This is a genomic window from Kitasatospora sp. NPDC001683, from assembly GCF_053596495.1.
The window spans coordinates 1-41,855 of the sequence record NZ_JBSFGK010000070.1 but is presented as its reverse complement, the minus strand read 5'-3'; the positions used below and the strand labels follow the sequence as shown (position 1 = coordinate 41,855).

36 protein-coding genes and 1 pseudogene are annotated in these 41,855 nt (G+C 72.9%); 9 read left to right on the top strand and 28 right to left on the bottom strand.

From position 1 onward, the window contains the following. Positions 1-125: 125 nt before the first annotated feature. From ACWCYO_RS29865 to ACWCYO_RS29845, 5 genes are all read right to left on the bottom strand, one after another. Entirely contained in the window at positions 126-1,388 is a 1,263-nt protein-coding gene (locus ACWCYO_RS29865) for a CoA transferase (RefSeq protein WP_270142650.1), read from the bottom strand. 106 nt (positions 1,389-1,494) lie between these two features. Beyond that, complete coding sequence (locus ACWCYO_RS29860; protein ID WP_449785927.1) at positions 1,495-2,727, bottom strand: MFS transporter; 1,233 nt, start codon at positions 2,725-2,727, stop codon at positions 1,495-1,497. Next, positions 2,708-3,976 (bottom strand): ATP-grasp domain-containing protein, encoded by a 1,269-nt coding sequence (locus ACWCYO_RS29855; protein WP_449785926.1) that lies wholly within the window; start codon positions 3,974-3,976, stop codon positions 2,708-2,710. Before ACWCYO_RS29855 ends, ACWCYO_RS29860 begins: the two co-directional genes overlap by 20 nt. A gap of 77 nt (positions 3,977-4,053) precedes the next feature. Further along, positions 4,054-5,268 carry an aminotransferase class I/II-fold pyridoxal phosphate-dependent enzyme gene (locus tag ACWCYO_RS29850; protein ID WP_270142654.1) on the bottom strand — a complete coding sequence of 405 codons (1,215 nt, stop codon included), beginning with the start codon at positions 5,266-5,268 and terminating at the stop codon, positions 4,054-4,056. A gap of 1,534 nt (positions 5,269-6,802) precedes the next feature. After that, complete coding sequence (locus ACWCYO_RS29845) at positions 6,803-7,006, bottom strand: cold-shock protein (RefSeq protein WP_045694210.1); 204 nt, start codon at positions 7,004-7,006, stop codon at positions 6,803-6,805. 500 nt (positions 7,007-7,506) lie between these two features. On the opposite strand from ACWCYO_RS29845, the gene ACWCYO_RS29840 reads away from it, so the two are divergent. After that, positions 7,507-7,734 (top strand): hypothetical protein, encoded by a 228-nt coding sequence (locus tag ACWCYO_RS29840; protein ID WP_270142659.1) that lies wholly within the window; start codon positions 7,507-7,509, stop codon positions 7,732-7,734. A 262-nt stretch (positions 7,735-7,996) separates the two neighbouring features. Here the strand turns inward: ACWCYO_RS29840 and ACWCYO_RS29835 are convergent, their stop codons facing one another. From ACWCYO_RS29835 to ACWCYO_RS29735, 21 genes are all read right to left on the bottom strand, one after another. Then, positions 7,997-8,587 carry a hypothetical protein gene (locus tag ACWCYO_RS29835; RefSeq protein ID WP_449785925.1) on the bottom strand — a complete coding sequence of 197 codons (591 nt, stop codon included), beginning with the start codon at positions 8,585-8,587 and terminating at the stop codon, positions 7,997-7,999. Next, entirely contained in the window at positions 8,580-9,302 is a 723-nt protein-coding gene (locus ACWCYO_RS29830) for a 4'-phosphopantetheinyl transferase family protein (protein WP_270142662.1), read from the bottom strand. The genes ACWCYO_RS29835 and ACWCYO_RS29830 overlap by 8 nt, the downstream gene beginning before the upstream one ends. Further along, a complete protein-coding gene (locus ACWCYO_RS29825) occupies positions 9,299-10,348 on the bottom strand; it encodes a C45 family autoproteolytic acyltransferase/hydolase (protein ID WP_449785924.1) in 1,050 nt (349 codons plus the stop codon). The genes ACWCYO_RS29830 and ACWCYO_RS29825 overlap by 4 nt, the downstream gene beginning before the upstream one ends. Then, positions 10,345-10,959, bottom strand: coding sequence for a GNAT family N-acetyltransferase (locus ACWCYO_RS29820; RefSeq protein WP_449785923.1), 615 nt, complete (start codon positions 10,957-10,959; stop codon positions 10,345-10,347). Before ACWCYO_RS29820 ends, ACWCYO_RS29825 begins: the two co-directional genes overlap by 4 nt. A 2-nt stretch (positions 10,960-10,961) precedes the next feature. Next, the gene (locus ACWCYO_RS29815) at positions 10,962-11,225 is read right to left on the bottom strand and encodes an acyl carrier protein (RefSeq protein WP_270142667.1); all 264 of its coding nucleotides are present in this window, start codon (positions 11,223-11,225) and stop codon (positions 10,962-10,964) included. Then, the gene (locus ACWCYO_RS29810) at positions 11,215-12,714 is read right to left on the bottom strand and encodes an AMP-binding protein (protein ID WP_270142669.1); all 1,500 of its coding nucleotides are present in this window, start codon (positions 12,712-12,714) and stop codon (positions 11,215-11,217) included. The genes ACWCYO_RS29815 and ACWCYO_RS29810 overlap by 11 nt, the downstream gene beginning before the upstream one ends. After that, entirely contained in the window at positions 12,711-16,046 is a 3,336-nt protein-coding gene (locus ACWCYO_RS29805; protein WP_449785922.1) for an amino acid adenylation domain-containing protein, read from the bottom strand. The genes ACWCYO_RS29810 and ACWCYO_RS29805 overlap by 4 nt, the downstream gene beginning before the upstream one ends. Further along, positions 16,043-18,328, bottom strand: coding sequence for a class I tRNA ligase family protein (locus ACWCYO_RS29800; RefSeq protein ID WP_449785921.1), 2,286 nt, complete (start codon positions 18,326-18,328; stop codon positions 16,043-16,045). Before ACWCYO_RS29800 ends, ACWCYO_RS29805 begins: the two co-directional genes overlap by 4 nt. Further along, positions 18,325-19,353 (bottom strand): NAD(P)/FAD-dependent oxidoreductase, encoded by a 1,029-nt coding sequence (locus ACWCYO_RS29795; protein WP_449785920.1) that lies wholly within the window; start codon positions 19,351-19,353, stop codon positions 18,325-18,327. The genes ACWCYO_RS29800 and ACWCYO_RS29795 overlap by 4 nt, the downstream gene beginning before the upstream one ends. Positions 19,354-19,359: 6 nt before the next feature. Next, positions 19,360-20,676: a lysine N(6)-hydroxylase/L-ornithine N(5)-oxygenase family protein gene (locus tag ACWCYO_RS29790; RefSeq protein WP_270142675.1), complete on the bottom strand. Its 1,317-nt coding sequence runs from the start codon at positions 20,674-20,676 to the stop codon at positions 19,360-19,362. A 101-nt stretch (positions 20,677-20,777) separates the two neighbouring features. After that, the gene (locus ACWCYO_RS29785) at positions 20,778-22,037 is read right to left on the bottom strand and encodes an MFS transporter (protein ID WP_449785919.1); all 1,260 of its coding nucleotides are present in this window, start codon (positions 22,035-22,037) and stop codon (positions 20,778-20,780) included. Next, positions 22,027-23,343 carry an ATP-grasp domain-containing protein gene (locus tag ACWCYO_RS29780; RefSeq protein WP_270142679.1) on the bottom strand — a complete coding sequence of 439 codons (1,317 nt, stop codon included), beginning with the start codon at positions 23,341-23,343 and terminating at the stop codon, positions 22,027-22,029. Before ACWCYO_RS29780 ends, ACWCYO_RS29785 begins: the two co-directional genes overlap by 11 nt. Further along, positions 23,340-24,524: a saccharopine dehydrogenase C-terminal domain-containing protein gene (locus ACWCYO_RS29775; protein ID WP_449785918.1), complete on the bottom strand. Its 1,185-nt coding sequence runs from the start codon at positions 24,522-24,524 to the stop codon at positions 23,340-23,342. The genes ACWCYO_RS29780 and ACWCYO_RS29775 overlap by 4 nt, the downstream gene beginning before the upstream one ends. Then, entirely contained in the window at positions 24,517-25,575 is a 1,059-nt protein-coding gene (locus ACWCYO_RS29770) for a saccharopine dehydrogenase (protein ID WP_270142683.1), read from the bottom strand. Before ACWCYO_RS29770 ends, ACWCYO_RS29775 begins: the two co-directional genes overlap by 8 nt. Positions 25,576-25,659: 84 nt before the next feature. Beyond that, entirely contained in the window at positions 25,660-26,784 is a 1,125-nt protein-coding gene (locus ACWCYO_RS29765; RefSeq protein ID WP_449785917.1) for a cytochrome P450, read from the bottom strand. A gap of 25 nt (positions 26,785-26,809) precedes the next feature. Continuing rightward, entirely contained in the window at positions 26,810-27,988 is a 1,179-nt protein-coding gene (locus tag ACWCYO_RS29760; RefSeq protein WP_270142687.1) for an acyl-CoA dehydrogenase family protein, read from the bottom strand. Positions 27,989-27,998: 10 nt separating this feature from the next. Then, on the bottom strand, positions 27,999-30,182 hold the full coding sequence (locus ACWCYO_RS29755; RefSeq protein ID WP_270142688.1) for an iron-containing redox enzyme family protein: 2,184 nt from the start codon (positions 30,180-30,182) through the stop codon (positions 27,999-28,001). Positions 30,183-30,330: 148 nt separating this feature from the next. Then, positions 30,331-31,263, bottom strand: coding sequence for a 3-oxoacyl-ACP synthase (locus tag ACWCYO_RS29750; protein ID WP_449785916.1), 933 nt, complete (start codon positions 31,261-31,263; stop codon positions 30,331-30,333). Beyond that, the gene (locus ACWCYO_RS29745; RefSeq protein WP_449785915.1) at positions 31,260-32,138 is read right to left on the bottom strand and encodes an isocitrate lyase/PEP mutase family protein; all 879 of its coding nucleotides are present in this window, start codon (positions 32,136-32,138) and stop codon (positions 31,260-31,262) included. Before ACWCYO_RS29745 ends, ACWCYO_RS29750 begins: the two co-directional genes overlap by 4 nt. A 90-nt stretch (positions 32,139-32,228) precedes the next feature. Beyond that, positions 32,229-33,014, bottom strand: a complete 786-nt coding sequence (locus ACWCYO_RS29740; protein WP_449785914.1) for a thioesterase II family protein — start codon at positions 33,012-33,014, stop codon at positions 32,229-32,231. A 47-nt stretch (positions 33,015-33,061) separates the two neighbouring features. Further along, entirely contained in the window at positions 33,062-33,253 is a 192-nt protein-coding gene (locus ACWCYO_RS29735) for a hypothetical protein (RefSeq protein WP_270142696.1), read from the bottom strand. Positions 33,254-33,589: 336 nt separating this feature from the next. On the opposite strand from ACWCYO_RS29735, the gene ACWCYO_RS29730 reads away from it, so the two are divergent. After that, entirely contained in the window at positions 33,590-34,381 is a 792-nt protein-coding gene (locus ACWCYO_RS29730) for a helix-turn-helix transcriptional regulator (protein WP_270142697.1), read from the top strand. An 83-nt stretch (positions 34,382-34,464) separates the two neighbouring features. Here ACWCYO_RS29730 and ACWCYO_RS29725 read toward each other — a convergent pair whose 3' ends face one another. Continuing rightward, positions 34,465-35,352: a DMT family transporter gene (locus ACWCYO_RS29725; protein WP_270142699.1), complete on the bottom strand. Its 888-nt coding sequence runs from the start codon at positions 35,350-35,352 to the stop codon at positions 34,465-34,467. Between the two features lie 124 nt (positions 35,353-35,476). Next, positions 35,477-35,603, bottom strand: a pseudogene (locus ACWCYO_RS29720) (DNA-binding response regulator); the annotation flags it as partial. A gap of 111 nt (positions 35,604-35,714) precedes the next feature. Here ACWCYO_RS29720 and ACWCYO_RS29715 point away from each other — a divergent pair. The 7 genes from ACWCYO_RS29715 to kdpA all read left to right on the top strand — a co-directional run. After that, positions 35,715-36,209 (top strand): hypothetical protein, encoded by a 495-nt coding sequence (locus tag ACWCYO_RS29715; protein ID WP_449785913.1) that lies wholly within the window; start codon positions 35,715-35,717, stop codon positions 36,207-36,209. 213 nt (positions 36,210-36,422) lie between these two features. Beyond that, complete coding sequence (locus ACWCYO_RS29710) at positions 36,423-37,034, top strand: class I SAM-dependent methyltransferase (protein WP_449785912.1); 612 nt, start codon at positions 36,423-36,425, stop codon at positions 37,032-37,034. Positions 37,035-37,310: 276 nt separating this feature from the next. Continuing rightward, complete coding sequence (locus ACWCYO_RS29705) at positions 37,311-38,555, top strand: sensor histidine kinase (RefSeq protein WP_449785911.1); 1,245 nt, start codon at positions 37,311-37,313, stop codon at positions 38,553-38,555. Continuing rightward, positions 38,543-39,190 (top strand): LuxR C-terminal-related transcriptional regulator, encoded by a 648-nt coding sequence (locus ACWCYO_RS29700; protein ID WP_449785910.1) that lies wholly within the window; start codon positions 38,543-38,545, stop codon positions 39,188-39,190. Before ACWCYO_RS29705 ends, ACWCYO_RS29700 begins: the two co-directional genes overlap by 13 nt. Before the next feature lie 403 nt (positions 39,191-39,593). Then, positions 39,594-39,827, top strand: a complete 234-nt coding sequence (locus ACWCYO_RS29695) for a hypothetical protein (protein ID WP_449785909.1) — start codon at positions 39,594-39,596, stop codon at positions 39,825-39,827. 404 nt (positions 39,828-40,231) lie between these two features. Continuing rightward, on the top strand, positions 40,232-40,321 hold the full coding sequence (gene kdpF / locus ACWCYO_RS29690) for a K(+)-transporting ATPase subunit F (protein ID WP_037830997.1): 90 nt from the start codon (positions 40,232-40,234) through the stop codon (positions 40,319-40,321). Between the two features lie 2 nt (positions 40,322-40,323). Beyond that, on the top strand, positions 40,324-41,855 hold a 1,532-nt coding region (kdpA, locus tag ACWCYO_RS29685; protein WP_449785908.1), incomplete at its 3' end, for a potassium-transporting ATPase subunit KdpA.

Sequence of the window (41,855 nt, the reverse complement as noted above, 5' to 3'; positions counted from 1 at the left end):
TCCGCGAGTTCCTCGTGCCGACGGCCCGTACCCCGCCCCGCCCCGGGTGCAGGCCGCCCCGCTCTGCCCGAACGGACCCGCCGACTTCCTACTCCGCTTCCCAGCTCGGCGAGGCGATGCCCCCGTCAGCGACCGGCGGGGAGCGCCACCACGCCGTCATCGAGCAGTCGGCCGAACTCGGCCTGGGTGATGCCGAGCAGGTCGCCGAGCACCTCCTCGGTGTGCTCGCCCAGCAGCGGGGCGGTGGCCGTCCGGCCGTAGGCGCCGCCGAGCCGCAGCGGGGAGCGGGCGGAGACCACCCGGCCGACGCCTGGTTGCTCGACCCAGTCCACCACGGTCGGGTCCTCCGCCGTCCGGTGGGCGGCGACGACCTCCGGCATTCCGCGGTACGGGCCCCACAGGACCCTGGCCCCGTCCAGTTCCTTGGTCACCACGTCCAGCGGCCGGGACTCGAACCACGGCCGGAGGATCGCGGCGATCGTCTCCCGCAGGCGGTAGCGCTCCTTCTCCAGGGAGAGGTCGGCGTTCAGGGCCAGTTCCATCGACCGGAAGGTCTCCGTCGTCGCGGTGACTCCCTGCAGCGCCTGCCACTGGGCCTCGGTCAGCGCCACCACCATGACCCGACCGCCGTCACTGGTGGCGAAGTCGATGCCGAACGAGCCGTACATGTGGTTGCCGTGCCGGGGGCGCTCGGCCTCGCGCTGCTCGGCTTCCGCGAGCCAGCCCAGGTTGGCGACGCCCGCGGTGGCCACATCGGCCAGCGCCAGTTCGATGTACTCGCCCTCGCCGGTGCGGTCCCGGCGGTGCAGGGCCGCCAGGAGGCCGGTCGCGGCTGTCATGCCGGCCAGCAGGTCCCAGGCGGGCAGTACGTGGTTGACCGGGACGGCGCTCGACTCCGGCCCGGTGATGGTCGCCACGCCCACCTCGGCGTTGACCGTGTAGTCGACGGCCGGCCGGCCGTCGGGGTGGCCCTGGATGTGGAGGTGGATCACGTCCGCGCGGCGGGCCGCCAGCGTCTCGTAGGACAGCCGGGCACGGCCCACGCCGTTGTCGACGAAGACGCCGTTGCCCGGGCCCGGGCGGGTGGCCAGGGCCACCACCAGCTCGCGGCCCTGCGGGGAGCGCAGGTCGACGGCGACGGAGCGCTTGTACTTGTTGAGCGCCGTCCAGTACAGGCTGGCGCCGTCGGGTGTCACCGGCCAGCGGTTGTGGTCGGAGCCGCCGCCGATCGGGTCCACCCGGATCACCCGGGCGCCGAGTTGGGCGAGCGCCATGCAGCCCGACGGGCCGGCCACGAAGCTCGCGCACTCCACCACGTCCAGGCCGTCCAGGGGCAGGTCCGGGGCTTCCGGGGCGGTGGCCGCCGGCCCGGTGGGAAGCGGGTTCATCGGTCTGTTCCTTTCGTGACGGAAAGTCCACGCCGGTGGTGCGGGAGGAGCCGTACAGGTGGTGGGTGACGGGCAGTGGGTCTCGGCCGGGTCGGGTCGTGCCGGATCAGACCGCGGCGGGTTCGTCCGTGGCGGCGGCGGCCTCGGTCTTCGCGAGCTCGCGCTGGGCCCACCGCACCGCCGGGGGCACGGTCAGGCCGGTCAGCGCGAGGACGGCGCCGAGGACCCACCAGCCGGGCGTCCCCCAGGTCACACACAGGGCGATCACCAGCGCGGGGCCGATCGTCACGCCCAGGCCGAGGCCCATCCCGAACAGGCCCTGGTACTGGCCCACGGCCTCGGCGGGCGCGAGCGAGAAGGACAGCTCGAACCCGCCCGCCGCGTGCCAGATCTCGCCGACGGTGTGCACGACCACCGCGCCCAGCAGCAAAGCGAGCCCGACCCAGGCGGGCAGCGAGGGCATCAGCGAGATCGCCCCGCAGGAGATCAGGAACGCGAAGCCGGCCCGCCGGAAGGCGACGGCGCCGGCGCGCGGGGTGTCGATGCCCTTGCTCGCGCGCACCTGGAGGCACACCACGATCGCCGTGTTCACCAGCATCACCGCCGAGACCGACCAGCGCGGCGCGGAGGACCGGTCGAGGATCCACAGCGGCACCGCCGCCGTGAGCACCCGGTACTGAACCGCCATCACCCCGTCGAGGACGGTGACCAGCACGTACGGGCGGTCGCGCAGGGCGACCCACCGCGGCCCGGAGCCCGCACGGGTGGGGGCCACCACGGGCAGCCGCATGACCACGGCCGCGCAGGCCAGCGAGCAGACCGCACTGCCACCGATCAGCAGCAGGTACGCCCGCGCCGTACCGACCTGCGCCCCCCAGCCCGCCAGCAGCGCGCCGACCGCGATGCCGACGTTGGTGACCGAGCGCAGGTAGGCGCGGAACTCGGCGGGCCGGTCACCGCCGTACTCCTTGATCAGCGGGCCGCGGGCCGCCGGTCCCGTCGACTGGGCGACGGCGGCCAGCGCGGCGAAGAGGAGGAACAGCCCGAAGCCGTGGGCCAGGCAGAGCCCGCCCATGGCGGCCGTCCACAGCAGCAGGGTCCCCGCGTACACCCCGCGGGCTCCGTGCCGGTCCGCCAGGTGGCCGACCGGCACGCCGGCGGCCAGGGACACCCCGCCGGCCACGCTCAGGCCGATGCCGACCTGGGAGGCGGGCAGGTCCACGACGCGGGTGAAGTACAGCACGCCGGCGGTGAGGTAGACGCCGTAGCCGACCGTGTAGACCAGGGTCGCGAGCGCCAGCAGGCGGCGCGGACCACGGTCAGGCAGCAGGGCCGTCATGCTCCTCCTCCGGTACGACGGTGAACCGGACCGAGTCGCACAGCTCCCGGGCCAGTCGCCGCGCCTGCTCGGCGGTGTCCGCGCCGACCACGACGAGCCCGATCCGGTCGCTGGAGCGGTGCAGCGGGCGGATGGAGTCCCCGGGCTCGGCGTGGAGTTCGGCGTGCAGCACGGCCGGGTGCGCGGCGACCTCGGCCCAGCCCTCGACGGCCACCAGGCGACCCGGGGGCGGGGACAGGTAGCGGACGGCCGCGCCCCTCGTCGCCTCCAGCGGCCCGTGGTTCTGCGGGCGGTCCAGCAGGTCGTCGAAGATGAGCCCGTAGAGCTCCAGGCCGGGTACGGCGTGCCCGAGCATCCGGTGGATCCAGTCGCCGCCGACCCGCCCGTGCACCTCGCCGAGCACCACCCCGCGTTCGCTGAGCCACAGTTCGACGTGGAACGCGCCGGTGCGCAGGCCGAGCGTGGTCAGTGCGGAGGTGACCTGGTGGACGATCTCGCGCTGGTCGTGCTCCGGCAGCGGGGCGGGCAGGACGTGCCCCACCTCGACGAAGTACGGCGGTGGCACCGTCTCCTTCTCGGTGATGCCGAGCACCGTCGGCTTTCCGCCCAGGAACACGCCCTCGACGCTGAACTCGGGGCCGTCGACGAACTCCTCGACCAGGAAGGGCTCGGTGGTGGGCAGGAGCCTCATCGCGGCGGGCAGCTCGGCGATGCCGGAGACCTGGCTCACCCCGATGCTGCCCATCGCGTCACGTGGCTTCACGATCCACGGCCCGGTGCTCTCCCGGAGGAAGGCCTGTGCGTCGGCGAGGTCCGCGCACAGGCGGACGGCCGGCTGGACGAAGCCGGCCGCGCCCAGGGCGGCCCGGCAGGCGTCCTTGGTGCGCGCCTGCCGGATCGCGGCGGGCGGGTTGCCCGGCAGGCCGAGCGCGGCGGCGGTCTCGGCGGAGGTGACCTGGGCCATCTCCTGGAGCGCGTACACGGCGTCGAAGCGCTCGCCCTCGGCGGCCTTGCCCAGCGCCCAGTCGACCGTCGCCTCCGGGCTCGTGAAGTCGACGACCGAGGTCTCGTCGGTGCGGGCGTTCACCTCGGGCGTCGCTGCGATGACGTCGGCGTGGTTCACGGTGTGGATGCGGATACCGCGGGAGGCGGCCTGGTCCAGCGCGTGGAGCGCCATGTCGACGCTGACCGTCATCGCTCTGGCCCCGCCGACCAGCAGCAGTTTCGGCGGGTGTGCTTCGCCTGCCATGTGAGGAGTCCTCCGTTGTTGGGCGTTGGGTGTCGCCGGGTATCGGGCGTCGGGCGTGGGGGTATCGCGGCGCGGGGTCAGGCGTGCTTGTCCTGCAGCGTCTTGAGGAGCGAGCAGAACTCCTCGATCTCGGCCGTGGTCATGTTGGCGCGCAGCATCAGGCGCAGGCCGGCGTTGCCGCGGCCGATGATCGGGAAGAAGATCGGCGAGGCGTAGAAGCCGTTGGCGAAGAGGTCCTGGGCCATGCGGACGGTCTGGTCCTCGGAGCCGATCTTGATGAAGCGGATCGGCAGCCCGTCGTGGCGCTGCGCGGTGTCGACGAGGCTGTCGAAGAGGTCCTCGTTCTCCCGCAACCGGCGCTGCAGCGTGGTGAGTTCGTCGGTCCGGTGCAGCTCGGCGGAGGCCAGGATGGCGCCCAGGCCCGCGGTGTTGATCCGCTGCGACCACATCAGCGGGCCACCGTTGCGCAGCGCGAAGTCACGGCGCTCCTTCGACCGGCCCTTGCGGCCCAGGAAGACCGCGCCGCCCGACGCGCCGAAGCCCTTGTTGAGGGAGGTGATGATGAGCGTGCGGTCGTTGATCTCGCCCATCTCCTCCAGCACCAGGCCCCGCCCGTTGGCCCCGAGGGTGGAGGTGCCGTGCGCCTCGTCGAAGAAGAGGAACAGCCCGTACTGGTCCTGGAGGCGCAGGAGTTCGGTGACGGGTGCCTGACCGCCGGTGCTGTAGACGCCGTCGGCGACGTAGGCGACGAGCGGGTGCTGCTTGCAGAGGCTCTCCAGCGCGTCGATGTCGTTGTGCGCGATGGTCACGACCTCGGTCTCGTCCCCGACGGCGGCCTTCATCGCGTTGAGGCAGAAGTGGGCGTTCTTGTCGAAGACCATCAGCGGCGGCTGGTTGTCGGTGAACAGGCCGGAGGCCAGCAGCGGCAGCGCGCACCACGCGGCCGCGGCGGCGGAGGCGACGGTGACGGCCTCCACGTTGAACAGGTCGGACAGCGCGGCCTCGGCGTCCTCCAGTACGGAGAAGCGCACGCGGCTGCGGGCGGTGGAGGTGTTCAGGGCGCCCACCGACAGGACGGTCTCGGCGGCCGCCCGCACCAGCGCCGGGTGGGCGTCCAGGCCGAGGTAGGAGTACGAGGACATGTTCACGAACTCGTGGCCGCCGGCCCGTGTCCGGTGCTGTCCGGGGCCGAGGCCGTCCACGACGATGTCGAGCAGCCCGGCCTGGCTCATGACGTCCCAGAATGCGGTGCTGATCTGCGCGGACTTCTTGATGTTCTGGTAGACGTGCATGCCGGTGAAACCTCTATTCGACAGGTCTGATTGGCTGGTTGTGAATGCTGTGAGAAGGCAGCCTGAAGTTCGCCTGGCGAATTCGGGAAAGGCTGCGTAAACTCGTCGTCCGGATCGGGTCAAGCAAGGTCGGCGGAGCTTCCGGAGAAATATCCGTAACCGCACCCGGTGACTGCCGGAAAATGGCAGGCAAGGGCGGGGAGGGCGCTTGGTGGCCCGCCCGGAAATGCTTCCGGGATCACGCCCGGCGGGGGCGACCTGGCTGGCGGATCAGCCGGCGCTCGCGCCGCAGGAGGTCGCTGACCTGCAGGAACGGCGGTGACAGCACGTCTCGCGGCAGGCGTCAGGTGATCGCGGCAGCCGGTCGGACGGAATCGGGGACATTCTCATGCTTGCTGACACGGTCATTCACTTCCGGGTTCGCGGAAATCTTGGAGCACATCGGCCTGAGCTTGTGGCATCGGCCTTTGGACGGTGCGGTTGCGTGGCGTAATCCGGTTCGCTGGTATTGGTGAGGGCAGCATGACAGCCGTCCGGGAGGATTTCTGGTTCCCGGCCGTGCTGACCCTGTATCTCGGGTGTCTCTCGGATTGGATTGGAAGGCATCGACCCGCCGGGCCACCTGCCTAAATGAACCTAGCCAGCACGCATGACCACGTCAAGATTCTTTTCCCGGAGTTCACTCAACACTCACCTTGAGTGGTCACCGTGCAATTCCGGCCGGATGCGAAGCAGGCCGGTGTCAAAGCAGGCTGATCCCGAAGCAGGCTGGTCCGGAAGCCGCCGCAGCGGGGCCGGCGGCCTTCTTGTCGCTCAGGGGCGACATCGGCGACCGAGCCGGTCTGACCGCCCTGGCGTTGCCGCTCGCTGTCCCATTCCCTGCCCCCGTTCCGGTAGCGGCGCCGATTCCCCTGTGCGCGGCCGCTCTTGTTGCGGACGATAGCCTGACTCCTGACCGGCCGACCTGTCAATGACCTGTCACGCTGTGTCGAGGCTCACGTCGTCCCGGATCTCGCCGATGGGGCGGGTGATCCTCATCGACGGTGGAGTTCGACCGGCACTTCGATCAACTCGCGGCTCGGTTCGGCGGTTTCGGCGACCAGCTCCACCTTCGGGCCTCACCGCGAGCCGCGTCCACTCAGAAGCCCTGCCCAACAGGGCATCTGACGTCGCGGATGCATCCACCGAGGCGACGTGAACGAGCGTTCACGACCACATTGCGAGCGATGGCAGCGGTACCCGGCCCCATCGAGAACCGCTCGGTCGCCGCCTCTCACTGTGTATCGGCCGCACGGGCGATGACTGCGCGTCACCGTCACCGCCTCGGACGGGTGCCCGTCAGGACGGGGCGGCCGATCGCGGGGTTCTCCTGCCGAAGCGCCGCCGACTCAGGCGGCCGAGCTCCTACCGATGCCGAGCCGCAGCCGCCGGCGGCGGGCGGAGCATGGACGGCGGAAAGCGCCGAAGGGCCCGCACCGGACATCATGTCGCGGTGCGGGCCCCTCACTGCCGGGCGGGTGCCGGAGCAGAAGAACTACAGCGGGCGGATGTTCTCGGCCTGCGGGCCCTTCTGGCCCTGCGTCACGTCGAACTCGACCTTCTGGCCCTCGAGCAGCTCACGGAAGCCATTGGCGTTGATGTTCGAGTAGTGGGCGAAGACGTCCGGGCCGCCACCCTCCTGCTCGATGAAGCCGAAGCCCTTCTCCGAGTTGAACCACTTCACGGTGCCGTTAGCCATCAAAATCTCCTTCATGGGCTGTCCGAAACCCGCACGGCGCGGGTTTCGAGTCGCCGCGATGAGCACCCACCCCGGGGAAAGAGCCGGGAAACAAAAATGCGCCTGCGAAACATCAGCAGGCGCACACAAAGTTCATGGGAACCACTACTGCAACTAATAACGACTGTAGCAGGCCCGGGCCCACAACGGGTGGATGTTTCACCCCGGGTTTCGAAGGAGCCGCGGCCGACTGACGCCGCCCCCCGCTCTCGCGACTGCCAACTCGACTACATGTCAACCGACTTGAGGCGCAGATCGCCCGCCACCAGCCACTGCGCCCTCCGGCGGGTCGGCACAAACCTGCCGGGAATTTCACTCGCCCGGCCCTGACACGAGCGGCGCCGCGCCGCGCCGCGCGGGGCGGCCGGAACGTGCCGTACGACACACGGATTTCGACGCCGCCGCTTTCCACCGCACCGGACGGTTCCGCTGCCGCGTTCTCCGGCGCATACTGACCGGAGATGACGAAATATGGAGCAGTCCGCCGCCCCCTGCCCACCAGCCCCTTCCCGACACGGCCTGAAGCGCCGCGCAAGCACTTCGCCCTCGGTGACCGCGTCACCCACGACAGGTACGGCCTCGGTCGGGTCGTCGGCGTCGAGGAGACCGGCGACGCCGCCGTACTCGTCGACTTCGGATCGCACCAGGAACGCGTCACCCAGCCGTACACCGCCATGTACAGACTGTGACCCCGGAACCGCGTCACGTCATCGGCCCCGACGGCCCTCCGCTGGAGGGCGTCGTCGCCGCTGGTGACGTCGTCACCTGGCCCAGCCTCCGCTTCGACGCGGTTCCGCGCCGGGTCGAGCACTGGATCAACGCCATCGAGATGGGCCGTGCCCGCCCTCGGCACCGACACCGCCGTGCCGGCCGGCAGCCGGGCCTGCCGGGCGGGCCGGGGAGGGGGCGCAGGCCGTCGGGACGACCTCGCCCCCGCCACCGAGGGCCGGGCTAACCGGGCGCACCGGCCCGGGCCACCAGCAGGGTCCACTCCGCGAGCAACACGGTCAGCTCCTCGCGCCCGAGCCGGCCCGGCGAGCTGACCGCCAGCCGCGGCCCGGACCGGACCGTGAACTGCACCGGACCGAGCGCGGGGTTGACCCAGGACTGGAGCAGCCACCCGTCGGGGAGCACCGGCTCCGCGTGCAGGGCGAAGGAGTAGCGGCTCCGGTCCCGCTCCGGACGGCGCCGCAGCAGTTCCTGCCAGCCGGCCAGGGCGAGCCCGGCCGCGTCCTCGACCGCGAGCCCCGCCGCGGCCGGGAACGGCCCGGTCACCGTGACCGCCCGCGCCCCGGCCGTGGGCACCTCGCCCGCCACAGGCACCGCCCCGGCAGCACCGCCACCGGGAAGGCGCAGCACCCGCTCCACCTCCCCCGCGGCTCCCGGGCCGGCCGGACAGCCGACCCACGCCTGGGGCCCGTCCCAGCCGTCCCGCACGGCGACCGTGAACCGCGGGTCGCCGGCCACCGGGGCCAGGCGCTCGCGCAACCGCTGCACCGTCAGCAGTGGGGCCACCGCGTGCAGCACCGCCGACTCAGCCATCTCCGGCGCTCCCCTCCGGCGGCCACCGCCGCAGCCAGATCCGCCCCAGCTGACCCCGCGTCACGAATGAGGCCATCAGCGGGGCGTCCGTCCTCGCCGGCGCCTCCAGCAGCGCCGTGCTCGCCGCCCACGGCTCGCCCCCGGTCCGGGCGATCCCCAACAGGGTGGCGCCGCCGCGCGCGGGGAAGGAGAGCGTCACGTCCCCCACCCCCTCGGCCAGCCCCCGACCGGTGGCCTTCACGGCGGCCTCCAGCAGGGTCCAGGCGGAGAAGAAGAACTCCGGTCCGGCCCCGTCGGCCTGCGGGGGCAGGGCCGGGTAGAGCGAGGCGAGCACCTGGGTGGCGGACGGGATGAGCCGGATCCGCTCCAGGTCCACCCCCAGCGCCCCTTGGTCCGAGATGCCGAGCAGCAGCAGGTCCTCCGAGCGCGACCAGCTCACCTTCAGCTCCGGATGGTCCGGCAGGTAGGGCTTGCCGCCCCTGGTCCGCGCCAGCCGCACCGCTCCCGGGGCCTCCCCCAGCCGCGTGGCCAGCAGCCGCCTGACGGCCAGTCGGGACCGCAGGAAGAGCCGGGCGTCCTCGCCGTTCAGGTAGCCGGCCGCCCGGCGGCGCTCCTCCTCGGTCAGGTCCACCGCGTAGTGCGCCGGCGACAGGGGCTCCGCGTCGGCCGCCAGGTCGGCCAGCCAGGCCTCCACCCCGGCGCCCGGGGCCGTCACGTCGGACGCAGGCCGAAGACCTGCGTGGCCGATCGGGAGGGGTCGCCGGGCCGCAGGTGCAGTTCCCCGCGCTCGGGCAGCAGCACCACGGCGGCGACCGTGCGCTCGCGCCGGATGTCGCCCTCGTCGGGCACGCAGATCGGCGGCCTGGACAGCAGTGCGAAGTGCTCCTCCGGCCCGGCCGCCGGGTCGAGCTCGGAGAGCCCGGCCCGGGCCTCCTTGAGGCGGCGCACCGAGGAGTTGCGGGCGAACACGTTCAGCTCGTCGCCGCGCGCCAGGTCCGGGTCCAGGAAGTGGTTGGTGTGCGCGGTCTCGTGCCCCTCCCGCACCCGCAGCTCGTCACCCAGGACCTCGACGCAGACGGCCCGCTCCCGGTCGCACAGGGTCAGCGAGCGGGAGCTGGCCAGCCGCATCCCGCGCAGCAGCTCCAGCGCCTGCGTCACGCTGCCCGCCGCGTCCAGCAGGTGACGGATCGCCAGGTACGGGGGCAGCCCGGGCCGCCAGTCCCCGCCGAGCACCAGGTTGAGCCCGATCGCCAGCCCGTCGCTGTTCAGCCCGAGGTACCCGAGCAGTCCGGCGAAGGAGAGCACCAGCGAGCGCCGGGCGGACCCGGCCGGCGCCACGTCCAGCACGCTGATCGCGTCGTCCAGGTTGCCGTTCAGGTCCACGGTCTGGGCCAGCACCGGGTGCCCGGTGTACCGACCGCCGGCCCGTGCGTAGGTGGTGCAGTCGCCGGCCGTCGGCACCTTCTGGTAGCCCATGATCTCCCGCCGCAGCTGGAGCAGCCAGGCCTCGGCGGGGCTCAGCCCGGCCCCGGCGGCCAGGCCCTCGACCTCGGCGGCCAGGTCCGGGGCGGCGGCCGCGACCGCCGCCCGGTAGGCGTCGATCCGCGGCCGCAGCCCGTCCAGGGTCAGCGGGGTGGCCGTCAGGTGGTTGAGCCGGGCCAGCCCGTCGTCCAGGAAGGCGCGCAACTCACCGGCCAGCGCCTGCCCGTGCTGCGCCCCCCGCTCGAACGCGGTGCCCGTCAACAGCAGCCGCCCGGTCATGCCCCCTCCTGTCGGACCACCCGCGGGCCGCGGGCCAACTGCTCGCGCACCTCGGGCCATTCCCCGCGCAGCACGCTGTAGAAGACGGCGTTGCGCCGCCGGCCGTCCGGCATCGGGTTGAAGCTGCGCAGCGTGCCCTCCTCGCGGGCGCCGATGTTCAGCAGTCCGCGCCGGGCCTGCTTGTTCAGCTCGTCGGTCTTGAACTCCACCCGCAGGGCGCCCATGGACTCGAAGGCGTGCTGCAGCAGCAGGTACTTGGCCCAGCGGTTGACCCCCCGGCCCTGGAAGTCCAGGCCCAGCCAGGACCAGCCGATCTCCAGGCGCCCGTCCGCCTCGGCCATGTTGCCGAAGCTCATCGACCCGGCCACCCGGCCGGTCCGCTTGTCGGTGATCACGAACACCGCCCGCCGGCACGCCTGGTGGTCCGCCAGGGTGGCGTCGAAGAAGGCCTCGTAGTCCTCCGGGGTCTCGATCCGGGTCACGAAGTACCGCCAGATGTCCGGCGCCAGCGCGATCGCGCGCAGCCCGTCCCGATCGGCGGCGGTCAGCGGGCTCAGCCGCACGAACTCGTTCTCCAGCACCACCGGTGCGTCAACGGCCCAGGTTCCCATGGTCACACCGCCTCGACGGTCGACGGGGCGACGGCCTCGACGACCTCGCGCAGCGTGGTCATCCGGGCCAGGTCGTGCTCGGTGAAGCGGGACAGCTCGGTGCCGGTCTCGTCGCACAGCGAGGTGAGGAAGAGCACCTTGTTGAGCGAGGTCAGGCCGTAGCGGCCGGCCAGGTCGGCGTCCGGGTCGATCTCCTCCGGCTCGACCGGACTGGTCAGCACCAGCACCAGGTTCTCCCGGGCCGCGGTCTCGGTCTCAGCGTGCATGGATACCCTCCTGGGGGTTGGCGAGGTCAGCTGCGTAGGCGGCCCGGATCTGCGGGCGCCGGGGTTTGAACTGCGAGGTGAGCAGGCCGTTCTCGACGGTGAACGGCTCGCGGGCGACGATCGCCCGGGCGATCCGCTCGTCCTTGCCGAGCGCCGCGTTGGCGTCGGCGAGCGCGTCGGCGATCGCGGCCTCGTCGGGCGGGTAGTGCGCGGGGCGGACCACGGCGACCAGCTCGGTCTGCCGCGGGCAGAACAGCACCGCCTCGGTGATGGCGGGCCCGGAGGTCAGCCGCTCCTCGATCGGCCGGACCACGATCTTCTTGCCGTTCTCCAGCACGATCACGTCGTCCGCGCGGCCGAGGATGTAGAGGTAGCCGTCCTCGTCGATCAGGCCGAGGTCGCCGGTGCGGACGATGCCGCCGGGCCGGAAGACCTTCTCGCTGTCGCCGGGGGCGGCGTAGGCGTAGTGGTCGTTGACGGGGTGGTCGCTGCGCACGCTGATCACGCCGTCGGCGTCCAGCAGCACCTCCTTGCCGGGCACCACCCGGCCCACGCTGCCCTCGCGGGAGGCGCCGGGGTGGTTCTTGGCAACGATGCAGGTCTCGTTCAGGCCGTAGCCCTCGAAGATCGGCAGTCCGGCCTCGTTGAAGAAGCGCAGCGTCGCGGGGGCCGCCGGGGCGGAGCCGGTCCACAGGTAGCGGATCCGGTCGCCGAAGAGCTGCGCGGCCTGCTCGCCGACCGGCTTTCCCGAGCGGGCCGCCCGGGCCTCGATGTGCCGCCGGGCGGTCTCGAAGAAGGCCGGCACGCCCATCACCACGGTCGGCCGGGCCCGCCGCAGGGTGGCGAAGGCGGCCTCGTAGGTGGAGACGGTCACGTCGTGGCCGTGCCGCAGCGCGGAGTAGATCCAGTACCGCTGCTGCAGCAGCGACAGCGGCAGGAAGACGAACAGGTCGTCGCCCGCCCGGTGGTGGAACATGTCCTGGACCGCGCGCAGCGAGCTGTCGATCGAAGCGGCCGTGGCGCCCAGGCCCTTGGGCTCGCCGGTGCTGCCGGAGGTGAACTTGACGGTGGTCACCCGGTCGGGCTCCCAGACCACCGGTTCGGGTGCCGAGTCGGCCTTCTCCACCAGCCGGTCCACCTCGGCCAGCGGCAGCGCGTCGGCGGCGTCGGCCGGGCGGTCGGTGAACAGCAGCCGCAGTCCGTACCGGCTGATCAGCTGCTGGTCGGGCTCGAACTTGCCGGGCTCGAAGCCGGCCGTCTCGGCGCCCAGCCAGAGCGCCGCCAGGTCCAGCAGCACCCACTGCGGGCTGTTGGCCGCCAGGATCCCGATACGGTCGCCCGGACCGATCCCCAGCTCGGCCAGCGAGCTCGCCAACCGCCCGGCCCGGCGGTGCAGTTCGACCAGCTCCAGGGTCTCGGTGCCGTCCAGCCTGGCGAACGAGATCCGCCCGCCGGTCGGCGGGTTCGCCGTGATCCGGTTGACGATCACCGCTGCGCCTCCTTCGCCGCCATGGCCGCGTCCACGTGTGCGGCCATCAGTCGCACCGTCTCCAGCGCTGCCAGCTGGCCGAGTTGGATGCCCACGCCGAACCGCTTGCGCACCGCGGTGAGGATCCGCGCGGCGCTGATCGAGTCGCCGCCCAGTGCGTAGAGGTTGTCGTGCGGCCCGACCGCCGGCCGGTGCAGGATCTGCGCCCAGATGCGGGTCAGTTCGGCCTCGGTCGGCCCGGCCTCGCCGTCGTCGGCCATCGGCGCGGCCGCCTGCTCGGCCGGCTCGGCCACCGGCGCCCGGCGGATCAGCTCGCCCCGGTCCACCTTGCCGTTGCGGGTCAGCGGCAGCTCCTCGTGCCACACCACGGCGGCCGGGACCATGTACTCGGGCAGCGCCTCCCGCAGTTCGTGCCGGATCGTCAGGACGTCGGGCCGGTCGGCGGCGGCGGGCACCAGGTGGGCCACCAGCCGGTCGCCGCGGCTGCCCTCCTGGCGGACCACCACGGCCTGCCGCACCGCCGGCAGCGCGGCCAGCCTGGTCTCCACCTCGCCGGCCTCGATCCGGTAGCCGTTGACCTTGATCTGGAAGTCGCTGCGGCCCAGGATCTGGATCTCGCCGCTGGGCAGGTAGCGGCCCAGGTCACCGGTCCGGTAGAGCCGCTCGCCCAGCCGCTCGTCGTAGCCGAACTTCTCGGCGGTGCGCTCCTCGTTGCGCCAGTACCCCTTGGCCACCCCGGTGCCGGCGCCGCAGATCTCGCCGGTCACCCAGTCCGGTGCGTCCTGGCCGTCCGCGTCCAGCACGTAGGCGCGGTTGTTGGTGTTCGGACGGCCGTAGGGGATGGACTCGGAGCCGTCCTCCCACTCCTCGACCGGGTGCAGGATGTTCCAGACCGTGGTCTCGGTCGGTCCGCCGAGCGAGACCACCTCCAGGCCCGGCACCAGTCGGCGCAGCGCCGCCGGCAGCGCCGGCGGCAGCCGGTCCCCGCTCATCATCACCAGCCGCAGGGCCGGCGGCGCCGTGCCCTCGGCCAGCGCCTGGTCGTGCATCAGGCCGACGATGGCGGGCACCGAGTTCCACACCGTCACCCCGCCCGACTCGCACATCCGCAGCCAGTGCGCGGGGTCGACCGCCCGGTCGGCGTCCGGCATCACCAGCGCGGCGCCCGCGGTCAGCGCGCCGAACACGTCCCAGACCGACAGGTCGAAGTTGAAGGCGCTGATCGCGAAGAACCGGTCGTCCTGGTGGATGCCGAACCGGGTGTAGCAGTCGGCCACCACGTTGGCCACGTTGCGGTGGGTGACCATCACGCCCTTGGGCGCGCCGGTGGTGCCGGAGGTGTAGAGCACGTAGGCCAGGTCGTCCGGGTCGGCACCGGCCAGCGGTTCGAGCGGCACCGGCGCACCCGTCGGCGCCGGGTCGGTGGCGTCCAGCCGCAGGACGGCGCGGCCGTCCCGGTCGGCGTCGTCCACGTTGGTCAGCACGCAGCGGACCTCGCCGTCGGCCAGCATGTACCGGCGGCGCTCCTCGGGCAGTGCCGCGTCCACCGGCAGGTAGGCGGCCCCGGCCAGCACCGTGGCCAGGATGCCGATGATCTGCTCCGGCCCGCGCCGCATCACCAGGCCCACCAGCTCGTTGCGCCCGACTCCGTGCGAGCGCAGCCAGGCGGCGGTCAGCGCCGCACGGCGGTGCAGTTCGCCGTAGCTCATCCGGAGCTGGGAGGTGATCAGGGCGGGGTTGTCCGGGCAACTGGTCGCCCGCTCGGTGAAGGCGTCCTGGAGCAGCACCTCGGGCAGCTCCACGGCGGTGTCGTTGGCCGCCCGCCGGCGCCGCAGCTGGTCGCCGGGGAGCAGGTCGAAGCCGGTGCGGGCCCAGCTCCGATCCTCCAGCAGCTGCTCCAGCAGGGACTGGTAGCCCTGGGTCAGGGCCTCCAGCAGGCCGGCCGGGAAGAGCTCGTCCAGCCCGTCGAGCTGGATCACCAGGCCCTGGTGCTGCTCCATCGCGAAGGCGTTCAGCCAGATCTGTGGGGTCTGGCTGACGCTGAACACCTCCGGGCCGAACAGTTCGAACGCCGAGCCGTCCACCTCCTCGGTGTAGCCGATCGCGCTGTTGAAGGTGAACGGCATCCGCGCCTCGGCGCTGCCGCGCCGCCGGCCCAGCTCGCGCAGCACCTCGATGCCGGACTGGTGCCGGTGGTCCAGGTCGGTGCGCAGCCGCCGCTGGAGCGCCTGGGCCCGGGCCGCGAACGGCTTGCTGCGGTCGACCTCGATCTCCACCAGCAGGGTGTCGGAGAACTGGCCGACGGCCTCGGCGATCCGGTGGTGCACCGGCGGGCGGTTGGCCACCGTGGTGGTCACGGTGAACCGCTCGCCGGCGCCCCAGCGGGAGAGCACCTCACCGTAGGCGGCCAGCAGCGCGCCGGACGGGGTGAGCCCCGCTCCCGCGGCCCGGCGCTTGAACGCGGCCCACTGCGCGGCGTCCAGCCGCACCTGGCGCTGGACGAACCGCGGCCGGGTGATCGCGGCCGGGCTCGCCGCCACCGGCAGGTCGGGGTGGGCCGCCAACTGGTCCAGCCGGCCCGACCAGTAGGCCCGGGAGCGGGCCGCGGGCGCCTTGACCGCCGCCGCCGCCAGCGCCGAGACGTAGTCCTCCAGCGGCAGTTCGGCGCCCTCGGCGGCCAACTCGCCCTGGTAGGCCCGCCACCACTCGCGGAAGAACAGGAAGGAGCTGATCCCGTCCATCACCAGGCCGTCGTGGCTGACGTGCAGCACCATCGCCCGGTCGGAGAGCTCGGTCACCTCGACCGCCAGCAGCGGCGCGCGGTCGGCGGGCAGCACCCGGTGCGAGCGCTCCTCGCGCAGCGCGGCCCGGGTCCGCAGCTGCTGCTCGGGGCTCTGCCCGCGCAGGTCGAGCCGCTCGATCAGCACCGGGGCGACCGAGGCCTCCACCACCTGGCGGCCGTCCTCGGTGAACCGGGCCCGCAGCGCGTCGTGCCGGCGGATCACCGCGTTCAGCGCCGCCTCCAGCCGGCCGACGTCCCAGTGCCCCTCGATCTCGTGGTAGACGTGACTGGCGGTGGAGATCTCGAACACGCCGCCGCGGCCCAGCAGGTAGGCGTGCTGCAGCGGGGTGAGCGGGAAGCTGCCGCTCTCGTGCGGGGTGGCCGCGCTCAGGTGCTGGATCAGCTCGGCCTTCAACCGCTTGATGCGGCCGACCAGTTCCGGGTCCATCCGGTCGCGCATGCCCTGCAGGCGCAGGTCCCCGCCGGTCACCGAGACGGACAGGCCCCGCTCCTCGATGTCCTGGACCAGTTCGACGAGTTCGGCGTTCATGCCGCCGCCTCCACGAGCGCCGTGTCCGCCCGCTCGCCGATCAGCCCGGCCAGTGCGGTCAGGTCGTGCTCGCCGAGCAGCTCGTCCACCAGCACGTCCACGTCCAGCGCGGTGAGCAGCTGGTACTGCAGCTGGACCGCCTGCAGCGAGCTGATGCCCAGGTCGATCAGGGTGGCGTCGGCGGCCGGCCGTTCGGCCAGCTGGAGCGCCTCGGTGACCAGGTCGGTGAGCAGGCTCAGGTGCTCGGGCTGGTCGGCGGCCGGGGCGGCCGGGGCGGCCGGGGCGGCCGGGGCGGCCGCGGCGGCGAAGAACACCGCGTCCGCCAGGGTGACCTCGGTGCCCGGCGCCAGCAGCTCGACCGAGGTCGGCCAGTGCGCCGGCTCCGACAGGCCCAGCGCGGCCGACAGCCTGGCGGCGAAGCGCGGCATCACCGGTGCCGCCACCCGGGCCAGCAGCTTCGCGGCCGCCAGCTCCAGCGCCACCGCCGTGCGGGCCTCGGCCCGCCAGCGGGCGTCGTCCGCCGTCAGGCTCTCCAGCTCGGCGAACCGGACCGTGTCACGCACGATGCCGTCCAGTTCGGCGGCGGCCTGGTTGAGCGAGAACCCGGCCTGGCCGAGCGCCCCGGTCACCGCGGTCAGCCGGGCGCCGAGCCGGGCCAGGAACGCGGTCTGCTCCGGGGTCCAGTTGCCGGCGTCCGGCGCCGCGCCGTCGTACTCCTTGCGGACCCGGGCGCCCAGGTCGGTCAGCCAGTGCTCCCAGGTGCCGACCAGGGTCTCGGTCAGCACCCGCTGGTACTCCTCGCGGCGGAAGTCGGTGCGCCGGCCCTCGGGCCGGGTCAGGCTGAGGAAGAACCGCACCGCGTCGACCGTGTCGGCGTTGAGGATCTCCTTGCCCCAGATCGCGTGCCGCCGGCTGGTGGAGAACTTGGCGCCCTCCAGCAGGTAGAACTCGTTGACGTGGTAGTCGATGTCAGGCGTCCAGTCGGGGAACGCTGCCCGGTACAGCGCCGGGTAGAGCACGCCGTGGTAGAAGCTGTTGTCGTAGCCGAAGAAGTGGACGATCTTCCAGTCCGCGCCGGGCTCGGCGGCCCGCCAGTCCTGGTCCAGCCGGCGGCCGAGCGCCTGGATGCCGTGCAGGAAGCCGTAGGACATCTCCGGCCAGACCCAGATCACCTGGTCGGCGCCGGCCTCCTCGGCCGGGCGCACGCCCCAGTCGGCCGGGTGGCTGACCGGGATGTCCAGCTCCGGGCGGGCGAACAGCCGCCGGGCGAGGTCGCGCAGCCGGACCGGGACCCGGCCCAGTCGGTGGTGCGCGGCGATCTCGTCCTCGAACTCGTGCAGCGGCAGCGAGAAGCGGGTCGCGGTGCCGGTCCGCGGCGCTGCCTGCGAGCGGGCCGAGCGCGGCGCGACCAGGTCGACCACCAGGTTGGGCTCGCCGCACTCCTCACAGATGTTGCCGCTGGTCCCGGCGGCGCAGGTCGGGCAGGTGCCCTTGACGTCCACCTCGTAGAGATAGGCGCCGGTCTCACCGTCGAACAGGGCCGGCGCGGCCTTCGGGGCGACCGCGCCGGAGTCGACCAACCGGGTGAAGAACTCCCGGAGCCCGTCCGGGTACTCGGCGTCCGCGTTGGTCACCGTGTACTGGTCCAGCGGGATGTCCATCAGCTCCAGGGTGGCCGCGATCTCCGCGCTGAAGTGCGCGGCGGTCACGGCCGGGGTGTTCCCGTCGCGCTCGGCCGCGCCGACCACGTAGCTCTGGAAGTCGTCGCTGCCGGTCAGGTGCCAGGCGCGGGCGCCGTTCATCCGCTGGAACCGGACGAACGCGTCGGCCCCCAGGTACGGGCCGGAGAGGTGGCCCAGGTGGAGGTCCCCGTTCGGGGTGGGCGGAGTGGAGAAGACGAAGACCGGCCGGTCCCCGAAACCGGTGCCCGCGGGGGCGGTGGCCGCCCGGACCGCGCGCTCGGCGTCGCGCCAGTACTGGGTGACGAACACCAGGTCGTCGGCGCCGGTGTTGTGCAGCACGTGCGTCTCGAAGGGCTCGAACAGGGCCACCGTGCCCGGCACCGCCGGGTGGCGCTCCCCGTCGACCTCGAACTCGCCGCGGCCGGCCACGATCACGAAGAACTCGGTCTCGTCGTGCCGGTGCAGCTCGGAGCTGACGCCCGGAGCCACCCGGCCCCAGCCGGCGCCCGAGCCCTGGCTGCCCGCGATTCCCTCGATGCTGCTCATGTCGATGCCGAAGGCCTCGTGCAGCACGCCCTCGTCGTAGCTGCTCAGTATCATGCGTGACTCCTGGTCGGACTGGTCAGGAACGGAATGTCGATCAGATCGGCGGCCTGCGCGGCGATCGCGGGAGCCAGCCGGTAGCCGGAGCCGTTGGCGGCGCCGGCGAAGACCACCCGCGGGTCGGCGGGCAGCGGGCAGACGATCGGCTCGCCGGTGCCGCTGTAGGCGTCGCAGAAGACCCGCCCGGAGGCGCAGTGCGCCGCGTACTCGGGGGCCACGGCGCGCAGCACCGCCAGCGCGTCGCCGAGGTCCTGGTCGGACAGGCCCTCGCCCAGCGCGTCGGGGTCCACGCCCCACTCCTGGCAGGTGTAGCTGAACAGCCAGTGCCCGCGGTCGTGCAGCGGGAGCAGGAAGGCGTCCTCCGCCTGGAAGACGACCACCCGGTCGGTCGGTGCGGGCACCAGGTCGATGTGCAGCGCGACCACCTTCTTCACCCGCACCCCCAACGGAGCGACCAGCTCGCGCCAGGCCGGGGACGCGATCCACGGCCCGGGCGCCAGCACCACCTGACCGGCCGTCAGTTCACCGCCGCTGCTCAGCGCCAGGGTGATCCGCTCGGGGCCGAGCCCGATCGCGGTGACCCCGGTGCCCTCGTGCACCACCGCGCCGCCGCGCAGCTCGCTGGCGAGCCGACCGGTCAGACCCGCCACGTCCGCGTACTGGCCGCCCTCGACCTGCCAGACGCCCGCGGTGGCCGGGGTCGGCCGGGCACTGGCGAGGTAGCTCCGGCGCACCGTCTGCTCCGCGCCGACCACGTCCATGCCGACCTGGTGGATCGGCAGTTCCGGTCGGTGCGAGGTCAGTTCGGCGTAGTACTGCTGGCTGTAGGCGGCCATGCCGCGCACCCGGCCGGTCGCGCCGCGCGGGAAGTGCAGGCCGGCCGAGCGGCGGCTGGCGCCGGAGCCGACCGAGTCCCGGTCCAGCAGCGCCACCGTCCGCTCCGGGCGCCGGGCGAGCAGTTCTCGCGCGGTCAGGCAGCCGATGATGCCGCCGCCGACGACCGCGATGTCCACCTCGTTCATCGCCGCTCACACCCCCCAGCCGGCGTCGGCCCCGACCTTGGCGGACCAGTCGATGAAGGACTCCAGGGGCTCGTTGCTGCGCAGCCCGCGGATCCGGTCGACGATCCGGCGGCTGCGCCAGGCGTTCAGGCTGAGGTTGGGGTCGGCCAGGCCGCGCTGCTGCTTGGCCGCGTTCTGCACGAAGATGTTCCGATCGGCCGGACCGTCCCAGCGGACCGCGTAGTCCTGGTCGATCCGCAGCTCCTCGCCCTCGCGCTCCAGGCGGTCGGCGATCGGGGCCAGGAAGTCGGTGGCGGCCGGGCGGAAACCGGTGGCCCAGACGATCACGTCGACGTCGAACCGCTCGGTGCCCTGGCGCTGGTCGTTGTGGCGCACCTCGACCGTCCAGCCGCCGCCCTCGGCCGCCCGCACCGTCTCCATGGCGCGGTTGGGGGCCAGCGCCACCAGGTCCTCGGCGCCCTCGATGAACCGGTGGACGTAGATCCGCTGGTAGATCTCGCGCAGGGTGGCCTCGGAGACCCCGTCGCTGGTCAGGATGTGCTCGGCGTTGAACCGCTCCCGGGCCGCCGGCGCCAGCCGGTAGAAGTACTCGGCGTGGCCCGGCATGTAGAAGTCGTTGGTGAAGGGCGAGTCGTCGATCGGGAAGTAGTTGCGCCGGCGGGAGATCCAGGAGACCCGGCGCGGCAGCTCGCTGCCCGACCGCGAGATGAGGTCCAGGAAGGCCTCGGCGCCGGACTGGCCGCCGCCGATCACCGCGACCCGCTTGCCGCCCAGGTGCTGGGCCCGGTCCAGGAACTCGCTGACGTGGAACTGGGTCGGGCCGATCAGCCCGGCGGCCTGCGGCGGCACCCACGGACGGTTGCCCACCCCGAGCACCAGGTTGTCCGCGGTCAGCCGGCGCCGGTCGGTGTCCACCACGAACCGCGCGCCGTCGAAGTCGACCGCCCGGACCTCCTCGCCGAACCGCACGTTCGGGTTGCGGCGACTGGCCCAGTCCAGGTAGTTGCGGAACTCCTGCCGGGGCACGTCGCTGAACTGGGCGTTGAGGAAGTGGTAGATCCGGCCGTGCTCGTGCAGGTAGGCGAGGAAGGAGTACGGGTTGGTCGGGTCGGTCAGGCTGACCAGGTCCTTGTACAGCGAGACCTGCAGGGTGGAGCCGGGCATCTGCTGCCCGTCGTGCCAGCCGAACTTCTCCTTGCGGTCGAGGAAGAGGTTGCTGACCTCGGGCTCGCTGTGCAGCAGTGAGGCCAGGCTCAGGTTGGCGGGGCCGGCGCCGACACCCAGGCAGGTGTAGTGGGCCTCGGCGGGGTGGGTGTGGGACATGTTGCGGGCCTCTCTTTGTTCTCGGACGGCGAAGGTGGAGAAGCGGGCACAGCGCACTGCCCGCCCAACAGGGCGTCAGGGAAGTCGGTTTGGGGGGAGGGTCAGCCCGCGCGGGGCTCGGGCCGCACGGCGGCCAGGCCCAGTACGGTGGCCGCCAGCGAACCGAGCGCCAGCAGCGGCCAGACCAGCACGCCGGCCTGGATGAACAGCCAGCCGCCGAGCATCGGGCCGAGCGCACTGCCCAGGCCGAACACGAACTGGAAGCTGCCGATGTAACGGCCCTTCAGCTGCTCCGGACCGGCGGTTCCGGGGTAGGCGAACACCGTGGGACCGCCGATGATCTCGCCGATCGACCAGACCAGGGTGCCCAGCACGATCGCGGCCGCTCCGATCGGCAGTGCGTAGCAGGCCACTCCGGCGCCGACCAGGGCGAATCCCAGGCCGATGGTGATCCGCGCCGGCCAGGACTGGGCGAGCCGGGTGACCAGCAGCTCGAAGGCGATCACCACGAAGCCGTTGAGCGAGACCGCGACCGTGTACCAGACGACGGCCAGGTGCCGGTCCTGCACGAACAGCGGCAGGGTGGACAGGTACTGGACGTAGACCACGGCGTGGCAGAAGGCGGCGGCCAGGTAGCGCAGGTAGCGGCGGTCGCGCAGCACGGCCCGGTAGCCGCCGGCCTGCGGCGCCGCGGCCTCGGTGGCACTGCGGCGGGTGGCGGCGGGCAGCGTGGCCAGCGCGAGGACCGCGTAGGCCAGCGCGATCAGCGCCTCGCCCCAGAAGAGCAGCAGGTACCGGTCGTGGCCCGCGTGGTAGAGCCAGAAGCCGACCAGCGGGGCCGCGGTGGCGCCCAGGTTCAGGCCGAAGCGGTACATCGCGAAGACCATCACCTGCCGCTCGTCCGGCGTGAGTTCGGCGAGCAGGGTGGCCGAGGCGGGCCGGAAGACCTGCGCGCTGAGGCCGGCCAGGCCGACCGCCGCCATCAGCAGGCCGTACCCGGGCAGGTAGAGCAGGGCCGCGGTGAGCACCGCGGTCGCGCTCATGCTGGCCACGGTGGCGTTGCGCACGCCCAGCCGGTCCGCGAGCGAGCCGCCGACCAGCACGCCGAGCACGGCGCCACCGCCGTACACGCCCAGCGCCAGCACGGTCTCCGATTTGGAGTAGCCCTTCGAGCCGAGGAAGAGCACCAGGAAGACGTTGAGGAAGCCGCTGAGCCGGTTGACCAGCACGCCGGCCAGCACGGTCTTCACCGCGAGCGGCGCGTCCCGGAAGGTGGCCCAGACGGTCACCCGGGCCGGCGCCGGTTCGGCCACCGCCTGCGCCTGCGCAACCGGCTCCGGGCGGACGGTGTCAGTCGACATCGCGCACCTCGATCGCCACCGCCGCGCGCACCCGCTGCTCCAGCGCGTCCAGCTCCTCGGGTGACGGAGCGTCGATCAGGAAGCAGACCGCGCGGTCCTCGGAGCTCTCCAGCGGGCCGAGCCGGCTGCCGCGCTCCTTGAGCACCAGCACCGCGCGCAGCTCCCCCGGCCCGTCCGGGCCGCCGACCGGCGGGTCCGGCCAGATCCCGGCCTCGCCCAGCCAGACCGGCCGGACGCCGGGCCAGTCCACCCGGACGTCGTCCAGGATCCCGTCCCGGTGCTCCAGGTAGACCTGCCGGGTCCAGCGGCGCGGCTCGGGGTAGCCGGCCGGTTCGCCCAGCGCCAGCCGGACGATCTCCGGTTCCAGCGGCTCTCCGGTGGCCAACCGGTAGAGGGCCAGCAGGCCGTCGCCCGGGGTGCGGGCGGCCACCTCCATCAGCACCGGGCGGCCGGCGGCGTCCACCCGCCACTCGGCGTGGGCGATCCCGCTGCCGAAGTCGAGCGCCGCCAGCATGGTGGCGTTGGCCTCCAGCAGCGCCCGGTCCACCGGCTCCGGCGCGCTCGGCACCGAGTGCGACAGTTCGACGAAGGTGGCCGCGTGCGACTCGGTGGTGGTCTTGCGGGTGACCGAGGCGAAGATCACCTTGCCCTCCTGCACCAGGCTCTCCACCGAGTACTCCTGGCCGACCACCTTCTGTTCCACCAGCAGCGTCTCGTGCTCCGGGTAGTCGGCCAGCCGCGCGGCCAGCGCCTGCTCGTCGTCGACCGTCACCACACCCGAACTGGAGTGTCGGGCGGCGGGCTTGAGCACCACGGGGTACGCGACCGAGGCCGGGTCGAAGGCGGCTCGCTCGGCCGCCGGCAGCACCGCGCCGGGCGGCGCGAACTCCGGCAGGTACCAGCGCTGCAGCGGCTTGGAGCGGCAGACCCGGGTGGCCCGCAGGCCCGGGCCGGGCAGGCCCAGCGCGTCGGCCAGCAGCCCGGTGGGCTCCACCAGGGTCTCGCCCACCGCGTAGGCGCCGACGATCCGGTAGCGCGCCCGCCAGTCGGCGGCCCGTGCCAGCACGCCTGCGGTGAACGAGCCGTCCTGGTTCAACTCGCCGTCCACGAAGGCGATCTCGTCGATCAGCGCGGCCGGCCCGGTCGGGTCGGCCTGGGCGGCCAGCGCGCGCTCGCGCCAGCCGCGCGGGGTGATCAGCAGGATCTTCAGCCCGCGGGCGGCCAGCTCCTGCAGGTAGCGCGGATTGCGGCAGACCACCCAGAAGGCTCCGGTCAGGACGAAGGCCGGTGGTCGTCGGTCGGTCACAGCAGTGCTCCTTGCATCGTGTTCTCGGTGGTGCGCAGCTCGGTGGTGATGCCGCGCGCGGCCAGGAAGTCCAGCCACTGTCCGGCCTCCTGGGCGCCCTCGGCGGCCCGGTGCAGGCCGGGGGCCAGCGCGCCGTCGAGGATCCGCGTGATGCCGTACGCCAGGGGCAGCGAGACCAGCAGGGCCATGGCGCTCTCCCGCTCGTCGCCGCGCAGGTCGAGCAGGTAGCTCCCCGACCAGGAGCCGTCGGCCCAGCTCAGGTCCAGCGCCACGGCGAGCACCACGCGGTCGCGGTCCGTCTCCCGCATCGGGTGGCGCTCGGCCAACTCGCCCGCCAGTGCCGCGATCCGCCCGTCGTCGCCGGACTCCACGGTGGCGAAGACCTCGGACCAGGCGGCCCGCCAGCCGGCCGGGCGCAGCGTGCCGCGGACGAAGGAGCGCTTGCGCCAATGCGGCGGGAAGCCGTACTGCTCGGCGAAGGGCAGGCTGTCGCGGTTGGGGTACACCTCGAACCGCTCGCCGGCCACCGGGTACTCCGTGGTCGCCTGCCAGGGGCGCGGCGCGGTGCGCAGCTGCCAGTCGCGCAGGTAGCGGGCCGGCGAGCGCAGCGCGTTGAGCACACCGAGCGGGGCCCAGCTGAAGCGGTAGCGGAACTCGTTGAGCTCGGCGGGCAGTCCGCCGCAGTAGGAGGTGAAGTCGGCGGTGCTGACGGCCTCCCCGGCGGCGGTGCGGCCGAGTTCGACCAGGCGGTGGGCCATCAGGTGGTCGATGCCCGGGTCCAGGCCCGCCTCGGTGAGCACCACGGTCCGCTCGGCCGTGGCCGCCAGTTCGGCCAGCTCCGGCGAGACGTAGCTGGAGCAGGCGAAGTGGGCACCGTGCGCCAGCGCGAGGCGCAGCAGCTCGGGGTGGTGGGCCGCCGGGAGCATCGACACCAGCACGTCGCCGGGGGCCAGCGCGGCGGCCAGGGCCGCCGTGTCGAAGCCGCGGGCCGCGGCCCGGCCGGCCAGGCCGCGGGCCGCGAGGCACTGTTCGGCCTTGGCCGCGGTCCGGCCCCAGAGCACCACGCGGGCACCGTGCTCCAGCAGCAGCTCCAGACCGCTGCGGCCGGTGGAGAGCCCGGTGCCGATCCAGTGCACCGTGCGTATCGAGGTCGAGAGGTCGGACACGGACGGCTCAGACATGGACGGCCTCCAGTTCGTGGTGGCGGCAGGCGGCCCGGAAGTCGGCCCGGCAGTGCCGCCAGGGCGCGGCCGGGTCGGCCAGGGTGCGCAGTTGGGCGACCAGTTCCGCGGAGAACGCCCGGCTGGCCTCGGCCGGCAGCAGCGAGGGCAGGTTGTCGATGGCGATCAGGTCCAGCGGCGGGTCCTGGTGCAGGCGGCGCACCGGCTCGGACCAGTCGGTGACGGTGCGGTAGACCGGCAGCACGTTGAGGTCGGAGGTGACGTCGCAGGTCACGTCGACCACCAGGCTCAGCCGCCGGTCGGCGACCGGGAGGTCGGCGGGGCGCAGGAACGGCGGGATCGGACGGGTCGTGAGCACCGTGTTGACCAGCAGGTCGTGGTGGAGCAGTGCGGCGCGGTCCAGTTCGCGGGTCTCCGCCTGGTCCCAGCAGGTGGCGGCCAGCCCGGCCACCTCCAGCGCGTCCACCGCGCCGCGCCCGCAGCGGCCGAGCGCGCCGATCACCAGCGCGTCCGGGGCGCCGGCGCGCATCGAGTCGCGCAGCTGCCGGTCCAGCTCGCTCTTGGCCAGCGGGCGCAGCGGGGCGGTGAGCCGGCCGCGGGCCTGCAGCACGCCGAGCGCCGCACCCACGTAACCGGCCCAGTAGCCGAAGGCGGCCAGCCGGCGCCCGGTGTCGTCCACCAGGTACTCCAGGTCGAGCAGCTCGCCGCCGCCGCGGGCGAACCTGGCGAGCAGCTCACGACTGCCCTGCTGGCCCTTGTAGGCGTGCCCGAAGAAGATGTGCCGGTGGACCAGCCGGTCGGGCAGGTCCGGGAGCTCCTTGAGCCCGAGGACGTACGCCGGTTCGGGGGCCTCGGTCCAGGAGCCGGCCTCGGCCCCCTGGCAGCCGGCGGCCAGGTACTCGTCCAGCGGGTACACCCGCTGCGGGGACTCCTCCACGGTCAGGTGGAACCCCAGCTCCACCAGCCGGCGTGCGTCCTGCGGCACCAGCGGAGCCCGGCGCTCGGTGGCGCGCACCTCGTGCCGGATCCACAGCCGCGGCTGCTCTGCCATCGGTCTCGTCCTTCCTGGATGTGATCGTGCGGGGGTAAGGCGGTGCCAGTCGAATGCGGATGGGCCGAAGTCGGACGGGGCTGCTCAGAGCAGCGGGATGCGCGCGTTCGCCAGGGCCCGGTAGCGCGGCCCGGCGGGCAGCGCGGCCGCCTCGAAGCCGTGCGCCAGCAGTTCGTCCAGGACACCCGCGGTGATCGCCACCGCGAGGTCGGCGCCCGGGCAGCGGTGCGGGCCGGCGCCGAAGGTGAAGCAGCTGGGCGCGGGGCGCCCGGGGTCGAAGGCGTGCGGGTCGGGGTTGGCCGCGGGGTCGCGGTTGGCGGCGGCGAGCACCACCAGCACGGCCTGTCCGGGCTGCACGGTCGCCGCGCCGAACCGCCAGGGCTCGGCCGCGAACCGGCGGGTGTTCTGGATCGGCGCGTCGTGCCGGGCCACCTCGCGGGCCAGCGCGGCGAGGTCGTCGGCCGGCTGCTCGCGCAGCGCCAGCAGCGAGTTGCCGATCAGACCGGCCGTCGCGTCGTAGGTCTGCGAGAGGAACCCCACGGCGTTCGCCAGCAACGGCGCCACCCGCGGCCAGTCCCGCCGACCGGCCGCCCGGACCAGGGCAGCCAGCAGCCCGGTCGGCTCGGCACCGGTCAGGCCCGGCCCGAGCAGCTCCCGCAGCCGCGCCGCGGCCTCCGCGGCCGCCCGCTGCTGCTCCGCCGTGGCACCGGCGGGGATGCACTGCACGAAGTCCCCCACCAGTCGCGCCGCCTCCGGCTCCAGCCCGGCGTCCAGGCCGCACAGCGCGGCCACCACGCGGGCCGGCACCTGGAACATCAGCTCCTCGAAGTCGGGGCCGCCGGCCCGCTCCAGGCTCTGCCGGGTCCGCTCGGCGGCCAGCTTGCCCGCCTCGGCCGGCTCGGCCTCGCCGAGCGCGTCCAGCACCACCTGCTTGAGGCGCTGCTGGTCCGGGCCGTCGGTCATCCGGACCAGGTCGCCGAAGACCTCGCCGGCGGCGGTGCCGAGCAGCCCGGTCGGCACCGGCTCGGCCGGCGGGCGGACCCGCATTTCGGCGGCCGACAGCGCGGCGGTGACCGAGGCGGCGTCGGCGGCCACCCAGGCCTGCAGCCGGTCGTCCCAGTCGAACGGACGTTCCGCGGTCAGCCGCGCGTAGTACGGGTACGGGTCGGGGTGCCGGACGGCCTCGACCGGGTTCGTCGGGGTCTGCATGACGGTCGTGCTCCTTGACGGTGCGTCAGCGGGCCCGGCGCGCGTCCAGCGCACCGGCGATGGTCAGCTGTTGAACCTCCGAGGCGCCCTCGTAGACACGCAGCGCCCGGATCTGCCGGTAGAGGCGTTCGGGCAGGCTGTCGGCGACCAGCCCGGCGGCGCCGTGCAGCTGCACGCACCGGTCGACGATCCGCTGCGCCGCCTCGGTGGCCTGCAGCTTGGCGATGCTGGAGTGCTTGCCGAACCCCCGGTGGCCCCGGTCGAGCTCCCAGGCGGCCCGCCCGACCAGCAGCGCGGACGCGTTCAACTCGACTTCCATGGCGGCCAGGTCGAACTTGACCGTGGGCAGGTCGAACAGCACCCCGCCGTAGACGGCGCGCTGCCGGGCCCGTGCCTGGGCCGCGTCGGCGGCCCGCCGGGCGAAGCCGAGCGCGGCCGCGCCCACCGTCATCCGGGCCCGCTCCAGCAGGTCCATCGCCACCACGAAGCCGCGCCCGGGCCGCCCGAGCACCGCGTCGGCGGGCACCCGGCAGTCCTCGAACGCCAGGTGGGCGAAGGGGCGGGGCGCGATCGCGTCGATCGGCTCGCGCACCCGCAGGCCCGGGGTGTCACCGGGGACCAGGAAGGCGGTCAGCCCCAGCGGCCCCGGTCCCTCGCCCGTCCGGGCGATCACGCAGACCACGTCCGCCACCGTGCCGTTGGCGATCCACGCCTTGCCGCCGTTGAGCACGTACTCCTCGCCGTCCCGCTCGGCGGTCAGCGCCACCGCGGCGACGTCCGAGCCGGCCTGCTCCTCGGAGACCGCGAAGGCGCCGGCCAGGGTGCCGGCCGCGAGGCCCGGCAGGTAGCGCCGCCGCTGCTCGGGACTGCCGTACCGCAGGATCGGGGTGGCCGAGAGCACCTGGATCGCGAAGGCGAAGTCGGCCAGGTCCTCGGCGTAGGCGAGCGCCTCGCGGGCCAGGCAGACCGAGCGGTAGTCGCCGTCGGTGCCGGGCTCCTCGTCGTCCAGGAAGGCCAGCCAGCCGGCCTCGCCGAGCGCGGCCAGCGCCCGGCGCACGGCCTTGTCCGGGCCGTCGGTGCGCAGTTCGGTCCAGAGCGCGGCCCGCTCCTCGCACCACCGGCCCAGCCGCTGGGCGCGGTCGCGGTGCTCGTCGGTGTAGAAGGGCAGCCGGAGGATCTCCGGGTCGAAGGCGTTGGGGGTCACGGCGGGCTCCTCAGATGACCAGGTCGTCGGCGGTGTCGGCCTCGGTGGCCAGCGAGTTGACCAGCTGGTGCTCCACGAACCAGGCGAAGGAGGCGTAGCCGCGCCAGATCCGGCGCCACTCGCGCCGCTCGGCCGCCTCGCCCGCCTCCCGGCGCACCCCGTCCAGGTGGGAGACGATGATCTCGGCGGACTGGCGGGCGTGGCCGGCCGAGAAGTTGTCGATCGACAGGTGCGCTTCCTCGTAGGCGGTGTCCAGGTTGTGGCGGCGCAGCTTCTGCACCTCGTGCAGGCGCATCTCGCCGAGCCCGAACATCTCGATCCCGAGGTTGTAGCCGAGGATCTCGCTGTGCAGCCGGTCCGGGAACAGCGCCAGGCAGATCTGGTGGATCGAGAACCGGTAGAGCTCGTCCGGCAGTTCGCCCTGGTCCAAAAACTCCGCCGAGCGGATGTGCGGCAGCTGGACGTCCATGCTGGCCAGCACCTGGCGGATCAGCGTGATGTGGTTCTTGGCGAGCTCGCCGCGGCCCATCTCGTCGGCGTAGATCGAGAAGAGCATCGCGTCGCTCTGCCGGTGGTAGCGGCCGTGGTTGCCGATCCGGTAGGCCCAGGTGCCGTCGATCAGGCTGCCGAGGGCGAAGGTCTTCTGGTGGAAGATCACCTCGTCGCGGTCCGGCACCTCCTGGAGTGCCCGGTACGGGCCGACCAGCTTGTCCCAGTAGATCCGGTCCACCCGCTCCAGCAGCGCCTCGGGGGTGTAGTCGAACCAGCTGGCGTCGGTGTACCGGCCGCCGGCGCCGTGGCGGAAGAGCAGTTCGGCCCGCTCCAGGCCCTCCTCGGCGGTCTGCGCGGCCAGCGGCAGGGTGTTGGGGAACTGCTCGATGTTGACCAGCCGGTGGAAGAACTCGCGGTCGTCGGCGGGGGACGCCTCGGCGAACCGCACGTCCGGCGGGGCGGCGGCGAGCACGGCCCGCTGCCACTGCGCGGCCTGCTCGTCGCCGCTGGTGTCGGGCCGCAGCGGCGCACCGGCCGGCTCGCCGGCGGCGACCGCCTCGGCCCACTCCTTGAAGACCGCGGCCTCGGCCTCGTCGAAGACGCCGAACATCGGGCCGCCGAACTTGACCGCCCGGGTGAACGGGCAGCCGCCGCTGCGCAGCGGGCGCAGCTGGCGGGAGGCGCGGAACTCGGCCATGAAGGCGTCGAGGTCGAACTGCGGGTCGGCGAAGGTCTCGGAGAGCAGCTTGCCGCCGATCTTGACGTTCTTGTGCTGGCGTCCGGCGAACGGGCGGTGCCGCTCGACGATCTCGGCGGCCCGCGCGTCCACCGACAACCCGGCCCGGTAGGACACCAGTTCGGCCAGTAGGGCGAGCTGCTCGCGCTCGATCCGGACCACCAGCCGGACCGCTGCGGCCAGTCGCCGCCGGTCCTGCGCCCCGGTGTCCGACCGTTCGGTCAGCTCCAGGTACTCGGCGAGCAGCTCGTCGACCGCGAGCGTCGGCTCGGTGCCGTTCAGCAGGTCGTCCAGGCCGAGCGCGTGGAAGGCGTACTGGACGCCGACCACCTCCGGCAGGAAGGCGGCGGGCAGCCGGGACAGGGCCAGCAGGAAGGCGCCGTGCAGGGCGGCCAACGGGCGGGCCTGGGCCCGGACGAGGAAGTCCGCCTCCTCCGGCTGCGGCAGCAGCACCCCGGCGTCCTCCAGCGCGCGGCGGCGCCGCTGCGGCACGGAGTGCTGCGGGCGGCCCTCGCCCTTGAGCGCGAAGTACTGGGCGTAGAGCCGGTTCACCACCAGGGCGGGCTGGGTGGCGGGCTGCGAGACGGTGTCCAGCCAGCAGCCGGCCAGCAGCGCGACCGGGGCCCGACCGCGCAGCGCGACGGCCCGGTCGGCGGGCGTGGCGGTCAACCTGGCCGCCGTCGGGGCGAACTCCGCCCGGGCGCCGGCCACCAGGGCGGTGAGCGCGTCGGCGGTGACCGGCCCGGCGCCGGGGTCCTCCGCGGCGAGGAAGGCGGCCAGCACCCGGCGGGCCACCAGCAGGGTGGTCTGGGACTCCTGGTCGGCGAGCAGCCGGTGGTAGGTCACCGCCGGGCCGGCGGCCAGCACCGCTTCGGCCTCGGCCTGCGCGGTGGGGCTGAACTCGAAGCCGCCGACGGGCAGCGAGGTGGTCAGGTCGTCGAGGTCGTGGGTCTGGTGGGCGTACACGGGCACTCCATCGGACGGTGGCGTGGCAGGGCGCGCCGGGGCGACCCACGGACGGCGGGCAGCGCGGCGGGAGGGGGGTTCTGGGGAGGGCTGGCGCGCCGGGCGGCCCGGGCGGGGCCGGGCCGGCGGCGGATCGGCCGACGGGGCGTCAGGCGCCGTCGCGCTGGAGCAGGACGGCGACCCGCGAGCCCGGCACGGAGACCGCGGCCAGGTAGTGGCCGCCGTCGCGCAGCAGTCCGGCGCGTTCCTGGTCGGCCAGGTTGATCAGCGGGTCCGCGGCGAAGCAGTGCCCGAACCGGGTGATGTTCGCGGTGTACAGCTGGCGGGCGGTGAAGCCGGCCTGGCGCTCCTTCATGGTGACCAGCGGCAGGAACAGGTTGGCGTGCAGGAGTCCGTCCACCTGGTCGGGCGCCAGGCCGAGCGGCGTCAGCAGGCGCCCGTTGGCCTCCCGGGCGAGGTCGGCGCTGATCTCGTGCGACCAGTCCAGCGCGGCCGCCTCCTGGGCGGCCGCGGTGGACCGGATCCGGTAGTGGGCTCCGAGCCCGCTCCCGGCCCCGGCCGTGGTACCGGCCGAGACCAGGCAGCTCGCCGCCCCGTCGCTGAAGAGCGCGAAGCTCTCCATCCGCTCCTTCTCGTCCTCGATCCGGTCCGTGGTGACGACCAGGATCCGGCGGTGCCGGCCGGCCGCCACCAGCGCGTGCGCGGTGTCGAGGGCGACCAGCAGGTTGGTGCAGCGGTTCAGCGTGATCCCGAGGAACGCCGCGCGCTCGAGGCCGGTCCCGGTCAGGATCCGCTCCACGAACCGGCCGTGGGTGCGCGGCCCGCCCGGGAACCGGGTGGAGCACAGGATCAGCGCGTCCACCTCGGCCGGGTCCACATCGGCCGCCCGCAGCGTGGCCGTGCCGCTGTCGATCGCCAGTTCCGCCAGGCCGCGGCCGGTGCGGCGCACCGACCCCCAGCCCCAGAGCGCGGCCCTGGGCACCATCTTCAGCTCGGCGGCCCGTTCGGCCAGGCACTCGACCTCGGTGTGGTCCAACTCCTCCTCTCCCAGGACGTACCGCGGGGCCTGCAGGACACTCATGACGTCTCTTCCTTCGGGGGGCGATGGATGTCGGAGAGCTCGGTGAAGATCTCGTTGGCCCTGGCGTACGGCAGCGCCCGTGCCGCGAACCCGAAGGTCCCGGTGGTGCGCACCTCCTCCGCCGCGGCCAGCAGCCCGCCCAGCGCGGCGCGGACCAGGGTGGATCCCAGGCTGATCCGTCGCACACCGAGCTCGGCCAGCTGCGCGACCGACAGGCTCAGGCCGCCGGCCGCGGCCAGCACGTTGACCGGGCGGTCCAGCTCGGCGCAGACCGCGCGCACCGCGTCGGCGTCCGGCAGGCCCGGGGCGTAGAGCACGTCCGCGCCGGCCTCCTGGTAGGCCTGCAGCCGCGCGACCGTGTCCTTCAGGTCCGGGCGGCCGTAGAGGAAGTTCTCCGCCCGCGCCGTGACCGTGAAGGGGAAGTCGAGCGAGCGCGCGGCCTCGACCGCCGCCCGGACCCGGTCCGCGGCCGCCGCCGGCTCCAGCACGGGCGCCCGCGGGTCCCCGGTGGCGTCCTCGATCGAACCGCCCACCAGGCCCGCCCGGGCGGCCAGCCGGATGGTCTCGGCGACGTCCTCGGGGCTCGGCCCGTAGCCGCTCTCCAGATCGGCCGCGACCGGCAGCGGTGTGGCGGCCACGATGTCCGCGGCATTGGCCAGGGCCTCGGTCCGGCTCACCCGGTTGTCGCCGTCGGGGCGGCCCAGCGAGAAGGCCAGGCCGCCGCTGGTGGTCGCGAGCGCCGGGAAGCCGAGGCCGGCCAGCAGTTTGGCGGATCCGGCGTCCCAGGGATTCGGAATCACGAAGGCGGTGGACCGCTCGTGGAGTTCCCGGAATGCCCGGGCGCGGTGGTACTGGTCTGCGGCTGCCGACTGCATCGCAGGATCCTCTCTGTCGTGACGCGAGTTGCGGGGGTTTCCCCGGCTGCGGTTCCGGACGGGTTGCCACCCGTGGTTCCGGCGGCACGACTAGATAAGTTCGACGTGTTCCTCCCGCGCGCCCGGCGCGCTGGAATCCGCACGAATGAGTGAGCGCAGCAGGTCGACCGCGGGCGCCGGGTCGGGGCCGAAGTAGAAGTGGCCGCCGTCGGCCCAGTGGTAGCGCAGCGGCAGCACGGACTCGTGCTCCCAGTGGCGCAGTTCGGCCGGCCCCACGTGCGGGTCCTCACGGCCGTTGACCAGCGAGATGCCGATCGGCAGCGGCTCGCCCGGCTGGTAGCGGTAGCCGGAGACCAGGTGGAAGTCGGCCCGCAGGCCCGGCAGCAGGAGGTCCTGCAGTTCGGGCTCGGCGAGCACCTCGGGCGGCAGGCCGCCGAAGAAGGCGACCGCCTCGGTGAACTCCTGGCCGCGCAGCTTGGCCGTCTGCCGCACCCGCTCGCTCGGCAGCAACCGCGGGGCGGCGCAGCCGGACGCCACCAGGTGCCTCAGCAAGGGGAGTTCGCGCAGCCGGCGGGCCGTCTCGAAGGCGAGCACGGCGCCGAAGCTGTGGCCGAAGAGCAGGAACGGACGGTCCGCGGCGGCCGCGATGGCCCGGGCGGCGCCCTCGGCCAGCTCGGCGATGCCGGCCGGACTCGGCTCGTCCAGTCGCAGGCCGCGCCCGGGGGCGCAGACGCCGACCAGTTCGGCATCGGCCGCCAGGTGCTGCTGCCAGCTCAGGAACGAACGGGCGTTGCCGCCGGCGTGCGGGAAGCAGTAGACCAGGTACGGGGCCCGGCTGCTGGTGGGGCGGGAGACGAACCACGGTGAGTCGGACATGGCAGACGGCTGCTCTCTTCGGATCTGGCGGCGGTGGGCCGGGAGGGTCAGGCGGTGGGCGCCGGGGTCGGGGTGGGGGTGCCGCCGATCGGGGTGACGTTCCAGCCCACGTCGGCGCGGTTCTGCACCGAGACCGCGGCGGTGCCGTGCAGCAGCGAGGTGCCGGCGAGCACACCGGCCACCAGGGCCAGCAGGAGGACGAGCGGGCCGGTGATCCGGACGGAGGCGTACTGGCGCATGGCAGACCTCTTTCGTGGAAGCTTTGATCGGGGAAGGTTTTCCGGACAGCGCCGACCAGGCGTCAATTCCGGAATTCATCGCGCTGTGCAGCAAGTTCTGAGTGAAGCTCAGTTCACTTGTACGGCCGAAGAGTTCGGGTGCTGCGGCGGGTTTTCCTCGTGTTCCCCCGGGGAGTTCCGCCGCCCGCACAACCAACCTTCCCCTGGCTGGGTTCACGGCTCCAGACCTAGGATGGTTCGGGTCTTCGCATTGCAGTTAACCGAGGGGTCTATATGCGAGCAGGATCGGGCAAATCGGATACGCGGGGCAACGCCGGGGGGGCGTTGGCGCCCGAGGTGACAGCGCAGGGTCAGGACCTCAACGGCAACCTGGTCGAGGCCGCCCTGAAGCTCGCCCTGGCCCAGTTGGCCAAGCAGCAGAACCAGGAGAAGGAGGGCCCGGCGCCGGTGGCCGGGGAGCCCGCCGTGCCGGGGGTGGTGCACCTGCACGGGCTGCCGGAGATCAACCGGACCATCCAGACCGCCCTGGAGGACGCCGAGCGGGAGATCCTCACCGCCCAGCCCGACGGCCCCAGGCCCGGCGCGGTGCTCGACGAGGCGCTGGAGTCGGTGCGCCGTCAGATCGGCGGCGGGGTGGCCATGCGCACCCTCTACCAGCACACCACGCGGTTCGACGAGGCCACCAAGAACTACGTCCGCACGGTGACCGACCACGGCGTCCAGGTGCGCACCCTGGCCGAGTTCTTCGACCGGCTGATCGTGATCGACCGCAGCACCGCGTTCATCTCCGCCAACGACGACCGCACGGCGGCCTCGATGATCACCGAGCCGTCCGTGGTGCGCTTCCTCAGCGACGTCTTCGAGCGCTCCTGGGACCGGGCCGAGCCGTTCCCGTTCGTCCCCATCCACGCCGCCCAGGCCGCACCCGAGGTGGTGCCGGCGATCCGCGAGTCGATCCGGCGGCTGCTGGTGGAGGGGCACTCGGACAAGGTGATCGCCCGCCGGCTGGGCATCAGCGAGCGCTCGCTGCAAGCGCACGTTGCCGCCATCAAGGACGGCCTGGGCGCCAAGAACCGGCTGCACCTGGGCTACCTGCTGGGCCGCAGCGAGACCACCCTGGTGCTGTAGCGCCGGCCCGCGCTCCGGCACGGGACGGACCGGCCCTGCGCCGCGCGGGAGCCCCACCCCCGCGCGACCGGTGGGCGGCGTCGTCAGCGGCGCCGGGAGACCGCCACACCGCCCAGGCAGAGCACGCCGCCGAGCAGCGTCAGCCAGCCGGGCACCTCGCCGAGGACGGCCCAGGACATCAGGACCACCAGGGCCGGCACCGCGTACGTGGTGGCGCCCATCTTGCCCGCGGTGCTGCGGGAGAGCGCGTAGGCCCAGGTGGTGAAGGCCAGCGCGGTCGGGAACAGGCCAAGGTAGACCATGTCCAGGGTGGCCCGCAGCGGCGCGTGCCCGACCTGGTCCAGCAGCTGCGGACTGAACGGCAGGCAGGCCACCGCGCCGACCAGGCAGCCGAACGCGGTCGTCTGAAGCGGCGAGGCGTGCCGCAGGGCGGGCTTCTGACTCACCACGCCCGAGGCGTAGGCCGCCGCCGCCAGCACGCACAGCACGATGCCGAGGACCGAACTGCCGCCGCCGCCGGACGTCGAGGCGCCGACCACGATCGCGCCGGCGAACGAGACCGCCATGCCCGACAGCAGGCTGCGCGGGAAGCCCTCCTTGAGCAGCCAGCCGCCGAGCAGCGCGATCAGCACCGGGCCGATGTTGACCACCATCGCGGCGGTGCCCGCGTCGACCTCCTTCTCGCCCCAGTTGAGCGCGACCATGTAGAGCCCGAACCAGAGCACCCCGGAGGTCAGGATGCCGGGCCAGGCGGCGCGCGGCGGCAGCCCCTCGCCGCGCACCAGCAGCAGGGCCAGCAGCGCCAGCGCGCCGGTCAGCAGCCGGCCCAGCGCCAGCGCTCCCGGGCCGAACGCGCCGCCCGCGTCCCGGATCGCGACGAAGGCGGAGGCCCAGAGCACCACCGTGGTCGAGGCGGCCGCGACCACCTTGACGTCGAACTTCACCGTTGCTTGCGTCGTGCTGATATCCATGGCGCCAAGCTAGCGCGGTTTGGACCTGCCGAACGGGCGTCAGACGGCTCCGAAACCCGCAAATCGCTGGGCTGGCCAGCACGTTCGCCACCCGTACACCGGATCGAGTCACCCGCCCCTGGGGTCACTCGGGTCTCCCGGGGCGTCAGCCGCTCCAGCGGGTCGCTCTGGCGGCGGACCAGCGGCCGGGCGACCACCTCGGGATCGAGCGCGGTCCCACCGCCGGCGACCCGGTGCAGGGCCTCGATGAACGGTACCCAGCACCACCATCAAGTCGGATAGGAGCGCTACTGCCTCGGGCGCGCGCGAACGACATGCTGATGTCGTGCCCGAGGAGCGGGCACGGGAGGGAGTCAGGTGTCATGGCGAGCACTCAGCCGACCAGCGTTCATTCGCTCCGTCTGGCCCGCGGGGACGCCGGTTCGGGCTCCGGTGTCCCACGGTTCCTTTCCAAGGCCGCGGCCGCTTCGACGTTCCCCCTGCTGCTTCGCCGGGCGGCCACGGTCCTCACCGTGCTCGGGCTGACGATGATTCCCTGGCTGGTCTTCCTGCACACCGGGCTGCCGGCCACCGCTCAGGCCTCGCACTGGGCCTGGACGTGGACGGGTCTGGACAGCTTTGAAGCGCTCGGCCTGCTCTCCACCGGACTGCTCCTCAGGCGCGGCGACTGCCGGGCCTGCCTGACCTCCGCCGCGGCCTCGGCCCTGCTGCTGGTCGACGCCTGGTTCGACACCATGACGGCTGCCCCGGGTTCGGACTTCGAGCTGGCGGTGCTGATGGCGGTCTTCGCCGAGTTGCCGCTGGCGGTGGCCTGCGCGGTTCTCGCGACCCGGACCTTCCCTCGGCCGGGCCGCTGAGCGGAAGAGCCCGTGACGTGATCGGCGCTTGCGGTCCGGTCCGTTTCGGGAAGTCCCCGGCCTGCCGCAACGGCGGTCCACGGGCGGTTCGTTCGGCCCGCTCGGGTCGACTGCCGACAAACTCGGCGCTGGCGCAAGCAGACTGCACACCAACACAACTGATTGACCATCAGAGACGCTTCGATGGCCCGATCGGGCATTCAGGGAGGAATTATGAGGCATTCGCGGGCATTGATCGGCGCGGGCGCTGCCGCCGCCGTCGCCACCTGGTGGTTCACCGACTCCGCACCGTACCCGTACTCTCAGCGCTGGCTGCTCGACCTGCCGCTGCCGTTCCTGACTCTGAAGCGTCTGGACCACGTGCTGCAGGCCCGGGAGGGCGAGAGGATCCTGGAGATAGGCCCCGGAACCGGCCTGCAGTCGCTGCACGTCGCACCGCAGCTGGGCCCGAACGGCCAGCTGGACATCGTGGACATCCAGCAGGAGATGCTCGACCACGTGGGCCGCCGGGCCAAGGAGCAGGGCGTCGACAACATCGTGCCGACCTACGCCGACGCACATGAACTTCCGTTTGCGGATGGATCGTTCGATGCGGCTTACCTGGTGACGGCGCTGGGCGAGATCCCGGATCCGGCGCGTACGCTGGCCGAGCTGCGCCGGGCGCTGAAGCCGTTCGGGCGGCTGGTGGTCGGCGAGTTCTTCGACCGGCACCAGATCCGGCCGTCCTCGCTGATCAGCCTGGCGGAGGGAGCCGGGCTGCGGGTCGCCCGGCTGTACGGTCCGCCGTTCGCGTACTACGCGGTGCTGCGTCCGATCGACGCCTGACGCCGCCCGGGCGGTTCCCGCCCGGCCGAACTGTGGACGACGGGTGCGGGGCCGTCCCAGCCCGGTGCCGGGTACTCGGATCGCGTCCATGACGGTGGTGAACTGGGTGCAGTCGTTGGTGTTCCCGCCGGTCCGGCAGGAGAGCCGCATGAAGGGCAATCCGCTCACATCGAACGTCCGCTGGGACCCGGCCCCGGTGTGGTGGTACTGGGTTCACCATGGATGCGGATACAAGATCCATGGCAAGCCCGTGTTGAGGTGCTCTAACGTCGAGCCATGACGATTCCACCCCGGTTGGGGCGCCTGGCACGGCGGGCGCGGCGGGACACCGGCTTCCTGGCCACGGGTGTCCCGGTGCACCTGGCGCTGGTGCCCGTGTGGTCCTGGGCCGCGGCGACCACTGCCAGGACGGGGAACTGGGCGCTCACGCTCCCGGTGTCTGTCGCCCTGGTCCTGAGCGGCGTCCCGGTGCTGACGGTGGTCCAGCGGTACCGGCACCGGGCGCTGCTCGGGGTGGACATCCGTCGCTCGGCGCCCGTGCCGTGGCGGTGGTCGCCGACCACGGCCCTGCGGTGGCTCTCCTCGCCGCGCGCCTCGCGCCAGCTCGGGTACCACCTGCTGCTGGGCCCGCTGGTGGCCTTGTCGGAGCTATCGGTGCTGGTGGCGGCGGTGGTGGGTCTGGCGGGTGCCACCGGGTACGGCTGGGTGTGGGCGCTGCCGGCCGGGGTGCGGCGCGACTGGTTCGGCTGGGCGACGCTGATGCCGTGCTACACCGTGCTCGGCCTCTCCCTGCTGTCCCTCCTGCCCTGGCTCGCCGGGGTGGTGGCCCGGGCGGAGTCGCGCTCCGCCGCGGCGCTGCTCGGACCCAGCCGGGCCGATCGGCTCCAGGAGCGGGTCGCGTACCTGGCGGGCAGCCGCACCGACCTGATCGAGGCGGTCGATGCCGAGCGCCGCCGGATCGAGCGCGACCTGCACGACGGCACCCAGCAGCGGCTGATCTCGCTGGCGGTCAACCTGGGGCTGGCCATGGCCACCCGCCCCGACCTGCCGGGCGAGGCCCGTGAGGCGCTGGCAGAAGCGCACCTGGAGGCGAAGGCGGCGATCGCCGAACTCGGCGATCTGGTACGCGGGTTGCATCCGGCGGTGCTCGAAGACCGGGGCCTGGACGCGGCGTTGTCCGGACTGGCCGCCCGAGTTCCGCTGCCGGTGCGCCTGCGGGTCGAGCTGCCGGAACGGGCGGCGCCCGCCGTGGAGTCGGTCGCGTACTTCGTGATCTCCGAGGCGCTGGCGAACGTGACCAAGCACGCCGGCGCCTCGCGGGTCGAGGTGACGGTCCGACGGGTCGGGACGGTCCTGCGGGTGAACGTCACCGACGACGGACTGGGCGGCGCCGACCCCTCCGGTGGTACGGGGTTGAGCGGGCTGGCCAAGCGGGTGGGATCCGTCGACGGCGTCTTCCGGCTCAGCAGCCCCGTCGGGGGACCGACGACCGTGACGGTGGAGCTGCCGTGCGCGCGGTGATCGCCGAGGACTCGGTGCTGTTGCGGGTCGGCCTGGTCAAGGTGCTGGAGATGGGCGGCTTCCAGGTCGTCGCGGAAGTCGGCGATGCGGAAGCGCTGTTGGCCGCCGTCGAGGAGCACCAGCCCGAACTCGCTCTGGTGGACGTCCGGATGCCGCCCACCTTCACCGACGAGGGCGTGCGGGCGGCCGCGGTGATCCGCCGCGGCCGCCCGCGCACGGCGGTGGTCCTGCTCTCGCAGTACGTGGAGGAGCGGTACGCCGCTGACCTGTTGGCGACCAACACGAGCGGAGTGGGCTACCTGCTCAAGCAACGCGTGGCCGATGTCCAGGACTTCGCAGCGGCGGTACGGCGGGTGGCCGAGGGGGGAACGGCGCTGGACCCCCAGGTCGTCGCCCAACTTCTGCTCCGCCGCGGCGACCCCCTGGCCGCCCTGACCCCGCGCGAGCGGGAGGTGCTGGCCCTGATGGCGGAGGGCCGGTCCAACGCCGGCATCGCCGAGGCGCTGACGGTCAGTGAGAGCGCGGTGGCCAAGCACATCAACAACATCTTCGCCAAACTCGACCTGCCGGTGGCCGATGCGGACCACCGCCGGGTGCTCGCCGTACTGCGCTTCCTGGGCGCGTCCAGGGACTGAATCCCGGGGGGGCACGCCTGCCGTCATCACGGCAACGGGCTCGCGACGGCCCACGCCGCACCGCGTCCCGGGGCACGGGGACGCTGACCGCGGTGGCGTTGGCGCCCCGGCTGCCGTTGGAGGCGTTGCGGCAGTTGTCCACTCCGATGCGGACTTCGACGTCGGGCCCGCTCGGGTAGGCGAACCGCACGTCCGTGACCGTGTGCGCCCAGCACGAAGGCCATCGCGGGCGGCAGCCCGGCGACGGCGACGGCCGTGAAGCCGACGGCGGCGGAGGCGAAGACCAGGCCGAAGGAGAGGAGCGTCACCGGACGCCAGAGCATGCGCAGGTCCCGCAGGAACAGCTCCTCGGCGGAGGCGTACAGCAGTGGCGGCAGGACGTCTCGGCGGGGTTCGGCACACGGTGCCCGGCAGCGACCCGGCGCAGGCGGTCCTGGCGTTCGCCCGGCAGGTCAACGCCACCCAGATCGTCATCGGCGCCACCCGCCGCAGCCGCCCCAAGGGCCTCTTCGGTCGTGGCACCGGCGAGACCATCATCGAGGGCTCCGGTGACGACATCGACGTCTACGTCGTCACCCGTGCCCAAGCCGCCCATGGCCGGTTTCTGCACCGCCGCGAGCCTGGCGAAGAGGATTGACCACGACCTTTCCGGCCAGGCCGCGCCGCCCACGGGAAACGTTTCGGCCAACCGTTGGTCTCGCCCGCGTGACGGCGCCGTCAAAGCCGCGTCAAAGTTCCGATTCACCCGTATGGAAGGCGTCAGGGAACGACGACGCGTTCCGTACGGCTGGTTTGCTGCCCTGTGCCGGTTCGTCCGCCGGTGCCGCACACACCTCCGGGTCGTGCCCTGCGGCGTCCCCCACACCCCCCACCTGGTGGAACTCATGCTCGATCTCGTGTTCGTCGGCCTCACGGTCGCCGTGTTCGCCGTCATCGCTCTGGTCGCGAAGGGAGTGGAGAAGCTGTGAGTGAGCGCAGCGAGCGAACCATCGACAGGTGCGGGTTGCGCGAAGCGCCCGCCGAGCGCAGCGAGGTGGGCGCATGAGCGCCGAGAACCTCGCAGGTCTCATCGTCGCCGTCGCACTCGTCGGCTACCTCGTCGTCGCGCTGATCTTCCCGGAGAAGTTCTGATCATGAGCTCCACTCTCGCGGGCTGGCTGCAGGCCCTGGCCCTGGTGGCCGCGCTGGTCCTGTGCTATCGGCCCCTGGGCGACTACATCGCCCGCATCCTGACCACCGCCAGGCACCTCGGAGTCGAGCGCGGCATCTACAAGGTGATCGGCGTGGACGGTGACGCCGACCAGCGCTGGCCGGTGTACCTGCGCTCGGTGCTGGCCTTCTCGGCGGTGTCCGTCCTCTTCCTCTACGGTCTGATCCGGCTGCAGGGCTACCTGCTGCTGAACCTGGGCGTCCAGCAGATGGACGGCCACCAAGCCTGGAACACCGCGATCTCGTTCGTCACCAACACCAACTGGCAGTCCTACAGCGGTGAGTCCGCGATGGGCCACTTGGTGCAGATGGCGGGCCTGGCGGTGCAGAACTTCGTCTCCGCGGCCGTCGGCATCGCCGTCGTGGCGGCGCTGATCCGGGGCTTCACCCGGAACCGGACGGACCGGCTGGGCAACTTCTGGGTCGACCTGGTCCGGATCAACCTGCGGCTGCTGCTGCCGCTGTCGGTCGTGTTCGCGCTGGTGCTGGTCGCCAACGGCGTGATCCAGAACTTCCACGGCTTCCACGAGATCACCGGCCTGGCCGGTGACGTGCAGAAGATCCCGGGCGGGCCGGTGGCCTCCCAGGAGGTCATCAAGGAGCTGGGCACCAACGGCGGCGGCTTCTTCAACGCCAACTCGGCGCACCCGTTCGAGAACCCGACCGGGTTCACGAACTGGCTGGAGATCTTCCTGATCCTGGTGATCCCGTTCGCGCTGCCGCGCACCTTCGGCAAGATGGTCGGCGACAACCGCCAGGGCTACGCGCTCGTCGCGGTGATGGGCCTGTTCTGGGTCGCCTCGGTCGCTCTGATGACCTTCTCCGAGAGTCAGCACCACGGTGCCGCGCTGCAGGCGGCCGGCGGCGCGATGGAGGGCAAGGAGCAGCGGTTCGGCATCGCGGCCAGCTCGCTGTTCGCCGCTTCGACGACGCTGACCTCGACCGGCGCGGTGGACTCCTTCCACGACTCGTTCACGCCGTTCGGCGGTGGCATCACGATCTTCAACATGATGCTGGGCGAGATCGCGCCCGGCGGTGTGGGCTCGGGCCTGTACGGCATGCTGATCCTGGCGGTCGTCGCGGTGTTCGTCGCGGGCCTGATGGTCGGCCGCACCCCCGAGTACCTGGGCAAGAAGCTCGGCGGCCGGGAGATGAAGTTCGCCTCCCTCTACATCCTCACCACGCCGATCCTGGTGCTCGTCGGCACCGGTGTGGCGATGGCGCTGCCGGGTGAGCGGGCCGGGATGCTCAACAGCGGTGCCCACGGTTTCTCCGAGGTGCTGTACGCGTTCACCTCCGCGAGCAACAACAACGGTTCGGCGTTCGCGGGCATCACCGTCAACACCGACTGGTACGACACGGCGCTGGGCCTGTGCATGGTGCTCGGCCGCTTCCTGCCGATGGTGTTCGTGCTGGCGCTGGCGGGCTCGCTCGCCCAGCAGCAGCCGGTCCCGGC

Bases quoted from the DNA above. Each gene is read 5' to 3' on its own strand.
- ACWCYO_RS29775 (WP_449785918.1), bottom strand. From the start codon at position 24,524: ATGTCTGAGCCGTCCGTGTCCGACCTCTCGACCTCGATACGCACGGTG.
- ACWCYO_RS29770 (WP_270142683.1), bottom strand. From the start codon at position 25,575: ATGGCAGAGCAGCCGCGGCTGTGGATCCGGCACGAGGTGCGCGCCACC.
- ACWCYO_RS29785 (WP_449785919.1), bottom strand. From the start codon at position 22,037: ATGTCGACTGACACCGTCCGCCCGGAGCCGGTTGCGCAGGCGCAGGCG.
- ACWCYO_RS29840 (WP_270142659.1), top strand. From the start codon at position 7,507: ATGACGAAATATGGAGCAGTCCGCCGCCCCCTGCCCACCAGCCCCTTC.
- ACWCYO_RS29795 (WP_449785920.1), bottom strand. From the start codon at position 19,353: ATGAACGAGGTGGACATCGCGGTCGTCGGCGGCGGCATCATCGGCTGC.
- ACWCYO_RS29850 (WP_270142654.1), bottom strand. From the start codon at position 5,268: ATGCACGTCTACCAGAACATCAAGAAGTCCGCGCAGATCAGCACCGCA.
- ACWCYO_RS29845 (WP_045694210.1), bottom strand. From the start codon at position 7,006: ATGGCTAACGGCACCGTGAAGTGGTTCAACTCGGAGAAGGGCTTCGGC.
- ACWCYO_RS29865 (WP_270142650.1), bottom strand. From the start codon at position 1,388: ATGAACCCGCTTCCCACCGGGCCGGCGGCCACCGCCCCGGAAGCCCCG.
- ACWCYO_RS29725 (WP_270142699.1), bottom strand. From the start codon at position 35,352: ATGGATATCAGCACGACGCAAGCAACGGTGAAGTTCGACGTCAAGGTG.
- ACWCYO_RS29715 (WP_449785913.1), top strand. From the start codon at position 35,715: ATGGCGAGCACTCAGCCGACCAGCGTTCATTCGCTCCGTCTGGCCCGC.
- ACWCYO_RS29825 (WP_449785924.1), bottom strand. From the start codon at position 10,348: ATGACCGGGCGGCTGCTGTTGACGGGCACCGCGTTCGAGCGGGGGGCG.
- ACWCYO_RS29800 (WP_449785921.1), bottom strand. From the start codon at position 18,328: ATGATACTGAGCAGCTACGACGAGGGCGTGCTGCACGAGGCCTTCGGC.
- ACWCYO_RS29750 (WP_449785916.1), bottom strand. From the start codon at position 31,263: ATGAGTGTCCTGCAGGCCCCGCGGTACGTCCTGGGAGAGGAGGAGTTG.
- ACWCYO_RS29740 (WP_449785914.1), bottom strand. From the start codon at position 33,014: ATGTCCGACTCACCGTGGTTCGTCTCCCGCCCCACCAGCAGCCGGGCC.
- ACWCYO_RS29790 (WP_270142675.1), bottom strand. From the start codon at position 20,676: ATGTCCCACACCCACCCCGCCGAGGCCCACTACACCTGCCTGGGTGTC.
- ACWCYO_RS29805 (WP_449785922.1), bottom strand. From the start codon at position 16,046: ATGAACGCCGAACTCGTCGAACTGGTCCAGGACATCGAGGAGCGGGGC.
- ACWCYO_RS29820 (WP_449785923.1), bottom strand. From the start codon at position 10,959: ATGGGAACCTGGGCCGTTGACGCACCGGTGGTGCTGGAGAACGAGTTC.
- ACWCYO_RS29705 (WP_449785911.1), top strand. From the start codon at position 37,311: ATGACGATTCCACCCCGGTTGGGGCGCCTGGCACGGCGGGCGCGGCGG.
- ACWCYO_RS29815 (WP_270142667.1), bottom strand. From the start codon at position 11,225: ATGCACGCTGAGACCGAGACCGCGGCCCGGGAGAACCTGGTGCTGGTG.
- ACWCYO_RS29735 (WP_270142696.1), bottom strand. From the start codon at position 33,253: ATGCGCCAGTACGCCTCCGTCCGGATCACCGGCCCGCTCGTCCTCCTG.
- ACWCYO_RS29855 (WP_449785926.1), bottom strand. From the start codon at position 3,976: ATGGCAGGCGAAGCACACCCGCCGAAACTGCTGCTGGTCGGCGGGGCC.
- ACWCYO_RS29745 (WP_449785915.1), bottom strand. From the start codon at position 32,138: ATGCAGTCGGCAGCCGCAGACCAGTACCACCGCGCCCGGGCATTCCGG.
- ACWCYO_RS29765 (WP_449785917.1), bottom strand. From the start codon at position 26,784: ATGCAGACCCCGACGAACCCGGTCGAGGCCGTCCGGCACCCCGACCCG.
- ACWCYO_RS29835 (WP_449785925.1), bottom strand. From the start codon at position 8,587: ATGGCTGAGTCGGCGGTGCTGCACGCGGTGGCCCCACTGCTGACGGTG.
- ACWCYO_RS29710 (WP_449785912.1), top strand. From the start codon at position 36,423: ATGAGGCATTCGCGGGCATTGATCGGCGCGGGCGCTGCCGCCGCCGTC.
- kdpF (WP_037830997.1), top strand. From the start codon at position 40,232: ATGAGCGCCGAGAACCTCGCAGGTCTCATCGTCGCCGTCGCACTCGTC.
- ACWCYO_RS29860 (WP_449785927.1), bottom strand. From the start codon at position 2,727: ATGACGGCCCTGCTGCCTGACCGTGGTCCGCGCCGCCTGCTGGCGCTC.